Consider the following 57,671-nt stretch of genomic DNA (forward strand, 5'->3'; position numbering starts at 1 on the left):
GGCAAGAGTGGAGGCTTCGAATGTTGCCGAGAAGATCGAGCCGATCAATGATTGCAGACAGGCCTTTACGGTCTGTCCCATGCCGGCGTCATCGCCAACCCGGTGGATGACTTTGCTGACGGCTTCCATCACCTGTTTGCTGCGTTCCATCGCGTCATCGGAGCCTGCCGCCATCATGGTCAAGGTGCCGGTTTGTGCGCCGGGGAAGCCGCCGCTGACCGGAGAATCGATGATATCGATGCCGGTGCCATCCAGGCCTGCGCCAATGTCGCGTGCTTCTGAAGCTTTGATCGTTGCGGTCAAGAGTACGACGCCGCCTTGTTTCATGGTCGACGCCAGACCGTCACCGAGAATGACCGCTTTTGCCTGATCGCCGTTCATCACCATTACATAGACTGCATCCGAGCCCTCCCCGACCTCAGCGACCGAGGCCGCAGGCAGACCTCCCATTTCCTGGAAAGCGGTCATCCGGACCTGACTAAGGTCGAAGCCGGTGACCTCGAAGCCGCTTTTAATGAGGTTCTTGGCGAGGCCGGAGCCCATGTCGCCTAATCCGATAACGCCAACCCGCGTCATAGTTCCTCCAGACCTTACAGAGTGTGTTGTTTGCTTCGCGCGTGTTTTCTCTGCGCTTGGCGCGTTGATAAAGAGCGGTCGAAAGCAATGCCTCTAACCTTGTCTCCCGTCACGGTATCTTCCCAAACCAGGCATGTGATGGACATCGCTTTCTTGACGATGATGCCTATTCAAATCATAATTTGCGGCAAGAAAAACATCATTTCTTGATGTTGATGCATCAAAGAAGCGAATTTCAATGGACACACAGACCAAGAACAAAGCTCGAATTATAGACATCGCGCTTCAGGCCGGTGTGAGCACCGCAACAGTCGACCGTGTACTGAATAGCCGTCCGGGGGTTCGGCAGAAAACCGTTGATCGCGTTATGGATGCTGTACGATTGCTGGAAAAGGCACTGGTACGCCCGGCCATCATTCCATCCATTGCCGCGGATCTGGTGATTGACGTGGTCATTGCGGGGAGCGCTGGATTCGCCAATGAGATTCTGGCTAAGGACCTGCGGCGTATCGCTAAGCAGAAAGGTGTCGAGTTGCGGGCCACCTATCCCCAGCGCATGAAGCCTCTAGCACAGGTCGATGCGCTGGAGAGCTGCCTGGAATTTGGCAGTTCAGGCGTGATCGTGCAGCCGCTGGAGCATCCAGCTGTGCGGGAGGCCGTTGCCAGGTTCACAGGCCAGGGGGTTCCTGTAGTCAATGTACTGACGGATCTGCCAGGTGCGGATGCCCTTGGTTACGCAGGGCTCGACAATCGCGCTGCCGGCCGCACAGCTGGATTGCTGATGGGGCGTCTCTGCCGCAAAGCCGGCAAAATTGCCGTCTTCTGGGGTGGCCAGCTCTATCGTTGCCATGAAGAGCGGGAAATCGGTTTTCGGACGATTCTGCGAGATGAGTATCCCGACCTCTCGGTTCTTGAAGTGTTTCTGGGCCAGGACGACCCGGAAAAGAACTATCGAATGGCCAAACGTCTGCTGACAACGCATAGAGACCTCTGTGGGATCTATTCCATTGGCAGCGGCAATCGTGGGATCGAAAAGGCGATGTTGGAGAGTGGGCGCAAGGACGAGATTACCTTCGTCGCTCAGAACCTCACCCCATTGACCAAGCAGTGCCTCTTGAGCGGTGTGATGGATGCGGTGGTGCATCAGGATATGGCGCGAGTAGCAGACATTGCGATTTCCGCGATCATCGATCACTCGGTCGGACGGCCGGTGTCAATCGAGCGCGTGCCGGTCGAAATCATCATGCGGGAAAACGTGCGCTGATCTCGGCGGTGACAAAAACCTTGGAGACCGGATGATGAGAACCTCTATTGCGACTGTGTCGATCAGTGGGGATCTGCGTGAAAAGCTGCAGGCGATCGCAGGGGCTGGATTCGACGGCATTGAGATCTTTGAGAACGACTTTCTAGCCTTCGACGGTTCGCCCCAAACCGTGGGGCGAATGGTGCGCGATGCCGGTCTTGAGATTACATTGTTTCAGCCCTTCCGGGATTTCGAAGGTATGCCCGAGCCACAGCGTGCACGGGCCTTTGATCGGGCGGAACGCAAGTTCGACGTGATGCAGGAACTGGGCACCGACCTGATGTTGATCTGCTCGAACACCGCACCCCTGTCGCTTGGTGGCGTCGATCGTGCGGCCGCGGATCTATGCGAGCTCGGTGAACGCGCTGCGAAACGTGGCCTACGGGTCGGCTATGAGGCGTTGGCCTGGGGTCGCCATGTGAACGACCACCGCGATGCCTGGGAAATCGTGCGTCGGGCCGATCATCCGAACATCGGAATAATTCTCGATTCCTTTCACACGCTTTCGCGCAAGATCGATGTGAACTCGATTCGTTCGATCCCCAGTGACAAGATCTTTATTGTCCAACTGGCAGATGCGCCAATGATCGACATGGATCTTTTTTACTGGAGCCGTCATTTCCGCAATATGCCGGGTGAAGGGGATCTGCCGGTCACCGAATTTATGCGAGCCGTGGCAGCGACCGGCTACGACGGCGTCCTGTCTCTCGAGATTTTTAACGATCAATTCCGGGGTGGATCCCCCAAGACCGTTGCTGTCGATGGTTGCCGCTCCCTGAAATATCTCATGGACCAGGTCTCGCGGGCGGAACCGGATATCGCCATGTCTGTGCCTGGGATGCCGCCTCGGATCGAAGCAGAGGGCGTCGAATTTATTGAATTCACGGCGGACGAGGCCGAGGCAGAAGATCTCACGGCCCAGCTTGAAACTCTTGGATTCAAAAAATCCGGTGTTCACAAATCAAAGGACGTGACGCTCTTCAGGCAAGGCGGGATAAATATCGTTGTCAACAGAGAGAAAGAAGGCTTTGCGCATTCTTCCTATCTTATGCACGGCACGTCCGTTTGCGCGATCGGTCTGAAGGTCGAGGATGCGGCAGCAACCGTCGAACGGGCCAAGGTACTGGGGGCGGATACCTTCGGTCAGCCGGTGGGGCCGGGCGAATTGACGATTCCTGCAATTCGCGGTGTCGGTGGAGGCGTCATCTACTTTATCGATCAGAAGAGCGGACTGTCGAAAGTCTGGGAAATCGAATTCGACTCCGTTGATGACGATCAACGGGTGGATACTGGTGAAATCGGACTTATATCGATCGACCATATTGCCCAGACTATGAACTACGAAGAGATGCTGACCTGGTTGTTGTTCTATACATCGATCTTTCGGACCAAGAAAACGCCGATGGTCGACATCGTCGATCCGTCAGGATTGATACGTAGTCAGGTGATCGAAAATGATGCGGGAAGTCTTCGCATCACCTTGAATGGAGCCGAGAACCGGCGGACCCTGGCCGGACGTTTTATTGCCGAATCTTTCGGGTCAAGCGTGCAGCATGTAGCCTTTTCGAGCGATGACATAATGGCCACAGCCATAGCGCTGAAACGTAATGGGCTTGTGCCGCTTCCCATTTCACCGAACTATTACGAAGATCTCTTGTCGCGGTTCGATCTATCGCCGGAATTGGCCGGGCAGTTGGAAACCAACAATATCCTCTACGATCGCGACGATGAGGGCGAGTATCTTCAACTTTACTGCCCGAGCTACGGTGAAGGTTTTTTCTTTGAGATTGTTGAACGCCGGAGTTACAGCGGCTATGGCGCAACCAACGCGCCGTTCAGGATCGCTGCTCAGAAACGCAGCCTGGAGCCGTCGGTTCGTCAGATTGTCTCGGCTTGATCTGCCTGAAACATATCAACACTCGGGCAGATTGACAGACAGGCCGCCGGTGCTGGTTTCTTTGTATCTGGTCGACATATCGATACCGGTTTGACGCATGGCCTCGATACAATTATCGAGCGGCATAAAGTGCGTTCCGTCGCCCCGCAGGGCAAGGGCTGCGGCTGTCACCGCCTTGACCGCACCGAGGCCGTTACGTTCGATGCAGGGAACCTGAACCAAGCCTTTGACCGGGTCACAAGTCATTCCCAGATGGTGTTCCATGGCGATTTCCGCGGCGTTTTCGATCTGCTCGTTGGTGCCGCCCCGGACCGCGCAGAGTCCGGCCGCAGCCATTGCGGCCGCAGAGCCGACTTCACCTTGGCATCCGACCTCCGCTCCAGAGATGGAAGCGTTCTTTTTGATGATTCCGCCGATCCCCGAAGCGGTCAGCAGGAAGATCCGGATATCTTCGGAATCAGCGCCTGGATAGAAGTCCAGATAATAGCGCAACACAGCCGGGATGACACCTGCAGCGCCATTGGTTGGTGCAGTAACCACTTGGCCTCCGGCGGCATTTTCTTCGTTCACCGCCATGGCATAGACAGCCAGCCATTCGTTGGCTGACTCGAAAGGTGCTGAATTCGATTTGCGTTCGCAATCCAGCTGGCTCTTCAGGTTGGCAGCCCGGCGTTTGACTTTCAAACCGCCCGGCAGTTCGCCTTCTGACGCGAGTCCACGCTCGATGCAGCTGTTCATGATACTCCAGATCTGATCGAGCCGGCTGTCCAGTTCGGGCTCGTCCATGGTCTGCAGTTCGTTTGCGCGCTTCATTTCAGCGAGGGAGAGTTTGCTGCTCGCGCCCATTTCGAGCATCTGCTTTGCGGTGGCAAAGGGGTAGGGGGCGCCGCTGGGGGCCTCGTCGTCGGCGCCGCTTTGGTTCATGGCTTCGAGTTCTGCTTCTTCTACAACGAAACCGCCGCCGATCGAATAGTAGATCCGTTCCAAAAGCGTTTCGCCTTCTTCGTCCAAGGCGACAAACTTGAGGCCATTGGCGTGACCCTCGAGTGGAGGTCCGTAGTTGTAGATAAGATCGGTCTCAGGGTCGAAGACAAAGACGGGCAATCCGACGGGCGCAATACACTTGTCACGCCAAAGGTCCGCCTCGCACTTTTCGGCCAGATCGGCATCCAGAGTGTCCGGTGTGAAGCCCAACAGCCCGAGGAACACCGCGCGGTCAGTGGCGTGACCTTTCCCGGTGAAGGCGAGGGAACCATAAAGGCTGGCGCGCACGCGCGTGACGTTTTTCTCAGAACGGTCTCTCAACTCGCTTAGAAACTGGCTGGCTGCCACCATCGGTCCCATTGTGTGTGAACTCGATGGCCCGATGCCGATTTTAAAAACGTCGAAAACGCTAATGAACATGACGCGATCCCGTGCCTGCAAATTCCGAACAGCGGAATTTCCTATAGGAGAATGTTTCTTATAGTGGAAATCAGAAATCGTCTACCGCATTTGCGACATGATTCAGCGCAGAAGACCGGAAGTTATCTTTCCAGCGAGACCCAAAGGACGACGGCATCTTCTTTACTGGTCGAAATGCAGAGGTGTCCCATGCCGCTGTCGTAGTAAACAGAATCGCCTGCTGCCATGGCCAACGGCCGATAATGTTCGCTGTGCAGCTCCAGTTCACCGCTGACGACGTAGAGAAATTCCTCGCCGCGGTGACGTATCCAGTCGTCGAATTCCGATGCCGCCCGCGCCTTTATCCTGCTGACATAAGGCAGCATGCCTTTGTTGACCAATTCGGTGCAGAGGAGTTCGTGGCTGTATGTCGCAGTGGACCTAAGTTCGCCGTTGCCGGCACGAGTCACATCTCTTCGACCTGACATAGAATTATGATTTGATTGAAGAAAAAGCTGAGGCAGATCAATTTCAAGCGCGCCGGTCAACCGATGAACGATGTCGAAGCCCGGCGTCGTCTGATTGTTTTCGATCTTAGAGAGGGTCGATCGCCCAACCCCCGCCCGGCGGCCGGTTTCCTCCAGCGTCCAGCCCTTCTTCCGACGGGCCTCCTTCACCATTACGCCAAGCGCGGTTGTCTGAGGGTTTTTCAAATCATCTCCAGAGACTTCGGTGTGCCGGGCATCAGCTCTGCGAGCGTTTCGATTGCCGCCATGATGCTTTCAGGTCCATCGGCGCTTCATGTTGCTTCAAAGATTTGCGGATACGCATAATTCCCCAATAATGGATATATGCTACGAAAGTAGAAGAAAATTGCAATAGTGATGCAGTGAATTTGCACGAAGACCGGGTTCAACATATTGGGAACCCTTCGGCAAAAAAGGGGTATTTCGATCCGGCTCCAGCCGTCCGGACCAGCGTCATCCGTCCAGATAGGCGTAAGCGCAGGTCGCGCCGGCGCAGATCTTTTCTTTCCCTGCTTGCCGGAAGTCGACCCTCAGGGTCGCCATGCGTCTGCCGTTCGAAAGGATCGTAACCTCTGCCTCTACAGACCCCTTCATCAGGGGGCGCATGAAGTGAGTCGTCATGTCAACGGTGGTGACCTGCCGGAAGCGGCCATTGTGGGCGGAAAGGCTCAAAACCCCAACCGTGTCGGCAACTGCCGCAATGGCTTGGCCGCAGATGATGCCGCCTTCGCGGGAGAGGTCGGCGTTTTCCGGCAGTTCGAAGCGACCGCCTTGGTGTGTGACTTCCACGGCCACAATCTTCAGTTCCTGGATCCAAGGTGCAAAGACATCTTCCAGCAATGCCTGCATTTCCAAAACGCCGAAGGTTCCTTCATCCATGGCGGTCATGGCCGCTCCCTCACATTGAGTTGGGTAGAACGAGGACCAGCCAGGGCACGAAAACCAATAAGGCGAGACGCAAAATGTCAACGATCCAGAACGGAGTCACCCCGGCAAAGATAGTTGCGGTCGAAACGTCCTGGACGACACCCTTGAGGACAAAGACGTTGAGGCCGACTGGTGGGGTGATGAGGCTGATCTCAGTCACCACGACGACGACGATACCGAACCAGACCGGGTCGAAGCCGAGACTGGTCACCAGAGGAAAGAACACCGGCACCGTCAGCAGCAACATCGAGAGGCTCTCGAACACACATCCCAGCACGATGTATATTCCCAGGATCATCAACATGACAAGCATGGGACTGACGCCCCAGCCGGTCACCATGGCGATCAACCCTTCGGGCAGGCCGACGCGGTTCACGAAGTTGGAAAAGATCCAGGCCCCGATCAGGACGGCAAAGAGACTTGCCGCAGTGTGTGCGGTCTCAAAGAGAACTTCACGAACCGCCGCGAAGGTGAGGGCTCTTCTGGAAAGCGCAATCAAAAAGGCGCCGGTTGCGCCCATGCCCGCGGCTTCGGTCGGCGAGAAAGTGAGGTTCAGCGGCGCAAAGTCAAAAAGACCGTAAAGTCCGCCGATCACCAGTACAAAGAGTGCCAAGACGGCCCAGACATCTTTCAGAGCGGCCAGTCGAGCACGCCAGTCGGAGCGTTCGCCAGCCGGTCCGGAAGCCGGATTCCGGAACACGGTGTAGCGTACAGCCGCGAGATAGAACAGGATGCCGATAATCCCTGGAACGACGCCCGCTATGAACAGCTTGCCGATGCTGGTCTCTGTCAGGAGGCCGTAAATGACCAAAATGACGCTCGGCGGAATCAGGATGCCAAGGGTGCCGCCGGCCGCGATCGACGCGGTGGAGAGGCCGTCCGAGTAACCGAATTTGCGCATCTGCGGCATCGCGACTTTCGACATGGTCGCGGCGGTCGCCAGTGAGGAGCCGCAGATGGCGGAGAAGCCGCCGCAGGCGACGATCGTCGCCATGGCAAGGCCACCCCGCAAATGACCGAGAAAGACGTATGAAACCTGGTAGAGCTCGCGTGATAGTCCGCCCTTGTTGACGAAAAGCCCCATCAGAATGAAGAGGGGCACCACGGAGAGACCATAGTCCTGGGCTGTGTCGATAATCAGACGGCCACCCATGGAGACGGCTGCGCGCGGCGAGGTTTCCAAGGCGTAGCCGACGATGCCCACCAAACCCATCGCAAAGGCGATCGGCATGCGCAGGAAAACGAGGAGCAAAACGGCGGCAAAGCCAATAGATGCGGTCAGCATGAAGGAGTCCTCATGGATTCTGGCTTGCCGCTCAGATCTTGCACCTGAAGCGCTTGGGTGGAGAAGTTCATGCTTTTTCGGCTGTTGCCAGATAATCCGGCGCAAAGATGCGCAAGATCGCGCGTAACACCAGAATTAAAGCGGTGACGCAGGCACTTAAGGCAATGAAGTAAGCGATATAGAACTGCGGTATGTGAAGATACTCGGTTGTGTCGCCGTATTCCTTGGCCCGCCCGGCGAGCTCATAGACCCGGATGGCTGGCCAAATGACAACCACCCCGGCCAGTCCATCAACGAAGACGTCGCGGATCTGGGCAGCCCTGCCCTTAAAAAAGGGATCGAGCAAATCGACGACCACATGTTCGTTGCGCCAGGTAATGACCGGGAGGGACGCAAAGACGACGATCGCCATGAAGAGGCGCGTCAGCTCTGTCGCCGCCGATATCGGGCTGTTGATGGTGCTGCGCAGAATCACATCAGCGAAGGTCATGACCATCAGCGCGAACAGCGCTGTGGCAGCAAGATAAGAAGGCGCATGGGTCAACACATGGCGAACCCAGGCGCCTTCTTTTGATCGAGGTGTTTCATTCATAGCGAAACGAACCTGGATAACCCTGTAATTCTGGGACCCTAGTTCGCCGCCATGTCCTTGGCAATGAACTCGATCGCCGCCTTGGCATCGATACCTTTGGCCGTGACCGCGGAAATCGTTGCTTCGATAATTGGCTTGGCGATCTCGCCGTATGCCTTTTGATCGGCATCGCTGGCCGAGTTAAGCGAATTGTCGGCGGTAGAATTGGTTGCGTCCACGCCAATGGTATCGATCTGATCCCAGACCTGTCCCGCCATACGTGAGGCCGGCTCGCCGAAGACCGTCATGAGAGCGTCCTGGTCAGCTTTCGAGAGCGAATCGAACTTCTCCTGGTTCATGATCGACGCAAAGGAGCCGCGATAGAAACCCCCCGGCATGGTGTAGCTGTGCTGGGCCACTTCGGTCAGCTTGAAGCCTTTTTTACCTTCCATCGGCATCATCACGCCGTCAGCGGCGTTGGAGGCAAGGGTTTCGTATACTTTGGGTGCGGGCACTCGAATGCCTGTCGCGCCGAGCGCGTCGCCGACCGCGCCGGATACACCGCCGCCGAGCCGGAGCTTCATGCCCTTGATCTGATCGAGCTTGGTGACCTTGGTCGCACTGTGCAGTTGACCCGGGCCGTGGGTATGCAGCGCAATCAGTTTTACGCCCTTATGCTCGTCTGCCGATTTGAGGAATTTCTCGTAGGCACGCCAGTAGGTGACGGAAGCAGCTTCTGCGGAACCTTCGTACCCCGGCAGTTCAATCAGCTGTGTGGCGACGAAGCGTCCTGGATTGTAGCCATGGAAGATCCAAGAGATGTCAGCGGCACCGTCCTGAACCAGATCGAACTGTGCCGGCGGGGAACCGAGCTTGTATTTGATCTGGGCCGTGACCCTTCCATCCGTTGCCTCTTCGATCATCTTAATGAGCTTCGGCCACATCATGGCGTTCATGCCATGGGTCGGCGGCGCCCAGCTGGAAATGACCAGTGTCGTTTCTGCGGCGAAGGTGGTGAGTGCTGTTGATGCCGAGAGGGCTGCGCCGAGAGCTATGGCCGCAACCGGTTTAAAGAAATTCATGATTTATCTCCCTATCGTTTGCCGTTTGCGCCCATTTTTCTAGGGCGTTTTTATATCGAAGCCAGTTATCTACCCAACGCAAACATGAAACATACTGTTGGGTGCCTCTAGAGTCTGGTTAGAGGGTAGAGTCACGCTAATTAAAACCGACCAGTCGGTCAATCATTATTCATATGTCTTTTGCGGACTCTATGTCGCGTCGTGTTTCCGGCTCTTTCTCCGCGCCATCCCGTCCTTCGAGCTGCTGTCAAAATGGTTTCATATGAAACTATTGTCAAGCGACCAGTTGATGGAGCAGGCCGAAGTGGCTTGGATCGCAGATGTTGCTGCGGTCCAAAGTTCCAATGCGCCTTAGGTAAGGTGGACATTGCCTGACGCTTCCTATGGGTTGGTTTGTGTCGAATCGCCGTTCAGCTCTTTTCCTCGTTCCTGATTAAATTCACGATTGCCGATATTATTTCGGATCCTATTGCAGTCTCTGGCACGGTGGCGGCTTTTTGTCAGTCTGTCCGGAGACCGGACAATCAACTGGCCTCTTCCTCCTCACGATCCATGCCCAGGCTTTCTCTTCACGCTTGGTGCAGTCAGAGCCGGCCTCGTTGCCTCTTCCTCGAGAGAGTGGTTCCCGGTCTCGCGTTGCTCCCGAATCAGTTTGTGCAGGATTGTTTTCAGGCTCTTTTCTTCGTCGCGGGACAAGATTGCGGTCGCCTGCTGCTCATGGGTTTTGGCCGCGGCGATAAGCGGCTCGACCAACTCACGTCCGCGGTCGGTAATATAGATCTGAATCTTGCGCCGGTCCGCCGTATCGAGATGTTTTTCCACAAGTCCGTCGGCTTGAAGCTGATCGATGATCTTGGTCAGGTGAGATTGCTCCAGCAGAACGAACTGAGCCAGCTCGGTGAGCATCAAACCCGGACGGTCAATCAGACATGCAAGGACGCGCCAGTTCTGGACTTTGACCCCCTGTGCCTTGACTTGGAGGTGAAATTTGCTGGAAAGCGCGTGACTGGTCGCGGCCAGGAGGTACAGCAGATAGCCGTCGACAAAAGGGGAGGCGTCATCCTCGGTCAGTTTGATCTGGCGCAGGCTAGTCATGGGGGAATGTGATCACATCTCGCTTCAGGAATCAATCGTTTCAAGCTTAAAAAATCGCATTTTCATATAAATCACGTTGACAAAAAATGCTTTAAGAATGAATATATGAAAAAGAATATAATTATCGACTCGCTTGATCGCGGTATGCTTTTCCGCGTGGGTCGAAGGGAAGGTGAGCGTTGGCTGAGCGGTCTTTTGTTCAGGAGGTGCAGGCGCTGCGGCTGGGGGCAGGAGAAACCTTTCGCGGAGAGGGAATTCTTGCTGTCACCAAGGCCTTGCTTGAGTCAGGCGTCGGCTATGTCGGCGGCTATCAGGGGGCGCCCATCTCTCACTTGATGGATGTGCTAGCGGATGCCAAGGATATCCTGGACGAATTGGGTGTGCATTTCGAGGCCAGCGCCAGTGAGGCCGCCGCCGCCGCCATGCTTTCCGCTTCAATGCATTATCCGATCCGCGGTGCTGCGACCTGGAAGTCGACGGTCGGCACCAACGTGGCCTCAGACGCACTCGCCAACCTCTCTTCCGGTGGCGTTACGGGCGGTGCGCTGATCATCGTGGGCGAAGACTACGGCGAAGGCTCTTCCATCATGCAGGAGCGGTCTCATGCCTTTGCCATGAAATCGCAGATCTGGCTGCTGGATCCGCGCCCAAACGCGGAATCGATCGTCAAAGCGGTTCGTGACGGGTTCGAGCTGTCGGAGGCGAGCAACACGCCTGTTATGCTGGAACTCCGGATCCGTGCCTGCCACGTTCATGGTTCTTTTGAGACACGCGACAACGTCCGCCCGGACTTCACGCTGGAGCAAGCGCGTAATCATCCGAGGCGTGAGACTGACCGGATCGTGCTCCCGCCGGCATCGTTCGCCCATGAACAAGAGAAGGTTACCAAGAGGTGGCCGGCGGCGGTCGAGTTTATTAAGTCACGCAAGTTGAACGAGTTCTTCGACGGGGATATCACGGATATCGGGATCGTTCTTCAGGGCGGCCACTACAACGGCGTCATCGCGGCATTGCGGCAACTGGGGCTGGCAGATGTTTACGGCAAGACGCGAGTACCCCTCTATGTGATGAATGTGACCTACCCTCTGATCGATGATGAGGTCGTCTCTTTTTGCGCCGACAAACGTGCCGTTTTAATGGTCGAGGAAGGACAGCCGGATCATCTGGAGCAGGCGGTAAGCACCATCCTGCGCCGGGCAGGTGTCACGACACCGCTACATGGCAAGGATTTCCTGCCCAAGGCTGGGGAATATACCAATAAAGCGCTCATCGAGGGCATTCGCGGTTTCCTGGATCTACAAGCAGAAAAACCTGCCGCATTGGCCGGATCGAAGACGGCTGCACCACTGCCCGACGACGTTGCCAATGCTCTGAACAAAGCAGTGCCGCCCCGTCCCGCCGGCTTTTGCACGGGCTGTCCGGAGCGCCCGATCTTTTCGGCCCTGACCCTGGCCCAGCAGGACGTCGGTGAGCGCCATATCGCCTGTGATATCGGCTGCCATCTCTTTTCCATCCTGCCACCCTTTAACGTGGGTGCCAGCACCATGGGGTATGGCTTGGGTGCGGCCTCGGCCTCCGGCCTGAACATCGGCAAGGGTAAACGCTCGATTTCGATCATGGGTGATGGCGGTTTCTGGCATAACGGACTGGCCAGCGGGATCGGCAATGCGGTCTTCAATCAAAGCGACGATGTGGTTCTGATCGTCGACAACTTTTACGCAGCGGCAACCGGCGGGCAGGACATTCTTTCGTCGCGCGCGAGCAATCGAGACCGTTCGACCCGGCACCCGATTGAGGATGCGGTCAAGGGCGTTGGTGTCACCTGGGTCCGGAGGATCGATCATACCTACGATGTCGGAGCCATGCGTCGAGTCATCGAGGAAGCGCTGACTACTGATGCCAGTGGTCCAAAGGTCGTGATTGCCTCCAGCGAGTGCATGCTCAACCGCCAGCGCCGGGAGCGCCCGATCCGGCGCAAAGCGCTGGGCGAGGGGCAGCGCGTGGTTGCGCAGAAATTCGGCGTGGATGAAGACATTTGTACCGGAGATCATGCCTGCACCCGCATCTCCGGTTGCCCGTCCCTGACCCTGAAGGAAACCGACGATCCCTTGCGCGACGATCCGGTCGCTTTCGTCGACAACTCCTGTGTTGCCTGTGGTCACTGTGGTGAGGTCGCCGATGCCGCCGTGCTGTGCCCGTCCTTTTACCGGGCCGACGCGGTACATAATCCGACATTCTGGGATCGCACTCTCGCTAGGCTGCGTAAGGGTGTGACGGCGAAACTTCAGCAGCGCCGCGATGCGCAGCGTCTGCAGGAACCGGTGGGGGAGCAGCCTTGATGGCGGATGAACTCTCCCGGGACCGGCCTATCTGCGTTGCCGTACTTGCCATCGGCGGTCAGGGCGGAGGTGTCGTCACCGACTGGCTGGTTGCCTTGGCGGAATCGCGGGGCTGGGTCGCGCAGTCAACCAGTGTGCCGGGTGTGGCGCAGCGGACCGGCGCGACCGTCTATTATGTCGAAATGATCGAAGCGGGCGGGCAGACTCCGATTCTCGCCCTGATGCCGACGCCCGGCGATGTGGATCTGGTGGTTGCGGCGGAGTGGATGGAGGCCGGGCGTGCAATCCAGCGTGGGTTGGTGTCACCGGATCGGACGACCTTGATTGCCTCGACCCATCGCTCTTTAGCCGTATCCGAGAAATCGGTGCCCGGCGATGGCGTGAATGATCCCCAAGCTGTTGAGATGGCTGCGGCGCTCACGGCGAAGCGCTTTTTGCGCGCCGATTTGTCTGCCATCGCCCAGGCAAACGGCAGCGTGATCTCAGCGAGTCTGTTCGGTTCAATCGCAGGCTCCGGCGCTTTACCCTTCCCGCGAAGTGCTTTCGAAGAGGCGGTCCGTGCCGGCGGATTAGGGGTCGAGGCAAGCCTGCGCGCGTTCGATGCGGCTTACGATTGTCTCGATGAATCCGCGCCGGAGCAGGCTGATGCGAATGAAGCGCCTCTGCCGGTCCTGTCGGGTGGAACGCCGGCCGAACGCCAGAAATATCACGCGCTCTGTGAGCGTGCCGGTGCCTACTTTCCGGACTCCATGAAAGCGATCCTCAGGGCCGGGCTTAATCGCGTGGTGGATTATCAGGATGCCGCCTACGGTGAGGACTATCTCGACCGGCTGGAGGAGATTATAGATCTGGATAAACGGGTCGGTGGCAATGACAAAGAACACGCGCTGACGGCCTTTGTGGCGAAGTATCTTGCCTCGGCTATGAGTTATCAGGACGTCATCCGGGTGGCCGACCTGAAATCTCGGAGCAGCCGCTTTGCGCGGGTTCGCGGTGATATCGCGGCGGACGAAGAGCAGGTTGTCGCCATCACCGAATTTATGCATCCCCGTGTTCAGGAGATTTGCGGTCTGCTGCCGGCTTCTCTGGGCCGTGGTGCCGAGGAAAATCGCTTCGTTCGGTGGCTGCTGTCGCTTTTTACCGGAAGCAAGCGGGTGCGGAGCGATAGTCTCCGAGGTTTCTTATCTCTCTACGTTCTGTCGGCTCTGCGCCGTTGGCGGCGCAAACTGTTGCGCCACGAAATCGAGATGGCGCACATCAGTCGCTGGCTCGCAAATGTCACGCGTACGGCAAACGATGACTACGACCTCGCGGTCGAGATTGTGAGGTGCCGCCGTATGATCAAAGGCTACAGCGACACTCACGAACGCTCGATGAGCAAGTACGATCAGGTATTGCAGGGTATCGATCTGGTGCGGGGCCGAGCCGATGCGGCGGATTGGGCGCAGCGTTTGCACGAAGCCGCATTGCAGGACCCTGACGGTGTTGCCCTCGCTGGTGCACTGAAAACCATCGAGAGCTTTTCCGGTCCCAAGTCGGAGGTCGCCTGAATGTCGGAATTGGAACTCACGGTCATCGGGGTGGCCGAAGAAGCGCCTTTGGTCCGGGCCTTTCATTTGGAGGCGGTCTCGGGCGGCCAGCTACCCGGCTATAGCCCCGGGTCTCACATCAGGGTGCAGCTGCCCAATGGCGACGATCGGCCTTATTCGCTGGTCAATCTCGACCCCTCGATTGAGACCGAAAAAGGTGTGAAGCACTATCGACTTGGCGTGCGTCTGGAAGAAAACTCCCTAGGCGGATCGTCGTTTATGCACGGCCTCTCGCCCGGCGACCGGATTTTGACAACGCCACCGAAGAACGAGTTTGCCCTGGCTGGCGATGCCGGTCCGGCTGTCCTGGTCGCCGGCGGCATCGGAATTACGCCGATTGCCTCAATGGCCGCCGAACTGCTGCGCAACAATTGCGACTTTCTTTTGCACTACTCCGGTCGGGCGCAGGGGAGTCTTGCCTTCATCGGGCCTCTCAGGGACTTGCTCGGAGAAAGGCTCATCGAGCACTACGACGATCTGACGGGCGGACCCCTCGACATCGACGCCGTCTTATCGGCGTCCGATGCCAGCCAGCATCTCTACGTCTGCGGGCCCAAAGGCATGATCGAGGCAATGCAGATTGCGGCGCGGGCCCGTGACTGGCCGGAGGCGCGCATTCATTTCGAGCTCTTCACGCCGCCGGTACCCCAAACGGGTGACAGGCCCTTCGAAATAGAAGTCGCGTCGACGGGTGAAAGCTACACCATTCCGGTGGGCGAAAGTATCATTCAGGTGCTGGAGGCCGCCGGGCACGACCTGATCTACGACTGCCAGCGCGGCGATTGCGGGATTTGCCAGACCGATGTGATTTCCGGTGAGCCGGATCATCGCGATCTGGTTTTAACGGATAGCGAAAAAGCCGAAGGCAAGGTGATGCAGATCTGCGTATCGCGGGCGCGTTCCGTGAAACTCGTTCTGGACCTTTAGCGGGTCAGAGGAGGTAACAATGATGAACGATGGAATGGTTATCGAGACGATCCGCGGTCTTATCCGTGACGGTGAGGTACACCGGGATCTCTATTGCAGCCAGGAGGTCTTTTCGCTGGAGATGGAGCATTTGTTCCGCAATGCCTGGGTTTACATCGGCCACGAGAGCCAGGTGCCGAACAAGGGCGACTATTTTGCGACGGAGCTCGGTACTCAGCCTGTCTTGATGGTTCGCCACAGCGACAATTCTATCCGCGCCCTGTTCAACCGCTGCCCTCATAAGGGCACACAGGTGGTGATCGATCGGAAGGGAAACACTGGAAAGTTTTTTCGTTGCCCCTACCACGCCTGGTCTTTTAAGACGGACGGCAGCCTTCTGGCCGTGCCTTTGAAGAAGGGGTATGAGAATACCGGCATGCCCGAATCCTGTGCTTCGAAGGGCATGACACCTTTGGCCCATGTCGAAAACTATCGCGGGTTCATCTTCGCCAAGATCAACGATGCCGGTCCCGACTTCGACGGCTTTTTCGGCGAATCCCTCTCCAGTCTCGACAACATGATCGACCGCTCGCCGGAGGGACGGTTGGAAGTGGTCGGCAGTCCGCTGCGATATCTGCATCACTGCAATTGGAAGATGCTGGTCGAAAATCAGACCGACACCTGTCATCCGATGGTCGCGCATGAATCCTCGGCGGGGACCGTAAAGCAGATCTGGGAACAGGAAGGCGGCGACGGCCCCAAGCCTATGGCGGTCGAGTGTATCCTGCCCTTCATGTCGTCCTACGAATTCTTTGAAAACATGGGGATCCGGACCTGGGACAACGGTCACGGCCACACTGGTGTCCATCACTCGATCCATTCCGATTACTCTGCGATCGAGGGTTACTTCGAGCGGATGGTGACAGCCTATGGTGAAGACCGGGCAAAGCAGATTCTCGACGAAAACCGGCACAACACGGTCTACTTCCCAAACATGATGATCAAGGGGCCGATCCAGTCTCTGCGGCTTTTTAAGCCGATTGCCGCCAACAAGACGCTGGTGGAGTCCTGGATTTTCCGGCTGGTGGGTGCTCCGGACAAACTGCTCGAGCGCACGGCCATGTACAATCGGCTTATCAACGCACCGACCTCCATTGTCGGACACGACGATCTTGAGATGTACGAGCGTGCGCAGTCGGGCCTGATGAGCGACGGCAACCAGTGGGTCAATATGCAAAGACTCTACGATCCGGCCGAAGACGACTCGCCGAACGCGACGTACAATGGCACCACCGAGGCACAGATGCGTAACCAGTTCCGGGCCTGGGAGAAATTCATGACACTCGGCATTGAAGAGGCCGCGTCATGACGCCGGCGGCTCAGGATCTTATTGATTTCGTCGTTGCCGAAGCACGGCTGATCGACGAGCGCCGTTTTCCCGAATGGCTGGAACTCTTCAGCGAGGACGGTATCTACTGGATGCCGTTGGAGCCGGATCAGGAGGAGGAGCACCTGACCACCTCCCTGATGTATGAGGACATGCTGTTGTTGCGTACCCGGGTCCAGCGGCTGGAAGGGCAGCGGACCTTTTCCCAGAAACCAAAAAGCCGCTGCCAGCATTTACTTCAAGTCCCCAGTGTCGATGAAATTAATCATGATGAAAATCTCTACCGGACCTACACGCCTTTCCACTATGTCGAAACCCGCTTCGATGAGCAGACTCTGCTGGCAGGCTGGGCACGCCACCGTCTTTGCGTCATAGAGGGCAATCTCAAGATCAAGTGCAAGCGGGTCGACCTGGTCAACTGCGACGCGCCTCACCGCAACATTCAGCTATTTGTGTAGTGAACTCTATGTCGTTTGAACCAAAAGACCCGGCCAGTTTCGAGAACGTCTTTGCGTTTTTTGCGGCGACGGCGGCGGCAGTTTCCGAACGGCCCTGCTTCAATGTCTTGCCTGAAACGGCCGAGATCTACGGTATCGCCTCGGGCGAACTGAGTTATGGCGGCCTGGCCCTGGAGGCAGACGCCAAATTCGTGGCCTACCGGGAGGCTGGGTATGGCCAGGGGCACCGGGTTGGCCTGTTGTTGGAAAACCGCCCGGCTTTTCTCGTGCATTGGCTGGCACTGAACCGGCTGGGCGCTTCCATCGTGCCGATTAATCCGGACCTTCGTGCCGCCGAGCTAGCATATCTGGTCAGCCATTCGGAAATGGATCTGGCAGTTGTCCTCAAGGCTCGGCAGGAAGACCTCAAACGGGCAGGAGCAGACGGCGGCTTGGCCGTCATCGGACCCGACGCTAACGTGCCCATTGTGGCAGAGCATGCAAAACAACAAACCGGTGGCTTCGATGACGAAGCAGCCTTGCTTTACACCTCCGGAACCACGGGTCTGCCAAAAGGCTGTGTGCTGAACAACAGTTACTTCCTCAACTGCGGTCATTGGTATCGCTTTGTCGGTGGTCACTGTGCGCTAAATCTCGATGGTGAGCGGATGATTACGCCCTTGCCGTTGTTCCATATGAATGCGTTGGCCTGCTCGACCATGGCGATGATTGCCGTGGGTGGTTGCCTGACAGTGCTGGATCGCTTTCATCCCACAAGCTGGTGGGAGTCAGTGCGGTCTTCCAAGGCCACAGTGATGCACTATCTTGGCGTGATGCCGGCTATGCTGATGTCCGCGGCAGATTCCGGTGAGGATCGCAACCATTTCCTGCGCTTCGGCTTCGGGGCCGGCGTTGAGGAACGGCTGCATGCCCCCTTTGAGGCACGTTTCGGTGTACCGCTGATCGAGGCCTGGGCCATGACCGAGACCGGCAACGGCGCGGTTGTAGCCGCGTCGCAAGACCCCCGCCATATCGGTACCCGCTGTTTTGGCAGGCCGCAGAACGAAATTGCGGTTCGAATTGAGGGAGACGACGGCAAGGAGGCCGAATTTGATGTGCCTGGCGAACTGCTTGTGCGGCGCAAAGGTGAGAACCCCCGCTATGGCTTTTTCGACCGGTATCTGAAGGATCCTGAAGCGACCGCTGAAGCTTGGCGGGACAACTGGTTCCACACCGGTGACATCGTAAAGCGCAACGAAGACGGCAGCCTGGCTTTCGTTGACCGCAAGAAGAACGTTATCCGGCGCTCCGGTGAAAACATCGCGGCCATAGAAGTCGAAGGCGTGCTACTGCGTCATCCCGAGGTTGCGGCGGTTGCCGTTGCCGCAACACCCGATCCTGTCCGAGGAGATGAGGTCTTTGTCTGTATCGTGCCGGCGGAGGGTTTTCAAAACGCGCGCGCGCAGGACCTGGCAGAGAATATTACGCGCTGGTCGTTGGAGCAGCTCGCTTACTATAAGGCGCCCGGTTATATTGCCTTCGTCGAGAACCTGCCGTTGACCTCGACCAATAAGGTTCAACGCGGTGAACTGAAAACGCTGGTCGAGGACTTGCGTGCGCGGGAAAATACTCTCGATCTTCGGCATTTGAAAAAACGGGCAGTGGCCTGATGACGCGTCGGGGCAAGGCAGCTCGGCAGGGCTATGACGGCGTTGTGGCGGCGGTGCCTATCACCATTCCGTACCAGCGCTATTCACCTGAACCAGCGCACTGGTGGATCGCGCGGGCGCTCGGTGATCTGGTGCGCACCGCAGGCATCACACCGCAGGATGTCGATGGCTTCTGCGTCTCCTCTTTTACCCTGTTTCCCGATACGGCCGTGGGACTCACTCAGCATCTGGGGCTCACGCCACGCTGGCTCGATCATATTCCCATGGGTGGAGCTTCGGGCGTGGTCAGCTTGCGCCGGGCTGCGCGCGCGGTTCAGGCCGGCGATGCGGAGATGGTCGCCTGTGTTTCTGGTGATGCAAATCACGTGGATTCGTTCCGGCGGATGCTTTCGAGCTTCAGCCGTTTTGCACAGGACGCTTCTTACCCCTACGGTTCGGGCGGCCCCAACGCCAGCTTTGGTCTCATGACCGACCACTATATGAAGACCTATGGCGTGACGCGGGAGGATTTTGGCAGGATCTGCGTGGCGCAGCGGGAAAACGCGCTTAGCTTTCCCCACGCGCTGATGAAAAAGCCATTGAGTCTCGAACAGTACATAGCGGCCCGGCCGATTTCCGATCCCATTGCCCTGTTCGATTGCGTAATGCCTTGTGCTGGAGCCGAGGCATTTCTGGTCATGAGCGAAACGGCAGCCAGGGATCTCGATCTGCCTGCCGTGCGCATTCTTTCGACTATCGAACGACATAATGCTTTTCCGGACGACCCGATCCAGATGCGCGGTGGTTGGGAGATGGACCGCGAGGAATTCTGGGCCTTGGCGGAGGTGACGCCTGGCGACGTCGACCTGCTGGAAACTTATGACGACTATCCGGTCATTTCGATGATGCAGTTCGAGGATCTCGGGTTTTGCAAAAAAGGTGAGAGCGCCGACTTCGTGCGGAGCCACGATCTGACCAACGGCGGCAGCTTTCCCCATAATACTTCCGGCGGCCAGCTGTCGGTCGGACAGGCCGGAGCAGCGGGCGGTTATCTGGGAATGGTCGAGGCTTTGCGGCAAGTGACCGGGACCGCGTTGGGTAATCAGGTTGAAGACGCTAACCTCGCCATTGTTTCGGGCTTTGGCATGATTAACTACGATCGAGGCCTTTGTTCCGGCGCGGCGATTCTCGCGGGGCCGGGCGCATGACCGAAGCGATCCAACGTCCGCGGCGGAAGGATCCACAGAAACGCACTGTTCTGCCGACCTTGCCGCCGACCTCGCGTAGCCGGAAAGCCTTGGGCTTTACCGCGGCGGCGGCGGCGGGGCGATTTGTTCTGCAGAAATGCGATGACTGCGGTGCGGTGACCTATCCGCCGCGGGAGGCCTGTCCCAAATGTCTTTCTATGGCGTTAAATTGGCGAGACATGCCGGATGGCGGGCGCCTGATCGCGGAAACCACGATCCAGACCAGCACCAACGTTTATTTCCGGGAACGCACGCCCTGGCGCACCGGCACGATCGAGCTGGACGCCGGAATCACTGTGTTGGCCCACATTCATGGCGATGTGGCGCAGAGCGGACGGGTGCGCATGATCGCGCGCACTGATAAATCGGGCCAGGGAGTTCTCATGGCTCTGCCGGAACAGGAGACGGCAAATATGGCGGATGACAAGCAATTGCGGGAATTGACCTGCGATCCGAAACATCGCCGGGTGTTGGTCACCGACGGCCGCACAGCACTTGGGCAGGCGATGGCAAACGCGGTTTCTGCAGCAGGGGCATCGACCGTCTTTGTCGGAATTGCAGAAACCTGGCGACCCTATGCGGGTGCCGATGAGCTGGCAGCCATTCCCAATGTAGAGGTCATGGCGCTTGATGTGACGGATTCGATTTCCGTCAAGGAGCTGGCGAGCGAGATTGGCGGCAAGGTCGATATCCTGATCAATACTGCAGAGCATATCCGCGCGGGCGGCGCGATGGACCGGGACGGGATCGTGACCGCGCGGGATGAAATGGAAGTGAATTACTTCGGGCCGCTGCGGCTGATCCAGGCCTTCGGTCCCGGGATGAGATTCAGGGGCGCCGACGGAGTGAACTCTGCCTGCGCCTGGGTCAATCTGTTGTCCGTCTATGCGCTGTCCAACTGGCCGGCCTATGGTTCGACTTCTGCCAGCCAGGCCGCGGCCTATTCGCTCAGCCAGTGTCTTCGCGGTGAGTTCAGAGGCTCGGGTGTGAAAGTTCTGAATGCGCTCTTTGGGCCGCTGGAGGAAGACTGGCGTCAGCATTTACCGCCACCCAAAGTGACACCGGAAGGTTTGGCGAAAGCCGTGGTTGGCGCCTTGCAGCAGGGCCTGGAAGAGCTCGCGGTTGGCGCTGTCGCCGAAGATTTTCTGGTCCGCTGGAAAGAAGACCCCCGCGTTCTGGAGCGCGAACTGACCCAGCCGGAAGGAGCCTGAGATCATGAGCACAAACGGCACCACAGCTCTGTCGGCACTTGCAGAAGCTCTGTCGAAGGGCTCGGTCCGCACGGTCGATCTGACTCACACGCTCGATCCGGATTTTCCAGTCATCATTTTGCCGCCGGAGTTCGGACAGTGCGCGCGCTTCCGGGTCGAAGAAGTCTCCCGCTATGACGATCGCGGGCCCGCCTGGTACTGGCGCAACTTCAGTTGCAGCGAACACACCGGCACGCATTTCGATGCGCCGGTGCATTGGGTCTCGGGTAAGGATCTGCCCAACGCCAGTGTCGATTCCATTCCGGTTGAGGGCTTCGTGCGCCCGGTCTGTGTGGTCGACTGCTCGAAGCAGTCGGCGGAGGACGAAGATTTTCTGATGACGAAGGACTTCCTGCTGGCCTGGGAAGAGGAGCACGGACGCATTCCCGAAGGCTGCTGGGTGCTGATGCGCACCGACTGGTCGAAGCGCAACCCCGCCGCATATCTCAATATGCGCGAAGATGGAGCCCATTCTCCCGGACCGGACGGCGGTGCGATCACCTTTCTGATCGAGGAGCGTAACGTGGTTGGTTTCGGCACTGAATGCGTGGGGACCGATGCCGGGCAGGGCGCACATCTCTCGCCGCCCTATCCGGCGCACTTTCTGTTGCATGGTGCCGGACGCTACGGGTTACAGTGTCTCGCGAACCTGGATCTGCTGCCACCGACCGGCGCTATGCTGATCTGTCCGCCGCTGAAGATCAAACATGGCTCCGGCAGTCCTTTGCGCGTGCTGGCGCTCGTCGAAGAGACAAGCTCGTGAATGGTGTAGATCATCTGGCCGTTGTGACCGGCGGCTCAGCGGGGATCGGCGAACGGCTTTGCCGGGATCTTCTGGAACTGGGCTATGAAGTGGTTTCCGTCGCCCGTCGCGCGCCGGACTGGTCCAATGACCGGCTTCGGGTTGTGAAGGCGGATCTGACCGACCCGCTTGAAACTCAGCAGGCAGCCGAGGAGATCGCAACGTCGGGCGGGGTCACGCACTTCATCCACAACGCCGGGATTATTTTACCCAATTTGTTGGAAGATGCCGAACCCGGCGATCTGCTGAAACTGACCCAACTGCATGCAGGTGCAGCGCTCACCTTCGTAAAGGCCTTTCTGCCCGCGATGAAAACGCATGGCTTCGGGCGAATCATCTTTAACTCCTCGCGGGCGGCCATGGGGGCGCCGACGCGCACGGCCTATTCTTATTCCAAGGCTGGTCTGCACGGTATGGCACGCACCTGGGCACTGGAACTGGGGCCCCATGGCATCACCGTGAACGTTGTCGCGCCGGGGCCGGTGCTGACGGAAAATTTCTGGGGCATCATCGAAAAAGACAGCGAACGGCAGCAGAAATTGGCTGACGGTCTTCCGGTGCGCCGGATTGGAACCGTGGAGGATGTCGCGCGCGCAATTTTGTTCTTCGCCGATCCGTTGAACGGCTATGTCACTGGTCAGACCCTTTATGTTTGCGGTGGCGCCAGCATTGGCGGAGTTACGCTTTAAGCTACATTGATGATTTCAGCCTGTAGCCACTGGCAGAACTGTATTACCTTCTCCAGCCCCTCTTTCTTTTCAGGCAGCGTCAGAAAATATTTCGGCGTGCGCGGTTTTAGCTGATCGGGAATATCGAAGGGGATCATCAGAGATCCTTCGTCGATGAAGCGCTGCGCGTTATAACGATTGCCGAGCGCGACACCCATCCCGAGGCGGGCGGCTTCAAAGGCATGTAGCGAGTAACTGACCGATAGGAAACGCTGCGCATCGAGTGATGGCGACTCACGTAGAATGGCGCGCCAGGAAATCAGCCGGCGTTCGGTCTCTATCAGGGTGACGCGCTTTAGATCCCCGAGGTTATTCATCGGGTAGCGGGTTGCCAGGTCAGGTGCGGCAAGAGGTACGACCTCGTCGGACAGGATCTGGACCGCATTCGACTTGCTTTCCGGAGCGAGGCGATACTCGATCGCGCAGTCGATGCTTTCCTCTTCGGGTGTGAAGGTCATACGTTCGAGCAGGCGCAGGTCCAAGCTGTCGTGGACCGCTGAAAACTTCCCGATCCGGGGCAGCAGCCACATGGCCAGGAAGCTGGGCGGTGCCGAGACGGTCAGGGTTTCAACGCGCGAGTAGTTGGCGGCTTCGAAGGTTGCTTCTTCCAGGTGATCCAGGGCTGGACTGATCCGATTGAGGAAGTCGCGGCCGGTGTCGGTGAGGATCAGGCGCTTGCCCTGGCGATGGAACAGCGGGGTGCGCAGATGACTTTCCAGATTGGCGAGCTGGTGGCTGACCGCCGATTGAGTGACCGACAATTCGTTTGCGGCAGTCCGAACGCCGCCCAGACGGGCCACAGCCTCGAAGGCGCTCAGGGCTTTGAAGGATGGAAGATTTCGCATTGTTCGAAAATACTATTCAAAAATCTGAAAATAAATCATTTTTTTCATATAATGTGTTTCGGTACCTTGAGCTCAAAGATACGAGGGCAAGGCAATGACTCTGGGAAATTTGGACGAACGGCGGGAGGCGATCACGGAGATCCGCAGTGCAGTTGCCGCGCTCTGCGCCGGCTATGGCGAGGACTATTGGCGCCGGCTGGATGCCGACAAGGGTTATCCCACTGAATTCGTCACAGAGATGACCGAAGCCGGGTTCCTGACAGCGTTGATCCCGGAGGGTTACGGCGGTTCGGGGCTGGGCCTTTTTGAAGCCTGCGCTATTCTGGAAGAGATCAGCCGCCGGGGTGCCCATGCGGGGGCCTGTCATGCACAGATGTATGTCATGGGTTCGGTTTTGCGCCATGGGTCTGACGAACAGAAGCAGGCCTATTTACCCAAGATCGCCAGGGGTGAGCTACGCCTTCAAAGCTTCGGCGTCACGGAGCCTACCACCGGCACGGATACGACCAGCCTGAAGACCATGGCGCGGCGGGATGGCGACGTTTACAGAATCAACGGCCAGAAGGTCTGGATCAGCCGGGTCGAACACTCCGACCTTATGGTGTTGCTGGCCCGAACGACACCGCGTGAAGACTGCAAGAAAAAGACCGAAGGCCTCTCGGCCTTCATCGTCGATCTGCGCCATGCCAAAGGCAACGGACTGACCATCCAACCCATTGACGCCATGATCAACCACCACGCCTGTGAACTGTTTTTTGACGACCTGCAAGTGCCTGCGGAAAACCTTCTCGGCGAGGAAGGCAAGGGCTTCCGGGTCATCCTGGACGGCATGAACGCAGAGCGGATTTTGATCGCCTCGGAATGTATCGGCGACGCCCGGTATTTTCTGGACAAAGCGACAGCGTATGCCCGCGAACGCGAAGTCTTCGGTCGGCCGATCGGCGCCAACCAGGGGATCCAGTTTCCGCTGGCGAAGTGCTATGCCGAAATGGAAGCGGCGGCCCTGATGGTTGAGCGGGCAGCTCTGCTGTTCGATGCTAAGGTATCCTGCGGTGCCGAGGCCAATATGGCCAAGATGCTGGCCGCGGAAGCCTCATGGAAGGCAGGTGATGCCGCCATGCAGACGCACGGCGGTTTCGCCTTCAGCAGGGAATACAACATCGAACGCAAGTTCCGAGAGACGCGCCTTTATCAGATCGCTCCGATCTCGACCAATCTTATCCTCAGCTACATCGCCGAGCATGTGCTCGAGCTGCCTAGAAGCTTTTAGGGACTCTGTAAAAATGAAACCGTTGGAAGGATGCCTCATTGTCGCGGTCGAACAGGCCGTTGCTGCTCCTCTCTGTACTGCGCGTCTGGCCGAAGCCGGCGCCAGGGTGATCAAAATAGAACGCCCAGATGGGGATTTCGCGCGTGGTTACGATACCGCTGCAAAAGGCGAGAGCTCCTATTTCGTCTGGGTAAATCAAGGCAAGGAGTCGGTCGTCCTTGATTTCAAGAAACCTGAAGATGCGGTCTTATTGGAAGCGATGATCGCGAAGGCTGATGTCTTCGTGCAGAATCTAGCTCCCGGGGCGCTTAAGCGCGCCGGGTTCGGCAGCGAGCGCCTACGCAAAGACTATCCCGGCCTGATTACCTGCGACATATCGGGTTACGGCGAGAGCGAAGCCATGGCGGGCATGAAGGCTTATGACCTTCTGGTTCAGGCAGAAAGCGGTCTGGTCGGGATCTCCGGTGGCCCAGGCGAAATGGGTCGGATCGGTGTCTCGGTCTGCGATGTCGGCGCGGGAATGACGGCGCATGCCGCTGTTCTGGAAGCGCTCTATGGAAAAGCGCGCAGCGGCGAAGGTGCGGCCTTGAAAATTTCGCTGTTCGATGTGGCGGCGGAATGGATGACCGTGCCGCTGATTCATAACGACTTTGGTGCAGGCGCACCGACACGTCAGGGGTTGCGGCATCCTTCAATTGCACCTTATGGGGCTTATCGGACAGTGGATGGTATTGAGACGCTGGTCTCGATCCAGAACGAGCGGGAATGGCACAGGCTCTGTGCGCAGGTCTTCGAGCGTCCGGAGATGGCGACGGATCCACGGTATGAGAACAATAACCTTAGGGTGATCAATCGAGATGCCATGGATTCCGATATCCTGGCGGTGGTTGGCGAACTTAGTGTCGACACTTTCCGGTCACGACTCTTAGAGGCGGGGATCGCCTTTGCCGGCGTGAATTCGGTCGAACAGCTTTCGGTCCATCGCGCGCTTCGGCGCCGCTCGGTCGCGACCTGCGAGGGCACACTGCTTGATCTGCCTGCACCGCCCGTCCAGTGGATGGAGAGACCTGTCGAGAACGCGCCGGGAACGCCGCAGATCGGGGCACAGTCGGACGCACTGCGTTCGGAATTCCTGGCGCAAGCCGGGGAGATGACCGCACATGTCTGAACCGACGCTTGATCAAGACATCTTGGCAAGCTGGATCGGTAAGCAGGAAGAGCAGGCTGATGTCATTGAGTCGCGGACCGCGCGTCTGATGCAAGCGACCCTTGACCGAGATCAGACTCTACAAAGTGGTGATGCCCTGCCGCCCCTGTGGCACTGGCTCTATTTTCCGATTGTGTTGCCGCAAAAGGACCTAGGCCGTGATGGCCATCCCAAGCTGGGTGGATTCCTGCCGCCTGTCGCGCTGCCTCGGCGCATGTGGGCCGGCGGGCGCTTCGGATTCGAGCGGGCTCTGCGCATTGGCGAAGCGGTGCAGAAGCGTTCGGCCATCAAGGACGTTCGAATCAAGGAAGGCCGCAGCGGCTCGCTGTGCTTCGTCACCGTGAGGCATGAGTTCACTGCAGGGGATGCATTCTGTTTCTGGGAAGAACACGACATCGTCTACCGGGAAGATCCCGCGCCGGGCGCTCCCATGCCGGTGCCACCAGATGCGCCCGGCGACTTCGACTGGCAGCGCCGGGTCGAACCGAGTGCGATCATGCTTTTTCGCTACTCAGCCCTGACCTTCAATGGTCACCGAATTCACTACGACAGGGAATACAGCAAAGCGGTTGAAGGTTACCCAGGTCTGGTGTTTCACGGTCCGTTAACGGCAACCCTGCTGTTTGATTTACTGTTGGAACAGAACCCGGGCCGTTGGGTCTCGGCCTACGAATTCCAGGCAGTAAGTCCTCTATTTGATACCGAAGCCTTCACGATCGCCGGCCAGCATCAGGGAAGTTTCACCGAACTCTGGGCGGCGAATCCCGAGGACCGTCTGGCGATGACCGCCAAAGCCGAACTCGTTTGATAGGGCTTCGGGACAGGCAGTTGGCGAATCGATGTAAAGTCTGGCGGACAATAGACACTGGATAAGCCGCCAGTAGCGTAGCGTGAAGAGTCTGATGAACAGGGCCTGCTTCATCCGAGACGAAAGCAGGCCCCACATCCAACGCATTGTTCAATGATCTATGATCTTAGCGTTGGCGGTTCGGGCGGCTCCGATTTTCGTCCCAGGTTACGAAGCCAAGAACAAGCATGAAGGTAATCATGCCGCCCACCACCAGTGCCAAATAGGCCATTTCTCCTTCGGTCATTCCGATCTCCCCAACAACTTTGCGCGACAGGCTGATTGTGGGGCGCGACTCTGTCTTTGATCTGGATCAATCTTCCCCCAGGAATCCACTTTTGGACCAGTGCAGCCCACTGGAGGTTGCTGCGATAGAACAAGAGGATTCTGGTGCGGCCCAACCTTCATCCAGCCCCGACTGGGCAGGAACGAATTTAGCGGTTAAGCTGTCCGGCAAAAGCAGGGGGAAAGCAGCAGGGTGCTTTCAAAAATCATCATTTGTATGATGACCAGTTTAAATTACGATGCGTGCCGGACGACGTTGGAGACACCGTCGAATTGCCGGAGCGATTTTCTGTGCTCTGGCAAATCTAGAGGGTAACGCCAGCTGGTTAATCAGGGGAGGGATGGAGCCAGGTGCTCACAATTGAGAATCTCAATAAGAGTTTCGGGGGGCTGCAGGCGGTAAGAAACTGCAGTTTTAATATCGAAGAGGGGACGATTACGGGGTTGATCGGGCCGAATGGCGCCGGGAAGACCACCACATTTTCTATGATCGCCGGCGAACTGGTGCCGACGTCGGGCCGCATTGTCTTCGAGGACAATGATATTGCCGGCTTGCCGACACACGAAATGTTCCATCGCGGTATCGTGCGGACCTTTCAGATTCCACACGAATTCGCAAAGATGACAGTGCTGGAAAACCTGATGGTGGTTCCACCGGAGCAGCCGGGTGAACGGCTCTTCGCAAACTGGGTTTCACGAGGGCAGGTCAAACGCCGCGAACATGAGGTCAGAGACCGCGCCGAGGACGCGCTGGACTTTCTGTCGATTGCGCACCTGGGCGATGAACCGGCGGGTAATCTCTCCGGCGGCCAGAAGAAACTGCTGGAATTGGGCCGGACCATGATGACCGATGCCAAGCTCGTTCTGCTCGACGAGCCCGGCGCGGGCGTAAATCCGACGCTGTTGCTGAAGATTCGAGAGATGATCAGCCGGCTGCGGGAGGAACGCGACTACACCTTCTGCGTCATCGAGCACGACATGGACCTGATCGCGAGCCTTTGTGATCCTGTCATCGTACTCGCCGAGGGTACGGTGCTGACTCAGGGAACCATGGCCGAGGTCCGGAGCAATCCGGACGTGCTCGACGCCTATCTGGGTGGGGGTGAGGAGGAATAATGTCGAACAGCGAACTCCAAACCGTCCTCGAGCTGGATCAAATCATCGGTGGTTACGGCGACACGCAGATTCTGCACGGCGTCTCCATGAGGGTCGACCCTGGTGAAATCGTGGTCATTATCGGTCCCAACGGGGCTGGAAAATCGACAGCTATGAAGGCGGTTTTCGGCCTTTTGAACCTTAGCGGCGGCAAGGTGAGACTGAATGGCGAAGACATCACCAACATGCCACCCGATCAGGTCGTGCATCATGGTGTCTGTTACGTGCCGCAGACTTCCAACATCTTTCCTAGCCTGACGGTCGAGGAAAACCTGGAGATGGGCGCCTTTGTGCGAACGGACGACTTCCGGCCCCGTTTGCAGGAACTTTACGATATCTTTCCGCCTCTGGCAGAGAAACGTAGACAGGCGGCGGGCACACTTTCGGGCGGACAGCGGCAGATGGTCGCCATGGCCAAGGCCATGATGCTGGAACCGCAGATTCTGCTGTTAGACGAACCAACCGCCGGTCTGTCGCCGAAATACCGCGGCGAAATCTTCGCCATTGTAAAGACCGTCAATGCGACCGGTACGCCGATCCTAATGGTCGAACAGAATGCCAAGCAGGCCCTCAAAATCGCCAATCGCGGTTATGTCCTGGTCGATGGCAAGAATAAGTTCGAAGGTAGCGGTCACGATCTTCTGGAAGACGCGGAAGTGGCCGAGATGTTTCTAGGGGGCGGCGCACCACCATGATGGAATTCATCAACTTCTATCTGATTCCAGGCCTGGTGCTGGGCAGTATCTATGCGCTTGGCGCCATTGGGATCACCTTGACCTTCAGCATTCTGCGCTTCGCGAACTTCGCCCACGGCGAAACCATGCTGCTGGGCGTTTACATCACCTACAGTCTGGTGCAGTTCTCCGGGGTTCATCCGCTTATTGCTCTGCCCTTTGGCGCGCTCTTGACTGTTATCGTGGTCTTAGGGATCGACCGCGCATTCTATAAGCCGTTCCGCAACAGCCCGACCATTATGGTGGTGATCGCATCCTTCGGCATGATGCTGATGGTGCGGTCCATGGTGCAGTTCATCTGGGGAGTGCAGTTGAAGGGCATGACCCAAGGCATCCAAAGACCGATGATTTTCTTTGACAGTCTGCGGATTTCACCAAAGCACATAACGATCATCGGGGCTGCGATCGTGCTCATGCTGGCGGTACATTATCTGCTGAGCAGGACCAAGATCGGCAAGGCGATGCGGGCGATGTCGGATTCGCCGGAACTGGCCAAGCTGACCGGCATCGACACCGAGAAGGTCGTCCGGATGACCTGGATCGTTGGTGGCGCCCTCGCCACGGCGGCGGGCGTGTTCCTGGCGATCGATACGCACATCGACACCAATATGGGTTTTAAGATGCTGTTGCCGATGTTTGCCGCAGCGATCCTGGGAGGGATCGGACGCCCCTTTGGTGCCGTCGCCGGTGGATTGGTCATCGGTATTGTCGAGGAGATCTCGTCCTATCCCTGGATTGGCGTCGAACCCCTGCTGAACCCTGGCTACAAGGCGGGCGTCGCTTTTGCCATCATGATCGGCATGTTGCTCTGGCGGCCCAGTGGTCTCTTCAAAGGGAAAGTATTCTAAGATGGATCAATTCTACGGAATCTTCCTTTACATCATCTCCCTTCTGACCATGGGCGGTATTTACGCGATCCTGGCGCTGGGCTTGAACATCCAGTGGGGTTTTACCGGCCTCTTCAACGCCGGTATCGCCGGGTTCTTTGCGATCGGTGCCTATGTCAGCGCGATTCTGACCACCGCGCCGTCACTGCGGCATTTGGGCGGATATGAACTTCCCTACGTGGTCAGCTTCGCAGCTGCCATGGTGGTCAGCGGGATCATCGCCTGGGCTGTGGGCAAGGTTTGCCTCAAGCTGCGTGCCGACTACCTGGCCATAGCAACGATCGGCATTGCCGAAATCTTCCGCCTGATCCTGAAGAACGAGACCTGGGCGACCAACGGCCCGCGCGGCGTTTCCATGATACCGAAGCCTTTTGAAACCTTGCCGGAACCTTGGAACCATCTCTGTTTCTTAGGACTCATCCTTGCCGTAATTGTTGTTATCTACCTGTTGCTGGAAACGGCGCGAAATTCACCCTGGGGACGGGTGATGACAGCTATCCGGGAGAATGAGAAGTCCGCCATGGCCGCAGGTAAGGACATTGAAAAATTCCGCATGGAGGCTTTCGTCGCCGGTTGCATGTTGATGGCCCTGGCCGGTGCTTTTATTGCGCACTATCTCAAATTCATCGGACCTAATGCGACCGATCCCCTGACTTCGACGTTCCTGGTCTGGGTTATGTTGGTTGTTGGGGGCAGTGCCAATAACCGAGGAGCCATCCTGGGAGCTTTTCTGATGTGGACTATCTGGTCGGCCTCTGAAATTCTGACCAGCCGGCTGCCGGATGAGCTTGCGATTCGTACGGCTTACATTCGGATTTTCCTCATTGGATTGGCACTGCAGATCTTCCTGCAGAGGTTTCCAAAGGGGATCTTTCCCGAGGTGCGGCCGAAGCCAGAGCGACGGCAGAGCGTCTCGGATGGCGTGACCGATAACGCTACGAGTCGATAAATTTTGGAGATCGGTTAGAATGAACCGAGCAGCTGCGGCCGGACAAAGATTGACAGGGAAATTTATCAGGTCATCATACAAATAATTGGTGCACTGGCCGTAAAAAAGAAAACCATAAATACAGAGGAGTGATGTCGTTATGAGTTACATGGGAAAATTTCTGCTGGCTGTCTCGGCCGTTGCATTGGCAGCGTCCACGGCAAATGCGGCAGAGGTTAAAGTCGGTTCGGTCGCCGGTGTGACGGGCCCGATTGCTGAGCTGGTCGATCCGATTATCGCGGCTCGCAATCTCGCTGCTCAGCACGTCAACGACCAGGGCGGGCTGCTGTCTGGCGATACGCTGAAGATGGTTTTGTCCGACTCCGCCTGTGATCCCAAAGCCGGGGTGGATGCTGGTGGCAAGGTCGTCAATGTTGAGCAGGTTGTTGCCGTTGTCGGTGCCAGCTGTTCCGGTGCCACGAATGGCATGGTTCAGTCGGTGACGATTCCGGCTGGTGTCGTCGCGTTGTCCGATTCCGCAACCGCGCCATCGATCAGCGAACTGAAAGACAATGATCTGGTTTTCCGCGTTGCGCCGTCCGATGCCTATCAAGGTGCGGCACTGGCAAAGTTGGCGTACGATTCGGGCGTGCGAAAGCTCGCGATGACCTATTCGAACGACGATTACAATGCCGGTATCGCTGGTGTGTTCGAAAAAGAGTTTGCGGCGATGGGCGGTACAATTACTGCCAATCAGGCGCATGAACCGAACAAGGCGTCCTATCGCTCGGAACTCTCGACCCTTTCGAACGGTGGTCCTGAAGGCATTGCGATCTTCGCTTACTATGGCAGCAGCGGTATTGCGATCATCCGCAACAGCCTGGAGAACGGCCTGTTTGACCGCTTCTTCGCGGCTGACGGCATGTTCGATACCTCGGTGATCGAACAGATCGGTGCCGACAATCTACGCGACCGGATTTCCATCACCCAATCGGCATCGGATTATGCCGATTCCTCCTATCAGGCCTTTGAGAAGATCTTCTCGGCGACGGGTAAAGATCCAAAAGCACCCTATGCGGCGCACGGATATGATGCCTCCTTCCTGATCGCTCTTGCTATCGAGAAGGCCGGTTCTGCCGATCGGAGTAAGATCGCTGCCGCACTTCGGGATGTTGCAAGCGCACCTGGTGAAGTTGTTCGTCCGGGTGAGTGGAAGAAAGCCAAGGAATTGATCGCAGCTGGTAAGGACATCAATTACGAAGGCGCTTCAGGCAATGTCGACTTCGATGGCAACGGCGATGTCGGCGGCATCTATAGTGTCAATGTTGTTGGTGATGACGGTAAATGGGCGCTCAGCCTGATCAAGTAAGACGTTGACGCATCCGGCCTACGTGCTGGATGAATGCAAATCACTGGCGGTTCGCACCCGCTTTTCGGCAACTCGTCGCCAGGAAGACGAACCGCCAGTGAGTTTTTTCCCGAATGGTGCCAAGAGGAAGTGGCTTCGCGTTTACGCAGAGTCCTGCCGGCTGATATCCGTTCTGTTTGCCGCGGGGAGTCATGGGAAAGACCGACCAGTTTCCTCGGGAAAGCAATTGATCATGAGACCGTACCGCGGTTGATCCAGGGCCAATGCGCCTTGTAGAGACTTGCGTCAAATTTTCCGAGAGTGCGATCGTTTTTGATTGAAGTGAGCAAGAACGCGAATCGCCCTCAAAACGTGTGAAGTAGAGTCTTATGAGCCGATGAGCAGCGAAGCAGTCAGGTTAGGCGTTGATATCGGCGGGACCTTCACCGATGTGGTTTTGGAACGTGGGGACGACTCCTTCTCCTCCAAGGTTCTGACAACCTACACCGCACCTGAAGATGCGATCCTTGAAGGCATTCAGCAGGTGCTGGCCAAGGCCTCCCTGTCACCGGGCGATGTTTCCGTCATCATTCATGGAACGACCCTGGCAACCAACGCGTTGATCGAACGCCGCGGTGCGAAAACGGCATTGATCACAACACAGGGTTTCCGCGATGTTATCGAAATGCGCAGCGAAAGCCGGTTCGAGCAGTACGATCTGAACCTGGTCCTACCCGATCCTCTTATCTCCCGCGGCCACCGCTTCACGCTCGTGGAGCGGATCGGCGCAAACGGTCAGACTTTGAAACCGATAGACCGCGCAGAGGTCGAACAGCTTGCCGCGCAGATTGCGGCCGGCGGCTATGAGAGCGTTGCGGTGGGGCTGATCCATTCCTATGTCGATTCCCGGCATGAAGAATTGGTTCGGGAGGTTTTGTTGGCGCACCTACCGGACCTTTCTGTCTCGATCTCTTCTGAAGTTTCGCCGCAGATGCGCGAATTCGAACGTTTCAATACCGTCTGCGCCAACGCCTATGTCAAGCCGCTGATGAAGGCGTATCTCGACAGGCTGGTTCAGCGTCTGAGTGAAATCGGAACGCACTGCCCGGTCTTCATGATGCATTCCGGCGGTGGTATCATATCGCTCGACAGTGCGTCTGAATTTCCGGTCCGCCTTGTCGAATCTGGGCCGGCGGGTGGTGCGATCTTCGCGGCTGATGTCGCCGCGCGCTATGGAATCAAATCGGCTTTATCCTTCGACATGGGCGGCACCACAGCCAAGATCTGCCTGATCAAAGATCATACACCGAAAACCTCCAACTCTTTCGAAGTGGCGCGGACCTATCGCTTCAAAAAAGGCAGCGGTATGCCGATTTCGATCCCGGTGATCGAGATGGTGGAAATTGGTGCCGGCGGCGGTTCTCTGGCGCATATCGACAGCCTGCAGCAGATTCGGGTGGGGCCGGAAAGCGCGGGTTCCGAACCGGGACCGGCGTGCTACCAGCAGGGGGGCGCGCGGCCCGCCGTGACTGACGCAGACCTTATCCTCGGCCGCCTTGATCCGGATGATTTTGCCGGCGGGTCGATCAAACTCTCGACCAAGTGCTCGGCGTTGGCCGTCGAGCAGCAAATAGGGAGGCCGCTGGGTCTTGATCAAACGACGGCCGCTTTCGGAATCTCAGAAGTGGTCAATGAGAATATGGCCAATGCTGCAAGGGTTCATGCGGTGGAAAACGGTGAGGACCTGTCAGGCTTCACAATGATTGCGTTTGGCGGCGCTGCACCGCTTCATGCAGGCCGCCTCTGCGAAAAGCTGGGTATTCAGCGGCTAATGGTCCCGCCTGGCGCTGGTGTTGGCTCCGCGATCGGATTTTTGCGGGCGGCTTTCAGTTTTGAGGCGACGCGCAGCACCTATCTGCGGCTGTCGGCCTATGATGCGGGTGTTGCGAAAACGGTACTCGGTGAGCTGGCGCAGGAAGCCGAAGTTTTTGTGCGATCTTGCGACAAAGATTCGTTGCTGCTTTACGAGCGCAAGGCCTTCATGCGGTTTGTCGGGCAGGGTTGGGAGATTCCCGTTACCGTTACGGAGGCAGACGCTGCTGAACCTGATGGCAAAGGGATCAAGGATCGCTTTGAGACTGCTTACAAAGCGCTTTTCGGACGCACCGTCGAAGGGCTCGACATCGAGGTCACAAGCTGGTCGGTGCGGGTCAGTACGCCGGTTCCCGCAGTGGAGCGGTCTGAGGTTGTTTCTGCGCGAGGCAAGGCCGAGTCTTCTATTCGGCGACCTATCTATGACCCGGTTGGCGGGCAGTTCGAAGAGGCGGCGGTCATCGAACGGACGGCGCTCACGCCGGGCAAGGCGACTGCAGGTCCAGCCGTCATCGTGGAAAGCGAAACCTCGATCATCGTGCCTGTCGGGTTCGAAGCCGTAATGCAGTCCGATGGATGCCTGTTGCTCTCGCGTGGCGCGTCTGCTGACCCGGCTGGTGCGCTAAAGGAGGCTGTGTCGTGACGCAACCTGGAAACCTTTCAGTCTCTAATCAGGTCATGTGGAACCGCCTGATTTCTGTTGTTGAGGAACAGGCGCAGGCACTAATCCGGACCGCCTTTTCCACCTCCGTACGCGAGGCGGGTGATCTCTCTGCCGGGGTTTTCGACGTGCGCGGTGCCATGATGGCTCAGGCGGTGACTGGAACGCCGGGGCACGTTAATGCCATGGCCGAAGCGGTGGGGCATTTCATTCGGGAGATTGGCGAAGTTCAGATCTTTGAAGGGGATGTCTACATCACCAACGATCCCTGGAAGGGAACTGGACACCTGCACGACATCACCATGGTCAGCCCTTCTTTCTATAATGGAAAACTGGTCGGCTATTTCGCCAGTACTGCCCATGTTGTCGATGTGGGAGGACGCGGGTTCGGGGCCGACGGGCGCGAGGTTTACGAAGAAGGCCTCCTGATCCCGATCATGAAGTTCGCCGTGCGCGGCGAAGTCAATCGGGATCTGATCAAGATCGTGCGCAACAATGTGCGCGAGGCGGATCAGGTAGTGGGCGATCTCTACTCGCTCGCGACCTGCAATGAAACCGGCCATAAGCGTCTGGTCGACATGATGGACGAGTTCGGCTTGAGCGATCTCGAGGCGCTGGCGACTTTCATTTTCGACCACAGCCGCCGTGCAACCATTGAACTGATCGCTGCCTTGCCAAAGGGTGTTTGCGAAAACGAAATGATGGTCGATGGTTACGACGAGTCGATCAGGTTAGCTGTCAAACTGGAGATCGGGAGTGAGGGGGTCCTTGCCGATTTCGACGGGACATCACCGGCAATCGCGCGCGGGATCAACGTGCCGTTGGTCTATACAAAAGCTTACGCAGGTTACGGCCTCAAATGTGCAATTGCTCCGGAGATTCCAAACAACGCGGCTTCGCTTGCGCCTTTCACGGTCAAGGCGCCGGTGAATTGCATTCTCAATGCCGTGCATCCGGCTCCCGTATCAGTGCGTCACGTCACCGGGCACTTCATCCCCGATCTGGTGATGGGGGCTTTGCATAAGCTCCTACCAGGCCGAATTCCCGCAGAGGGCGCGAGCGCACTCTGGAACATCCACATCAGCGCGCGCCCGAATTCAGACCCCGATGGTCCTAAGGGCTATCGGAAAGCGGAGATCCTGATGTTTAACAGCGGCGGCGGCGGCGCACGTCCCGGCCTGGATGGCTTGAGTGCCACGGCCTTTCCAAGCGGTGTTCACACCATGCCGATCGAAGCGACAGAGCATGTCGGGCCGATCGTGATCTGGCGCAAGGAGCTGCGGCCCGGTTCGGGTGGAGCTGGCAAGTACCGGGGCGGCATGGGGCAGGTGATTGAAATCAGTGCGACACCCGGCCACGAATTCGATTTCAGTGCCATGTTCGACCGGGTTGCCAATCCGGCGCGCGGACGCGAGGGAGGCGAGGACGGCGCTGCCGGCAGCGTCAAATTGGACGACGGAACTGTCTTAAAGACGAAAGGCCGTCAGTTCGTGCCCGCAGGGCGCACTTTGGTTCTCGAACTCCCTGGTGGCGGCGGCTATGGCGCGCCGGGGCAACGCGACTCCGGCTTCGTAGAACGCGATCTAGAGAATGGCTACCTGTCGCCTAAGGCTGAAGCATAAGAAAACGGGGCCGATGGGTCCGAAATTGAGGAAGCAAATGGTATGATGTTAGAGGGAAAAACAGCCGTCATCACCGGTGCCGCGCGTGGGATTGGGTTGGCCTGCGCGGAACGTTTCGTCAAAGAGGGCGCCAAGGTCGTGCTCGCCGATGTGATGGACGATGCGGGTGAAGCGGCGGCGCAAGGTTTGAGTGAATCGGGGGGCGTTGCCCGCTACCGCCCCTGTGACGTCACTGACAAAATGCAGGTCGATGATCTGATTGCTTTTGCGCAGGAGACCTTTGGCCGGCTCGACTGTGTAATCGCCAATGCGGGCATCGTACACAACTCCGACATTCTCGATCTTGAGGAAGCCGATTTTGACCGGGTGATTGCGGTCAACCTAAAGGGTGTTTTTCTGACAGGTCAGGCTGCCGCCCGCGTTATGCGCGATCAGGCACCGGATGCTGAGGGATGCCGCGGGACAATCATTAACATGTCGTCGCTCAACGCCGTCGTCGCGATCCCGGCAATTGCGCCTTATGTCATTGCCAAGGGCGGCGTGAATCAGTGGACCAAGTGTCTGGGCATTCGCATGGCACCGGAAGGCGTGCGAGTCAATGCCATCGGCCCCGGTTCGATCAACACCGAGATGTTCCAAACCGTTGCCGACGATCCGCAAAAGATGCACGCTGTGCTGTCACGCACGCCGATGGAGCGTCCCGGCGAGCCTGATGAAATCGCCAAGGTGGCGGTCTTCCTCGCCTCGCATTATTCAAGCTACATGACCGGTCAGACGGTCTATCCTGATGGTGGGCGTATGGGCCTGAATTACGTGGTCCCGGTCAAGGACCCGGGAACGTAATCCAGCCAATCAAGGCGCGAGGCGGCGAAGATCCCAATGCTCAAGAAACGCGAAAGCCTGTCGGTACAGCTTACCAGGGAACTCATTGCCAAGATTGAGGATGGTGAGTACAGGCCGGGCGAAAAGATTCCGACCGAGCAGGCCTTGTCCGACAGCTATCAGGTTAGCCGCACAGTCGTCCGTGAAGCCGTTGCGGCGTTGCGGTCCGATGGCCAGGTGATTTCGCGTCAGGGTGCGGGTGTCTACGTCGCAGATGTCAAACGCCCGAAGTCTTTCGAAATCAACCTCTCTGAGGCTGAGAAGCTGCAGGAAGTGTTATCGGTTTTGGAACTGCGCCGCGGCGTAGAGGTGGAAGCGGTCGGTCTGGCTGCGAGCCGTCGTACGGATGAGGACCTGGTGCGATTGGAGGCTTGTTATGCCAAAGTCGGCGAAGAGATTGTAAAAGATGATGGCGATTACGTAGATGCCGATTTTCACTTCCATCGTGCAATCGCCAAGGCGACACAGAATCCCTATTACATCGAATTTCTTTCTTTTTTAGGGCCTTTTATTATTCCGCATCTCTGGATACGGCACCGCTTTGCATCGGCGGCACAGCGGGAAAAGTATGCCAAAAAGATTCAGGCCGAACATTGGAAGATCCTAACGACAATCCAGGATCAGGACCCTGCCGCGGCACGGAGTGCCATGCGCAGGCATGTCTCCAACAGCATCAAAGAATACTCTGATTCTCTCAGCGAACTGGGAACTGCCGTAAACCGGGATTAAAGCGCGGCAACCGCCGAATCCGCCACGACCACATCCACCGACCAGGAAGTAAGCGCCGCACTTAACTCCTCAGGTGGCGCGCTGTCGGTGACCAGCATATCAACGAGGGTGGGCGCATCCACCGAGATCGGAGCCCGGTGATCGAACTTCGAGCTGTCTGCGGCGACGATGCTGGTCTTGGCGCGCCGCATGATCTCACGTGAGAACTCTGCTTCCTGCAGATCGAACAGCATAAAGCCGCTAGTTGCATTGATGGCTGCTGCCGATAGGACCGCATACTCTACCTGGAAGCGCCTGACGAATTCGATGGCTTCCACGCCGAACGCGCCGCCATCGTGGGCGCGCAACTCGCCACCCGCCATGAAGACCCTGTTTCCGTTGCGGGCCGCGAGAGTATGGGCCACCGAGACGGAGTTGGTGACCACGAAAAGCTCCCGCCGGTGCTGGAGTGCCTGGGCGATGTAGGAGGTGGTTGAGCCGATATCCAGAAAGAGGGAATCGCCGTCCTCGATGATTTCCGCGACCTTGATTGCGATGCGTTGTTTGGCATCCGGGTTTTCGTCGACCCGTTGCTGGAAGCTTGCCTCGCTGCGTGCGTCCGGCAGATGGGCGCCACCGTGAACGCGGCGCACCAGGCCTTCGCGTGCCAGGCTCTTAAGGTTCCTGCGAATGGTTTCTTCCGAGACCTTCAGGCGGTCGGCCAGATGCTGAATTCTACTGGACCCGCCCGAACGGCGGAGTTCCTCGAGGATCTCGTTCTCGCGCTGCGTCGCCCTTCGTGATTCGGGGCGTGTCTCGGTCTGGGCGAGATCCAAACTATCCTCCGAAGACGTGGTAAAATGACTGAATTTCCATCAAAAATCGCAGTTAAGCCACAAAAGTCAACATGAATTGCGGATATTTGTGGATTTTGATGAAAAATGATGGATGATGAGTAGGAAGTTGTATCCGTGCCTGATCGGACCTGCCTTTGACGGCGATCGATGAAAAGGGGCGGTGCCGCAAAAATGCGGCCACAAACGCGTCATAAAAACGGGGAGTTCCAAGGATGAAACGAGGATTGTCACTGATTGCAGCCCTTTCGGCTGCCACCTATCTGAGTGCGGCTGTGCCCGCGGCCACGGCGGCGGAGAATCAGGATCCGATCAAGCTGACCCTGCATGACTGGACCGGTCAGTTGCTGACCACCAAAATCATGGGCGAAGTGCTGAAAAAGGGCGGCTACAACGTCGAATACGTCCAGGCGGACTACATTGCCCAGTTTGCTGGCCTGAAGACCGGAGATCTGCATGTCGCCATGGAGATCTGGGAAACCACCGGCCGCGAGGCGATGGATGAGGCCGTCGCCACCGGGTCCGTTGAAAACCTTGGTGAAACCGGAATGCAGGCCATCGAGGAGTGGTGGTATCCCTCGTACATGAAAGAGGTTTGCCCTGGTTTGCCGGACTGGAAGGCCCTGAACGACTGCGCCGAAGAGTTCGCCTCGCCGGAAACCGCACCGAAGGGCCGGTATCTGGGTGGTCCCGTGACCTGGGGTGGATTTGACGACGAGCGGGTCGAGGCCCTGGAGATGGATTTCGAGGTGGTGCACGCAGGCACCGACGCGGCGTTGTTTGCCGAACTGGAATCCGCCTATCAGCGCAAGGCGCCGGTTTTGCTGTGGGTCTACGCACCGCATTGGGCGCCGGTTAAATATGACGGCGAATGGGTTGAGTTTCCTGCCTTTTCCGCGGAGTGCTACAGCGATCCTTCGGTTGGTGAGAACCCGGACCTGGCTTACGATTGCGGGAAGCCGCGCGGGCCGATCTGGAAAGTTTCCTGGTCCGGCGTAAAGGACAAGTGGCCCGGTGCGCATAAAGCCATCAAGGCTTTCCATATTGAGAACGACGAAATGGGCGCCATGGTCACCAAGGTCGATCTGGACGGTAAGGATCTGGATGGCGTCGTCGCCGAGTGGGTCGCCGCCAATGAAAAGCGGTGGAGTGGCTGGATTTCCAAATAGTTAGCTCTGCTGAGAGTGAATGGAAGGCGGGACCTCCTGCCTTCCGTTCAACGCAATCAAGAGGCTGATTCAATCAAGTTGAGCGCGGTTCGCGTTCTTGACCGTCTTCGTTGAGAACGACCGCACTCCGGGGTGCGCTTTGGGTATAATTCGATCCGCTGAACAAGCCTTTCGGTGGGTCACGAGGTCTCTATGGATAAGCCGGTAAAGCTCGCCTGTCGGTCGGTCTGGAAACTCTACGGACCCGATGCCGAGAACTTTCTGACATACAAAAGTCACAGCGATCAGGCAAAAAACCCGACCAGCGAAGAAATCCGCGATGCCGGTCTGATCGGCGCGGTGCGGGCGGCGGATGTCGAAATCCACGAGGGCGAGATCTTCGTCATCATGGGGCTGTCCGGTTCGGGCAAATCGACTCTCGTGAGGTGCCTTTCGCGCCTGATCGAACCGACCGCCGGCGAGGTGCTGTTCGAGGGCCGCGACCTGTTGAGCATGGCCGAGCGCGAGCTGATCGAGGTGCGCCGCCGCAAGATGGGCATGGTGTTCCAGCAGTTCGCGTTGCTGCCCCATCTGACCGTTCTGCAGAACGTGGCCTTTCCGCTGGAGGTTCAGGGCACGGCTCAGGGCGAGCGCGAAACGCGGGCGCGGGAGGTGATCGAGCTGGTCGGCCTGAAAGGGCGGGAGAGCTATTTCCCGCGCGAACTGTCAGGCGGCCAGCAGCAACGGGTCGGCATCGCGCGTTCGCTGGCGGTGGAGCCCGACCTCTGGTTTCTGGACGAGCCCTTCTCGGCGCTCGATCCGCTGATCCGGCGCGAGATGCAGGACGAGTTCCTGCGGCTGCAGTCGATGTTGCACAAGACCATCGTTTTCATCACCCACGACTTCGACGAAGCGATCCGGCTGGCCGACCGCATCGCCATTATGCAGGACGGCGAGATCATCCAGACCGCGACGCCAGAGGAGCTGGTGCTGCACCCGGCCACGGAGTATGTCGCCGAATTCACCCGCCATATTCCACGCGCCAAAATCCTGACCGCGCGCAGCGTCATGCTGCCCATCGCGAACAGCGGCAGCGTGGCGCCGGAAAACTGCGCGGGCGAGGTCAGGGCCGGCGACCGTATCGAGGATATCGCCGATCCCATCGAAGCCGCGGCGGCCCCGTTCCGCGTGGTGGAAGACGGCGAGGTCATCGGCACCATCGACCGGCGGGCGGTGGTCGACGTGCTGGTCGGGCGGGGAGCGGACTGATGAGCCGCCCGGGTGAGAGAAATCTATGGAAGGGACCGGCGCTCTGGTGGGCGCTCTTCGCGGTCACCTGGGTCCTTTCGAGTTACAGCCGCGATCTCTCCAAGGCGCTGGAGGCGCGTTGGATCGTCAAGTACCCGGCGGGCTGGCGTCTGCCCCTGAAGCGCGATATCAGCGACGCCATGAAGTGGCTGGTCGAGGACGCCAGCTTCGGCCTCTTCAGCTTCAAGGACTTCACCCGCGGCATCGCCTGGGTGATCGAGGTGCCCTATGACTTCGTGCGCGCCGCGGTGATAGACGGTTTCGTCGTCGGTGTGGGCAGCGAGGCCAGCCAGATCGCGCCCTCGCTGAGCTGGATCGCGGTGATCGCCGTAGTCGTCGCCATCGGCCATACCGCAAAGAGCTGGAGCCTCGCGGCGCTGGTCGGCGGCTGCTTTCTCTATCTCGCGATCTTCGGTCAGTGGGACAGCGCCATGGTCACCCTGGCCTCGGTTCTGATCTCCGTGCCTATCGGCGTGGCAGGCGGGCTGCTGCTCGGGATCGGCGCCTACCGCTGGCCGGCCTTCGACAAGATCCTGCGGCCGATCCTGGACCTCATGCAGACGGTGCCGGTCTTCGCCTATCTAGTGCCGATCCTATTCCTCTTCGGCTTCGGGCCGGTAGCGGCGCTCGTGGCGACCATCATCTACGCCATGCCACCGATGGTGCGGGTGACCACTCTGGCGCTGCGGGGCGTGCCCACCGAGATCCGCGAGTTCGGTACCATGGTCGGCTGCACCCGGCGGCAGATGATGTGGAAGGTCCTGGTGCCTTCCGCCGCGCCGGGCCTGATGGTCGGGGTCAACCAGGTGATCATGCTGTCGCTCAACATGGTGATCATCGCCTCCATGATCGGCGCGGGCGGGCTGGGCTTCGAGGTGTTGTCCTCACTGCGGAGACTGGATATCGGCGCCGGGCTGGAGGCGGGCATCGCCATTGTGGTCATGGCCATCGCGCTGGACCGCCTGAGCCAGGCCTTCGCGGCCCGTCCGGCGAAAGTCCACAGTGAGGATGCCGGCGGCGAGAGCCTCGTCAAACGCCACCCCTGGACCAGCTCCGTTCTTGCCGTCGCGGTCGTCACCGGGCTGGCCGGTCTGGTCCTGCCCGCTTTTCAGAGCTACCCGGCCAGCCTGACCCTGACCACCGGTCCTTTCTGGGCGGATCTGGTGGAGTTCATCAACGTGAATTTCTTCGATCAGTTCGAGGCCGTGAAAACTTTCATGCTCACCTGGCTGCTGCTGCCGGTGAAGCGCTTCCTGCTGGGCATTCCCTGGCCCTGGGGCATCGCCATAGTGACCCTGGCGGGCTGGAAGTTCGGCGGTTGGCGGCTGGCCCTGCTGGCTGGCGGGCTCGCGCTTTTCATAGCGGCCAACGGCCTCTGGGCCAAGGCCATGATCACGCTGTACCTCTGCGGGGTGTCGGTCCTGCTGGCCTCGATCATCGGGATTCCCCTGGGCGTCCTGGCCGCGGAGAACGCCCGGGCCAACAAGGTTATTTCCGCGGTCATCGACACCCTGCAGACTCTGCCGAGCTTCGTCTATCTCATCCCCGTCGTGATGTTGTTCCGGGTCGGTGATTTCTCGGCCATGATCGCGGTGGTGCTCTATGCGCTGGCGCCCGCGGTGCGCTACGCCGCCCACGGTATCCGCAGTATCGAACCGCAACTGATCGAGGCGGGCATCGTCGCGGGCTGCACGCGCTGGCAGCTCCTGCGCAAGATCAAGCTGCCCCTGGCCCTGCCGGAGATCCTGCTGGGTCTCAACCAGACCATCATGCTGGCGCTTTCCATGCTGGTGATCACGGCCCTCGTCGGGACCCGGGACCTGGGACAGGAGGTCTACATCGCGTTGACCAAGGCTGACAGCGGGCGCGGCATCATCGCCGGGCTGTCGGTCGCGGCCATCGCCATCATTGTCGACCGCATTCTGGCGGCCAGCGCGCGCAACGCCCGTGCGCGGCTCGGTTTGGAAGCTTGAGGCCTGGGAAGGCTAGGAGAGGAGACAGGACGCCCATGGACGCAAACAACACTGCTCTGGTTCGCGCGCGCGATCTGCCGATTTGGAAAGGGCAGGTCACACCGGAGCCTCTCGCGGGCGGCATCACCAACGTCAACTTCGTCGTCGAGGACGCGGGCAAACGCTACGTGGTGCGCATCGGCGACGACATCATCGTGCACCAGGTCATGCGCTTCAACGAGCTGTCGGCCAGCCGCGCCGCCCATGCCGCCGGCTTGTCCCCGGCGGTGGTTCATCACGAGCCGGGCGTGCTGGTGATCGACTATATCGATTCGACGCCCCTGGACGAGGCGGCGGTGCGCGACCCGGCGATGCTGGAGCGGATCGTGCCGCTGATCCGGCGCTGTCACCGTCAAATTCCAGAACACCTGCGCGGTCCGGCGCTGATGTTCTGGGTCTTCCATGTGCTGCGCGACTATGCGGCGGCTTTGAGGGAAGGCGGCTCGGCGCATGTCGTGAAGCTTTCCGATTTGATGGTGCGCGCGGACCGGCTCGAGGCGGCGGTGGGACGGATCGACGTGGTCTTCGGGCACAACGACCTGCTGCCGTCGAACCTGCTAGATGCGAAACTACCGGATGGCGGGGAGCGGCTGTGGCTGATCGACTGGGACTACGCGGGCTTCAATTCTCCCCTGTTCGATCTGGGCGGTCTGGCCTCCAACAACGGCTTGTCCGAGGCGCAGGAGCGCTGGCTGCTGGAGACCTACTTCGAGACGCCGCTGCAGGACGAGCTCTGGCAGCGCTATCAGGCCATGAAGTGCGCGTCCCTCCTTCGCGAAACCATGTGGTCCATGGTCTCCGAAATCCATTCTGAACTCGACTTCGATTACGCCGCCTATACCGCCGAAAATCTTTCGCGGTTCGAGGCGGCGTTCGAAGACTTTGTAAATATCTGAGGTATGAGGCAGTAGCATGAGTTCTTTTGACTCGCGTTCCTTTCCAGGCAGCGCCAAGGCAGTCATCATCGGCGGCGGCATCGTCGGCTGTTCGACCGCCTATCACCTGGCCAAGCTGGGCTGGAGTGAGGTGGTCCTGCTGGAGCGCAAGAAGCTGACCTCGGGCACCACCTTCCACGCCGCCGGGCTGGTGGGGCAGCTGCGGTCCTCCGCCAACATCACCCAGTTGCTGGGGGAATCCGTCGCGCTCTACAAGCGGCTGGAGGAGGAGACCGGGCTGGCGACCGGCTGGAAGATGAACGGCGGCCTGCGCCTGGCCTGTAACGAGGAACGCTGGACTGAGGTCAAGCGCCAGGCCACCACTGCCCATTCCTTCGGTCTGGATATGCAGCTGCTGACGCCGAGGGAGGCGCAGGAGCTCTGGCCCTTGATGACCACCGAGGATCTGGTCGGCGCGGCCTTCCTGCCGACCGACGGACAGGCCAACCCCTCCGACATCACCCAGGCTTTGGCGAAGGGCGCGCGCATGGCCGGCACCAGCATCTTCGAGGACACCAAGGTGCTCTCCGTCGATGTTGAGGACGGCAGGATCAAGGGTGTAGAAACCGATAAGGGGCGCATCGACTGCGAGGTGGTAATCTGCTGCGCCGGGCAGTGGACGCGGTCTTTCGCGGCCACGGTCGGGGTCAACGTGCCGCTGGTCTCGGTCGAGCATCAGTACATGATCACCGAAGCCATCGAGGGCGTGCCGTCCGATCTGCCGACCCTGCGCGACCCGGACCGCCTGACCTACTACAAGGAGGAGGTCGGCGGGTTGGTGATGGGCGGTTATGAGCCCAACGGCATTCCCTGGGCGCAGGACGGTATTCCCGAGGACTTTCACTACAGCCTGCTGACCTCCGACTACGATCACTTCGAGCAACTGATGGAGCTGGCGCTCGGGCGGGTGCCGGCGCTGGAGACGGCGGGCATCAAGGAACTGGTCAACGGCCCCGAGAGCTTCACCCCGGACGGAAATTTCATTCTGGGCGAAGCGCCGGAGCTGCGGAATTTCTACGTCGGCGCGGGTTTTAATGCCTTCGGCATCGCGGCGGGCGGCGGCGCGGGCATGGCGCTGGCGGAGTGGGTGAACAAGGGCGAGCCGCCCTTCGATCTCTGGGCCGCCGACATCCGCCGCTTCGGGCAGCCGCACTTCGACACCGACTGGGTGCGGTCGCGCACGCTGGAGGCCTATGGCAAGCACTACACCATGGCCTGGCCGCACGAGGAACACGCCAGCGGCCGGCCCTGCCGCAAGTCGCCGCTTTATGACCGTCTGGCCGCCAAGGGCGCCTGCTTCGGCGAAAAGCTGGGCTGGGAGCGCCCCAACTGGTACGCGGACCCCGTAGCCGGGGAGGCGCCAAAAGATATCTATAGCTTTGGTCGTCAGAACTGGTTCGGCGCGGTGGCGCGGGAGCATAAGGCGGCGCGGGAGGGGGCGGTGCTGTTCGACCAGACTTCCTTCGCCAAGTTCATGCTGAAAGGCCCGGACGCCGAAGCCGCGCTGAGCTGGATCGCCGCCAACGACGTGGCTAAGCCGGTGGGGGCGCTGGTTTATACACAGATGCTCAATGACAAGGGCGGGATCGAGTGCGACCTGACCGTCGCCCGCGTCGCTGAGGACGAATATTACATCGTCACCGGCACCGGCTTCGCGACTCACGACTTCGACTGGATCCGGCGGAACATTCCCGAAGGACTCAACGCGGAACTCTTCGACGTGACCGCCCACAACTCGGTGCTGTCCCTGATGGGGCCGAAGGCGCGGGACATTCTGAGCCGCGTGACGGACGACGACATCTCAAACGCGGGTTTCCCCTTCGGCCGCATGAAGACGATCCAGATTTCGGGTGCACCTGTGCGGGCGCTGCGCGTCACCTACGTGGGTGAGTTGGGTTGGGAACTCCACCTGCCGACAGGTCAGGCTGCTGCGATTTACGATGCGCTGATTGAAGCGGGCGCGGATGACGGCCTGCGCGACGCCGGCTACCGCGCGATCGAAAGCCTGCGCCTGGAAAAAGGCTACCGCGCCTGGGGTTCCGACATCGGCCCGGACCACACGCCGGACGAGGCGGGTCTGGGCTGGGCGGTGAAGCTGAAGAAGAACATCGACTTCAAGGGCCGCGCGGCGGTGGAGGCGCAGCGCAGCGGCGGCGTGAAGAAGATGCTGGCGTGTTTTACTGTCGAGGACCCGGATGTGGTGCTGCTGGGGCGGGAGACGATTTACCGGGATGGCCAGCGCGTCGGCTGGCTGACCTCAGCGGGCTACGGGCATACGTTGGGGGTTTCGATTGGGTACGGTTATGTGCGGAATCCGGAGGGCGTGGACCGGAAATTTGTGCTCTCGGGGGAGTACGAGCTGGAGGTCGCGACGGAGCGAGTCAAGTGCGCGGTGGGGATGAAGCCGCTGTATGATCCGGGGATGGTTAGGGTTAAGGGGTAGGTTTGTTCGATGCGAAAGCGTTTAGTTGTTTGATGAACTCGGCGAGGCTGGGTTTCCAGGATCGTGATATGCGCGCGAAGTAGAGGGAAACCTTGTAAGACTCTGCCAAGTCGCAGCCGTAACTCTCTTCTATCGGAAGCCTTCGCAGGTCGTCCAACCCGTCAAAATTCAACGCGAGGCGATTTGAGCCGTCGGGTCTTGCGATAATCCAAACTGCGCAAATACGGTAGTCATCGCCCGGCAGCTCCTCGACAACGCGCCAATGGCCTCGCTCCAACGCGTTGCGCAGATCCTTCAGATGCTGTTCGGACATGCTTCAGGCCGGTTTCTTGTGGTTGCGGATTGAGTTGAAGTGCGTAAGCTTGCCCTACTCAAAGCGTATTTCGAGTGACGGCCATAAACTAGGGTAGTATCATTCGAATGGTAAAGGCTTCAGATCTGCCGGAAGCTCATTGGCTGCATGCCGCACACAAAAGGTCGATCCGCCATCGCCAGGAAATTGAAGATAGCAAACAGTGTGGTTGTTTTTATTGCAAGCGGATCTTTCAGCCTGAAGAAATCGAAGAGTGGACCGATAAATCTGGGCTTGTTTCAGAACAAACTGCGCTTTGTCCTCACTGCAGTATCGATAGTGTGATCGGCGATGCATCTGGCTTCGATATCACCGAAACTTTCCTTAAGGAAATGAACAAGGCTTGGTTTTAAGGGGTGGACCATACATTGTCTTATGCGGCGTCCTCCAGCTCTCCATACCCAGATTTGGAACTGATCCCATATACAATTGCGATATAGCCTTTGCTATACCCGGTAGCTCGGTTCTGTCTTTTTCGAACTCCGCAAAAAACTTGATGGCCAAGACGGCGCTGCTGCTTGGACCGGTATAGAGCGCAGGCGGCCACATGTTGGGTTGGCGAGCTAGCTTTTCACCAATTCGTTTCTCTTCCTTCAGCAAAATTCTGATCCCCAAGCCAAAGAGCTGACTGGCAATGTTGAAGAGATGATAAACCTCGATATCGTGCTCAGAAATATTGTGTGGGGTGTAACGTCCCCTTGCCTTCGCCAAATTGCGAACGGCGTCAAGATCTGCTGGCGGTGCGCTGATATCGATAGCTTCGGCCTGCGTTTCAGCGAGCAATGCCATGGTCGACTCGGCAATCATCTTCAGGCTGTCCCGCTGTGATTTTAGCTGAGCGAGATAAACCGGCAGCAGCTCTTCTTCCGCGAGCGTCATCGCCTGCAGGGTCATGTCTTCCCAGCCTTTGCGGCCCATGTGATTGTCGGAGACGTTTTTGCTCAGCTTGTTTTGGGCTCTCAGCTGGAATTTCAGCGTGTGATTATCGTTAAAACGTGAACCCATGTGCAAAGGGTACTGAAGAAGTCTCGGTCTGATCAGTGAGAACGTCAGGCAGAAGCAATGGGTGTAGGTATAATTTGCCTTGAAAGGTCCTCGACTCGATCGTCTCACGTAATTGTAGGAGACATAGAGACCCATTCGCAAAGGCCTGATGAATTCGCCCGCGCCGCCTCGAATGAGCTTGTTGTTGGTGTATTCCGGATGGATCTGCTGCGCGAGTTTCAGAATGGAGCTACGGGATGCTTCAGTCATAAGCCCAGAGATTGCCTGTTTGATCTAAAGAAGCTTCCGGGCGAGCAGTGCATTCCAGAAAATCTGTCGGCAGCTTTGAGCTTATCGCTTAGTTCGTATAGGCGCGTCAGATCTCATATTCATCATTCCACCGGCATTGTAGACCAGGCATCAAGCGACGGAGCCGCTCGAAGTTTGCTTTCGGTGCGAAGCGGGCGCAGTGCAATTCGAGCAGTTGCGGGCATTCTGCCAGATAGCTCAGGTCTTTATCTGTCAATTGAACAGACGTCATGAAGAGGGACTCCAGGGCTTTTAGTCCGCGCAGAGGCGCCAGGGAATCGATCTTTTGCTTTGTCCACATCGAGCCCTCAATACCGATGCGCTGGAGGTGATGGGCATTCGAGAGGAAGTCGAGGGATTGAAGGTGCTTTGCATTCACGACATACAAACCTGTCAAACCGGAGAGCTCCGCTAAAAGATGGAAATCCGTTGCGCGTCTGAGACCGTCAATCTGGAGAACGCGCAGTCCATGAAGCTTTTTGAGCGATGCCAGATTCTCAGCGGTAACCGTCTCGATAGAGAGGTACTCCAGGTTCCCCAATTCGCAGATTTCTTCGAAGAAAGCCTGGTTCACCATGTTGGCCTTCAGTTTTCGCAAGGAGGAGAAGCGAGCAATCCCGCGATGGGAATTTTCCTCTCGATAAAAAAGCGCCCGTTCAGCATTGGGGGCGATATCTTCAAGCTCCGTAACGAACCTATGCAGCTCGGGCCAATTCTCAACATCTCGTGGCATTTAAACAAAACTCCGCCGTGTGCGATCGGTGCAAGGTTCGACTTTACGCAAGTTTGCCGCCACTTCACTACGCTCTGTTGCGGCAACTTGCACAAATTCAACCCCGGTAGCTATGCAAAGATGATAGATATGATAAAGCGCCGAATAACGTATCAGGACTGGCTGAAGCAGCATGGAAGACGACAACGAAACTTGGATTATTGATGCCGGTGATGTGGTCATTGAAAGGCGCGCCGAAGTTGGAATGGCCGCTCTTCAGCCGCTCGAGCAGCTCATCTATTGCTTGTGGGTCGCCGACTACGGCATGAGGAATGCTGGCGATCTGGAGGCGGCGGCGGATCTTTATGCCCCTTTCCAGGAAGAAGTCGAAGGATTGTCAAAAGATCTCGGCCTGCCTTTGGCGCACGCCGCATTCGAGCTCTCGCGCAGTGAGCTTGAACGGCAATATTTCGAGCTGTTTGAAGGTATTTGCAACGAGATCCGTACCGCCCAATCAGCAAAGATGTTTGGCGAGTGAAGTTCTCAAATGAAAGCGCCTCAAATCAGGTTTGATTTTGTCCACCTGCGTTGATGCACTGTGCAAAAATTGAAGCCTGACTTAATTTTCAGAATTTCTGCGATACTCGAAAATCGCCGCTGCATCACAGCTCTGGGGAACACCATACAATTCATCAAACAGCTCACTGTTCTTGTCATCACGGTCGTATTTCTTTCATCCTGTTCCGAAAATGGTCCGCCTGTTGTAGGGGCCAGCGGTGTTCCGAGTCAGGAAGAAATCCAAGCGGCAAGCCTGGCAAAACCTGCGGTCGCTCTTGGGGGCAACATGACTTATGCGATACAGAATTCCGAAGGGAAACATCTGGGCTTTTTTGCTTATGGCAGGAGACGCCAAGACCGGCGACTGCATCTTTCGTTCTCTGCCGGCAGAATCGGAACTGTTCGATACGGAAGAGACAAAACGCCTCTATGAAATGCAGCTTTTGGGTGAGTTTTCCTACGCAGTCGTTGGCGACAGCGTGACGTTCAAGCATCCCCAATATCTGCGCGATGTCTCAATGACAGATGGCGTTCTCAAAGCGGGTGATATTGAGTTCCGGATGGAACGGGCGAAGACGTCCTAGTGCGGAGCTTCCGATAATCCCTGGGCGGTTCCGCGTATTGACCGTGGAGGGCGCTCGTACTACTCTTGATTGCTGAAAACAAGTGGATTCCCGCAATCTTGCTTTCTCTTTCTATGTGCCTGCAACAGTTTGGATATCAATTCGCCAGGCACAGGTTTGAGCGGGACACTGCGCAATAAGTTCCTTTCAGAAACAGAAACTATGGAGGCGACAATGGCGAGCATAGCTGAATTTCTGGAACTACTTTCTGAAGATACTGAGAAAGCATTTAGAACGTATTTTTTCAACATAGATGGCAGTCTCGACGGAGACGAAATGGTTCTGCAAGAATGCCGTCGCCAAAAAGTATGCTTTGAGTTCCAAGAGCCAAACAAAATTGTAATGCGCGCCCCAGGCGGCAAAGAAGCCAAGTACGGAAACGAGATTTGGTACTTGCCATGGATGCGAAGCGGTACCTCCAAAGCGCATTTGGATGGGAGCGGTCCGCCGTTTTTTTCAACGTCTCAGCTGGATGGTTGCAGGTTCACGATCAGATATCACAACGATAGCCGGACAAGAGTTACCGTCCTTCATGTGGCTGGTGACGTTCCTGGCGGATCGAAGCAGCGAGATGGAATGGAAACCAAGGCGGGTTTGAAGGCCAGCCCACATCCAAGGCGGACACGCCGGTACTCCGTATCAAGGGGCGCGAAAAGTGCTACTGAGAAAGTTGGCGAAGACTTTAAGCTAAGATATGACGGCAACAAGGCTTCGGTTTTTGGTTTCAGGGACTGCGGCGGAGTATGGCACTTCTACGCGCAGCAAATGATGAAGTACCCGGATGAAGCCGACCGGCCTCCCCTCGGACGCGCGGGAAAAGGAATAAGGGAGTTAAGCGCGGGCTAGAGTGCGATCGCTCTTAACGGGAACAGCTGACAATTTGAGTCACTCTCCAAATGTATAGGAAGTAGAGACTGATCGTTTTAACTGGGTTGAGGATCAGGCCTGCGTCGAGGGTCAGGTTCTAAACTATGCATTCCTTGGTGCCCGCCCGATTTTCGCGGATTTCGTTTGATTACGTTGCAAAGCGAACAGGAACAGGCTGCGGCGGACTTTCTCAGAAGCAGCCCGCAAGAGTAAAATCAAGCAGGATCGCATTCCCCCGCATTATCCAAAGATAGGCAGCGCTCAAAACGAGCAGTGTTGCTGCCGCGCAGGCAATGCCCGCTAAAAAGCACCGTTTTGACTCCGTCATTGCGCTGCAGGCAAAGTGATCAGGCGCGGAACCGGCCGCTCGGTGATCGGCCAGTGAAGCAAAGCCGACGCCACGCCCAGGCCGACGCTCAGCCACCAGATAAAATCGTACGAGCCGACCCAATCGTAGATGTATCCGGCGAGCCAGGCACCTAGAAAGCCACCGAATTGATGACCCAAAAACACCATGCCGAAAAGCATCGACATATAGGTGGTTCCGAAGATGTGGGCGACCAGTCCGCTCGTGAGCGGCACGGTGCCGAGCCAGAGGAGGCCGATGGCCGCGCTGAAGACGATGACGCTGGTCTCGGAAATCGGGACGACTAAGAACGCCAGGAAGATGAACGCCCGGGCCAGATAAAGCAGACTTAAAAGTTTCTTTTTCGAGTATCGCTCGCCCAGGACACCGCAGCCATAGCTGCCGAGGATGTTGAAGACACCGACTGTTGTAAGTCCGGCTACGGCCAGCCAGGGCTCGAATCCGAAGTCCGCGAGATATGCGGGCAGGTGGACGGCGACAAAGGCGAGATGAAAGCCGCAAACGAAGAAGCCGGCGTTCAAGAGCCAGAAGCTGCGGTCGCCCCAGGCTTCATCGAAAGCCTGCCGCAGGGTCTGGTCGGCCGATGCCTGGGTGTCGGGCGGCGCGCCAGCTAGTCCCAGAGACAGAGGAACGATCAAAAGGGCCGTTCCGGCAAGAACGACGATAGCCGCGTACCAACCGATGCCGTCGATCATCAGATGTGTATAGGGTAATGCGGCAAACTGGCCGATCGATCCGCACATGGAGGCGATGCCGAGGGCCGTACTGCGCCTCTCCGGCGGCGCGGCGCGGCCGACTGTGCCCAGAACAACGGAAAAACCGGCGCCGCTCAGGCCTATGCCGATCAATGCGCCGCCAAGAAGCAGCTGGTCGCCCTGGCCGCTCAAAGTCATGGCGAGGAGGCCGGCTGAATAACAGATCCCGCCCAGCGCCGCGACTCGTCCTGCGCCGTAACGGTCGGCAATAGCCCCTGCAAAAGGGGATGCCGCGCCCCAGACAAGGTTCATAAGTCCCATTCCCAGGGCGAAGCTTCCCCGCCCGATTCCGAGATCGGCCGATACCGGCGACAGGAACAGCCCCAGGCTATGTCGGAAGCCGAGAGAGAGCGCCATGATTGCGCCGCCGCAGAGCACGATGATCCACAAACGTCGTGACAATTGAAAACTCCGACTATTGCTTGAAGAAGATGTGTCCGGGGAAGACTGTAAAAAAGATCTTTTAATCAATAAAGATAATTATTATGATTTTTTAATCTAATTTATTGATGGATAAATCATGAAAAGTGATTTGGATATCGATCTTCTCAGATCCTTTGTCGCTGTTGCCGAAACAAGACATTTTACCCGTGCTGCCGAAAGCCTGAATTGCGCGCAGTCCGCCGTCAGCATGCAGGTCAAACGACTGGAGCGGATCGTCGGTGCAACGCTCTTTGAGCGGTCAAAGCGCATGGTGAAACTGACGGCCGATGGTGAAGCCTTCCGCCGCTATGCAAACCGGATGCTGCGTCTGAACGACCAGACTCTGGCGGCATTTGGCAAGAACACACTGCAAGGCCGCGTTCGACTCAGTGCCACTGATACCTCCATGTGTTTTTTGCCCAGGATTCTCTCCCGATTTGCGCAAAGTTGCCCGCTGGTGGAGCTTGAGATCCGCTGTGATCGAAGCTGGGAGTCCCTGGACGCCCTGCAAGCGGGCGAAGTCGACCTCTCTCTCGTTACGCAGGCTGGAGGCCGGACGGGGGGAACACTGGTCAAGCGGGAAGCGTTGGTCTGGGCCGCAGCGCGGGGCGGTTCTGCCGACGAAGTGGACCCACTGCCGCTCGCCATTTTCGGGCCGGGCTGCAATTACAGGGAGGCCGCGTTGAAAGCACTTGACGCCTGCGGTCTTCGCTGGCGCCATGCCTACAACAGTGAAAGCCGGGATGGTCTGAATGTCGCTGTCGCCGCGGGACTGGCCGTCACGATTGTACCCGTCAGCTCGCTGGGGAACGACCTGAGGGTCCTTGGTGCAGATCAGGGGTTTCCACAGCTGCCCGACATCGAGATTTTGCTTTTTGAAGCCACAAGCGAACCGGCGATGCCCGTTGCGACGCTTGCCAAGGTCATCGCCGACACGCTCGGCGATGACCTCCCGACCGGCGTCTGAGAAACTGCCGTGCTACAAATTCTACATGACGATCGACCCTAGAGCGCGAGTGTTTTGCGCAGATTACGCACCCGCGCGCGGACCGAGGCGGCGGGATCTTCCGCACCTCTTGCCAAGCGTTCCGATGCAGTCGGTTTGAGTCCGGGGTCCCGTTGCGCCAGGCGGCAGATCGCATCCAGTGCCCAGGCGCGCAGGAAGGGGCGTTTGGCGTTGCACCAGGGCTGGATAATCTTTGCGAGCTTTTGGACTTCCAAGTCTTCGTCGCCGATGAACTGTATGCTCTGCGCGATGTGAAGCCGCGCTTCCCAAGCGGTTTGTGCGGCGGCGGATTCGACAAATCTTTCGAGCTGCGCGGATGTCAGCTCCGCGCCTAATTCCAAGAGTTTTCGGACCACCCAGGTGGCGGCAGTTTGAAGCCGGGTGTCTTCGCTGTCTGCCAGTACGAGCAGACGGTCGAATTCGGTGAAGTTCTTCCCCGCCGACCGGCAGGCGGCTTCCAACGAACCGGTGGTCTTGACGTCGAATTCCAGGACACGCTCAATGACCACTTCGCTGAGAGCGTCGGGCATGGATCAGTTTGGCAAAGCGATGCCGTCGGTGCCCGAGCCGCAGGCGATGGTGGCGATCAGTGCGTCGTCGGGCAGATCCACCTTGCTTCCGGCCAGCTTGCCGGCCTGCACAGCGGCGAGAGAGGCTGCGCCAGCGAGCTCGGCGCCCAGACCCATCTCGAACCAGAGCCATTGGGCTGCGGTCCGCATTTCCTCGTCATTGACCAGGACGATGTCGTCGACATGCTCGCGGATGATCTCGAAATTGCGCTGTGCCGAGCGGCGGGGGGCGAGGGTGCCGGCTTTGGTCGTGATCTCGGGCAGGGTCACCAGCTCATCGGCGCGCAGGCTTTCGCTCAGGGTCGGGGCACCCTCGGCCTCGACGCCGATGATCTTGATCTCCGGCTTAAGGGCTTTGGCCGCGGTCGCAATGCCTGAGATAAGGCCGCCACCGCCGATGGCAACCACAATCGCATCCAGTCCGGGCGACTGTTTCAGCATTTCCACGGCCATGGTGCCTTGTCCCGCGATGACGGCGGGGTCAGCGAAGGCGTGGATGTAGGTCAGGCCGTCGCGCTCCGCCCGGGCCAGGGCCGCTTCGTTGGCATCGTCATAGACCGCGCCCTCAATCACCACCTCCGCACCCCACGCCTTCAGCTTTTCGGCTTTGGCCGCCGGGGTAGAGGCCGGCAGGTAAATGACTGCTTGCGCGCCCAGGGACCAGCCGGCGTAGGCCACGCCCAGGCCATGGTTGCCGCCGGATGCGGTGATGATACCGCGCTTCAGATCGTCTTCGCTCAGTTGCAGGGCCGCGTTCATGGCGCCGCGCGGCTTGAAGGAGCCAGTGACCTGCAGGCACTCCAACTTGACCATCAGTGGATTCTGCGAGGGCGCGTTCTGAATGAAGCGGGTTCTGAGCAGTGGCGTACGCCGCACCCTGTCCTTGATGCGCGAAAAGGCGCCTTGGATATCGTCGAGGGTGACGGGCATCGTGGTCATACCGGGGTGTCCCTTGGAAACGAATCTGGATTTGGAACCATGGGCGAATTTCGCCGCACAGTAAACGCCTGAACTTAAACAGCCGATAACAAGTCGGCCTGTTGTCATGTGCCGAACTAAACTTTCTGATGAAGTGCGAAACCAAAGGCGGTCATGAAATTTCGATGATTCGCGTACTGAACAGTAAGTTTAGTGATACTCATTCAATAAACTCACCATAAAACCACGCAATATTGCAACTAATCAGCCATTTACGCTGCACTGCAAAATCGAAACATGTTTGACAAAAGTTTAGTGAAGAGTTTAGTGTTTCTTCAGCCGACGTGAAGAATGCGGCAGACGGGGCTGTCGGTGTGCGACGCAAGAGACATCGCAAGTTCAGTAAAATTGCCCCCTGATAGTATCAACGAGAGGCCGGGCCGGATTTCCTCTTACGCAGAGAAAAACGGCCGGACTCAAAGGGAGGAAAAGATGCGGATATTTGGAGCCTGTTTGGCCGCCGCTGCGCTGAGCGTGACGGCTGTGACGGCAATGAGTACCCAGGAGGTCCAGGCGCAGGATAAAGAATTGACCCTCTGTTGGGCTGCTTGGGATCCGGCGAATGCCCTGGCACAGCTTGGGAAAGACTTTACTGCCGAGTCTGGGATCGAAATGAACTACGAGTTCGTGCCCTGGACCAACTTTGCGGACCGCTTCATCAACGAACTGAACTCGGGCGGAAAGCTCTGCGACCTGCTGATCGGCGACAGCCAGTGGATCGGCGGTTCGGCAACATACGGCCACTATATCAAGCTGAACGACTTCTTCGAAAAAGAAGGCATCTCCATGGATGACTTCGCACCGGCGACCGTTCACGCCTACTCGACCTGGCCAAAGGGCACGCCGAACTATTGGGCGCTGCCGGCCATGGGCGATGCGTTGGGTTGGGTTTACCGCAAGGACTGGTTCGCCCGTCCGGAACTGCGTGAAGAATTCAAGGCGAAGTACGGTCATGAACTCGAGGTGCCGAAGAACTGGACCGAGGTGAAGCACATCGGCGAGTTCTTCCAAGGCCGCGATATCGATGGCAAGAAGGTCTACGGCCTGGGGATTTATACCGAGCGTGGTTCGGAAGGCATCACCATGGGCGTGACCGCGGCGATGTATTCCTGGGGCTTCCAGTACGAAAACCCGGACAAGCCCTACGACATGCCCGGCTATGTAAACTCACCGGAAGCCGCCGAGGCACTGGAGTTCTACAAGTCGCTCTATGACTGCTGTACCCCGCCGGGCCATTCGGATGCCTACATGGTTGCCAACCTGGATGCCTATAAATCCGGCCAGGTCGCCATGCAGATGAACTGGTTTGCCTTCTTCCCGGGTATCGCCAAGGACGAAGATGTGGGCGGTGACAAGTCAGGCTTCTTCGTCAATCCCGCGCAGAACGTGGCAGCTTCGACGCTCGGCGGGCAGGGTATCTCAGTGGTGGCCTACTCCGACAAGAAGGATATGGCGCTGGATTACATCAAGTGGTTCGCCAAGTCCGACGTACAGAAGAAGTGGTGGTCCCTGGGCGGCTATTCCTGCCACGTGGATGTGCTGAACGATCCGAATTTCCCCAACACCGCACCTTTCGCCGCAGACTTCCTGAAGGCGATGGACGGCGTGAAGGATTTCTGGCAGGAGCCGACCTACGCCGAGTTGCTGCAGTCCATGCAGAAACGGGTGCATGACTACGTGGTTGCCGACAAGGGGACTGCGAAGGAAGCACTCGACAAGCTGGTCGTCGATTGGACCGAAGTCTTCGAAGACGACGGTAAGCTCTAGCTCTACCGTTCCAGCTAAATGCTATGATAGGCCGGCCGGGCAAAGACCCCGGCCGGCCCAGGGAACCCCTATATCTTCTGGAAGCGTCTCATGACGGATCAACCCAGTGGTCGTTCGGCAGACAGCCTCACGGATCGAGTGGCAAGAGCCACACCCGGCGCTGTCGTGCAGCGGGTGCGCGGGCTTTCCGATACCGCAATTGCCTGGCTCTTCATCTCGCCGACGATCCTGCTTCTGCTGGCGATCAATATCTTTCCGCTGATCTGGACGGTCTATCTTTCCTTCACCAACTACCGGGCCAACCGGCCGGGGCGGGCGATCGACTGGGTCGGGACGCGCAACTACGAGAGGCTGCTGGGCAACGAGGATATCTGGGGCTACCTCCAGGCGACAGCGCACTTCGTAGTCTGGACGATGGTGATACAGGTGTTCATCGGCTTGAGTCTGGCGTTGCTGATCAACCGCAATTT

Annotated in this window: 52 protein-coding genes (2 of these 52 only partly in view); 36 read left to right on the forward strand and 16 right to left on the reverse strand. The window is 58.0% G+C overall.

The genetic code is table 11. The annotated features are described in order from the left end of the window. On the reverse strand, positions 1-576 hold the 5' portion of the coding sequence (locus QMZ18_RS05130) for an NAD(P)-dependent oxidoreductase (RefSeq protein ID WP_282605149.1). Its footprint begins 312 nt before the window's first position; only the first 576 of its 888 coding nucleotides appear in the window; its start codon is at positions 574-576; its stop codon lies off the left edge, out of view. A 238-nt stretch (positions 577-814) separates the two neighbouring features. Between QMZ18_RS05130 and QMZ18_RS05135 the strand changes: the two genes are divergently transcribed. Together QMZ18_RS05135 and QMZ18_RS05140 are read left to right on the forward strand one after the other, a co-directional pair. Next, a complete protein-coding gene (locus QMZ18_RS05135) occupies positions 815-1,840 on the forward strand; it encodes a LacI family DNA-binding transcriptional regulator (protein WP_282605150.1) in 1,026 nt (341 codons plus the stop codon). A 31-nt stretch (positions 1,841-1,871) separates the two neighbouring features. Further along, on the forward strand, positions 1,872-3,776 hold the full coding sequence (locus tag QMZ18_RS05140) for a TIM barrel protein (RefSeq protein ID WP_322097132.1): 1,905 nt from the start codon (positions 1,872-1,874) through the stop codon (positions 3,774-3,776). Between the two features lie 15 nt (positions 3,777-3,791). Here QMZ18_RS05140 and QMZ18_RS05145 read toward each other — a convergent pair whose 3' ends face one another. From QMZ18_RS05145 to QMZ18_RS05175, 7 genes are all read right to left on the reverse strand, one after another. Further along, positions 3,792-5,180: an L-serine ammonia-lyase gene (locus QMZ18_RS05145; RefSeq protein WP_282605151.1), complete on the reverse strand. Its 1,389-nt coding sequence runs from the start codon at positions 5,178-5,180 to the stop codon at positions 3,792-3,794. A 122-nt stretch (positions 5,181-5,302) separates the two neighbouring features. Next, positions 5,303-5,872, reverse strand: a complete 570-nt coding sequence (locus QMZ18_RS05150) for a helix-turn-helix domain-containing protein (protein ID WP_282605152.1) — start codon at positions 5,870-5,872, stop codon at positions 5,303-5,305. A gap of 267 nt (positions 5,873-6,139) precedes the next feature. Beyond that, positions 6,140-6,574 carry a PaaI family thioesterase gene (locus QMZ18_RS05155; RefSeq protein WP_282605153.1) on the reverse strand — a complete coding sequence of 145 codons (435 nt, stop codon included), beginning with the start codon at positions 6,572-6,574 and terminating at the stop codon, positions 6,140-6,142. 10 nt (positions 6,575-6,584) lie between these two features. Further along, complete coding sequence (locus QMZ18_RS05160) at positions 6,585-7,898, reverse strand: TRAP transporter large permease (protein WP_282605154.1); 1,314 nt, start codon at positions 7,896-7,898, stop codon at positions 6,585-6,587. A gap of 67 nt (positions 7,899-7,965) precedes the next feature. Continuing rightward, complete coding sequence (locus QMZ18_RS05165) at positions 7,966-8,490, reverse strand: TRAP transporter small permease (RefSeq protein ID WP_282605155.1); 525 nt, start codon at positions 8,488-8,490, stop codon at positions 7,966-7,968. Positions 8,491-8,528: 38 nt separating this feature from the next. Continuing rightward, entirely contained in the window at positions 8,529-9,551 is a 1,023-nt protein-coding gene (locus QMZ18_RS05170) for a TRAP transporter substrate-binding protein (RefSeq protein WP_282605156.1), read from the reverse strand. 543 nt (positions 9,552-10,094) lie between these two features. After that, positions 10,095-10,646 (reverse strand): MarR family winged helix-turn-helix transcriptional regulator, encoded by a 552-nt coding sequence (locus QMZ18_RS05175; RefSeq protein WP_282605157.1) that lies wholly within the window; start codon positions 10,644-10,646, stop codon positions 10,095-10,097. A 179-nt stretch (positions 10,647-10,825) separates the two neighbouring features. On the opposite strand from QMZ18_RS05175, the gene QMZ18_RS05180 reads away from it, so the two are divergent. The 10 genes from QMZ18_RS05180 to QMZ18_RS05225 are packed head-to-tail and all read left to right on the forward strand — an operon-like array spanning position 10,826 to position 22,941. Further along, positions 10,826-12,985: an indolepyruvate ferredoxin oxidoreductase subunit alpha gene (locus QMZ18_RS05180; protein ID WP_282605158.1), complete on the forward strand. Its 2,160-nt coding sequence runs from the start codon at positions 10,826-10,828 to the stop codon at positions 12,983-12,985. Beyond that, positions 12,985-14,535, forward strand: a complete 1,551-nt coding sequence (locus QMZ18_RS05185; RefSeq protein ID WP_282605159.1) for an indolepyruvate oxidoreductase subunit beta family protein — start codon at positions 12,985-12,987, stop codon at positions 14,533-14,535. The genes QMZ18_RS05180 and QMZ18_RS05185 overlap by 1 nt, the downstream gene beginning before the upstream one ends. Then, a complete protein-coding gene (locus QMZ18_RS05190) occupies positions 14,536-15,501 on the forward strand; it encodes a PDR/VanB family oxidoreductase (RefSeq protein WP_282605160.1) in 966 nt (321 codons plus the stop codon). It abuts the gene before it with no gap. Positions 15,502-15,520: 19 nt separating this feature from the next. Next, entirely contained in the window at positions 15,521-16,849 is a 1,329-nt protein-coding gene (locus tag QMZ18_RS05195; RefSeq protein WP_282605161.1) for an aromatic ring-hydroxylating dioxygenase subunit alpha, read from the forward strand. Then, positions 16,846-17,325 (forward strand): aromatic-ring-hydroxylating dioxygenase subunit beta, encoded by a 480-nt coding sequence (locus QMZ18_RS05200; protein ID WP_282605162.1) that lies wholly within the window; start codon positions 16,846-16,848, stop codon positions 17,323-17,325. Before QMZ18_RS05195 ends, QMZ18_RS05200 begins: the two co-directional genes overlap by 4 nt. Positions 17,326-17,333: 8 nt before the next feature. After that, a complete protein-coding gene (locus QMZ18_RS05205) occupies positions 17,334-18,974 on the forward strand; it encodes an AMP-binding protein (protein WP_282605163.1) in 1,641 nt (546 codons plus the stop codon). Beyond that, positions 18,974-20,161: a thiolase family protein gene (locus QMZ18_RS05210; RefSeq protein ID WP_282605164.1), complete on the forward strand. Its 1,188-nt coding sequence runs from the start codon at positions 18,974-18,976 to the stop codon at positions 20,159-20,161. The genes QMZ18_RS05205 and QMZ18_RS05210 overlap by 1 nt, the downstream gene beginning before the upstream one ends. After that, complete coding sequence (locus QMZ18_RS05215; protein ID WP_282605165.1) at positions 20,158-21,411, forward strand: SDR family NAD(P)-dependent oxidoreductase; 1,254 nt, start codon at positions 20,158-20,160, stop codon at positions 21,409-21,411. Before QMZ18_RS05210 ends, QMZ18_RS05215 begins: the two co-directional genes overlap by 4 nt. 4 nt (positions 21,412-21,415) lie before the next feature. Then, positions 21,416-22,213 (forward strand): cyclase family protein, encoded by a 798-nt coding sequence (locus tag QMZ18_RS05220; protein WP_282605166.1) that lies wholly within the window; start codon positions 21,416-21,418, stop codon positions 22,211-22,213. Continuing rightward, positions 22,210-22,941 (forward strand): SDR family NAD(P)-dependent oxidoreductase, encoded by a 732-nt coding sequence (locus QMZ18_RS05225; RefSeq protein ID WP_282605167.1) that lies wholly within the window; start codon positions 22,210-22,212, stop codon positions 22,939-22,941. Before QMZ18_RS05220 ends, QMZ18_RS05225 begins: the two co-directional genes overlap by 4 nt. Here QMZ18_RS05225 and QMZ18_RS05230 read toward each other — a convergent pair. Beyond that, a complete protein-coding gene (locus tag QMZ18_RS05230; protein WP_282605168.1) occupies positions 22,938-23,825 on the reverse strand; it encodes a LysR substrate-binding domain-containing protein in 888 nt (295 codons plus the stop codon). The genes QMZ18_RS05225 and QMZ18_RS05230 overlap by 4 nt on opposite strands. Positions 23,826-23,919: 94 nt before the next feature. Between QMZ18_RS05230 and QMZ18_RS05235 the strand changes: the two genes are divergently transcribed. The 12 genes from QMZ18_RS05235 (at position 23,920) to QMZ18_RS05290 (ending at position 38,252) form a co-directional block, all read left to right on the forward strand. Then, positions 23,920-25,095: an acyl-CoA dehydrogenase family protein gene (locus tag QMZ18_RS05235; RefSeq protein ID WP_282605169.1), complete on the forward strand. Its 1,176-nt coding sequence runs from the start codon at positions 23,920-23,922 to the stop codon at positions 25,093-25,095. Positions 25,096-25,108: 13 nt separating this feature from the next. After that, on the forward strand, positions 25,109-26,263 hold the full coding sequence (locus tag QMZ18_RS05240; protein ID WP_282605170.1) for a CaiB/BaiF CoA-transferase family protein: 1,155 nt from the start codon (positions 25,109-25,111) through the stop codon (positions 26,261-26,263). After that, a complete protein-coding gene (locus QMZ18_RS05245) occupies positions 26,256-27,110 on the forward strand; it encodes a MaoC family dehydratase N-terminal domain-containing protein (RefSeq protein ID WP_282605171.1) in 855 nt (284 codons plus the stop codon). The genes QMZ18_RS05240 and QMZ18_RS05245 overlap by 8 nt, the downstream gene beginning before the upstream one ends. 675 nt (positions 27,111-27,785) lie before the next feature. Then, positions 27,786-28,550 (forward strand): ABC transporter ATP-binding protein, encoded by a 765-nt coding sequence (locus tag QMZ18_RS05250; protein WP_282605172.1) that lies wholly within the window; start codon positions 27,786-27,788, stop codon positions 28,548-28,550. After that, the gene (locus QMZ18_RS05255) at positions 28,550-29,284 is read left to right on the forward strand and encodes an ABC transporter ATP-binding protein (protein WP_282605173.1); all 735 of its coding nucleotides are present in this window, start codon (positions 28,550-28,552) and stop codon (positions 29,282-29,284) included. Before QMZ18_RS05250 ends, QMZ18_RS05255 begins: the two co-directional genes overlap by 1 nt. Beyond that, entirely contained in the window at positions 29,281-30,171 is an 891-nt protein-coding gene (locus QMZ18_RS05260) for a branched-chain amino acid ABC transporter permease (protein ID WP_282605174.1), read from the forward strand. Before QMZ18_RS05255 ends, QMZ18_RS05260 begins: the two co-directional genes overlap by 4 nt. A gap of 1 nt (position 30,172) precedes the next feature. Continuing rightward, positions 30,173-31,159 (forward strand): branched-chain amino acid ABC transporter permease, encoded by a 987-nt coding sequence (locus QMZ18_RS05265; protein WP_282605175.1) that lies wholly within the window; start codon positions 30,173-30,175, stop codon positions 31,157-31,159. A gap of 139 nt (positions 31,160-31,298) precedes the next feature. After that, positions 31,299-32,507, forward strand: coding sequence for an ABC transporter substrate-binding protein (locus tag QMZ18_RS05270; RefSeq protein WP_282605176.1), 1,209 nt, complete (start codon positions 31,299-31,301; stop codon positions 32,505-32,507). A 376-nt stretch (positions 32,508-32,883) separates the two neighbouring features. After that, positions 32,884-35,001 carry a hydantoinase/oxoprolinase family protein gene (locus tag QMZ18_RS05275; protein WP_282605177.1) on the forward strand — a complete coding sequence of 706 codons (2,118 nt, stop codon included), beginning with the start codon at positions 32,884-32,886 and terminating at the stop codon, positions 34,999-35,001. Further along, on the forward strand, positions 34,998-36,641 hold the full coding sequence (locus tag QMZ18_RS05280; RefSeq protein ID WP_322097133.1) for a hydantoinase B/oxoprolinase family protein: 1,644 nt from the start codon (positions 34,998-35,000) through the stop codon (positions 36,639-36,641). The genes QMZ18_RS05275 and QMZ18_RS05280 overlap by 4 nt, the downstream gene beginning before the upstream one ends. A 42-nt stretch (positions 36,642-36,683) precedes the next feature. Continuing rightward, a complete protein-coding gene (locus tag QMZ18_RS05285) occupies positions 36,684-37,484 on the forward strand; it encodes an SDR family NAD(P)-dependent oxidoreductase (protein ID WP_282605178.1) in 801 nt (266 codons plus the stop codon). 36 nt (positions 37,485-37,520) lie between these two features. Beyond that, positions 37,521-38,252: a FadR/GntR family transcriptional regulator gene (locus QMZ18_RS05290; RefSeq protein ID WP_282605179.1), complete on the forward strand. Its 732-nt coding sequence runs from the start codon at positions 37,521-37,523 to the stop codon at positions 38,250-38,252. Here the strand turns inward: QMZ18_RS05290 and QMZ18_RS05295 are convergent. Beyond that, positions 38,249-39,067 (reverse strand): DeoR/GlpR family DNA-binding transcription regulator, encoded by an 819-nt coding sequence (locus QMZ18_RS05295; RefSeq protein ID WP_282605180.1) that lies wholly within the window; start codon positions 39,065-39,067, stop codon positions 38,249-38,251. The two genes, QMZ18_RS05290 and QMZ18_RS05295, sit on opposite strands and share 4 nt — an antisense overlap. Before the next feature lie 233 nt (positions 39,068-39,300). Here QMZ18_RS05295 and QMZ18_RS05300 point away from each other — a divergent pair, with 233 nt between their 5' ends. The 5 genes from QMZ18_RS05300 to QMZ18_RS05320 all read left to right on the forward strand — a co-directional run bounded on the left by QMZ18_RS05300 (position 39,301) and on the right by QMZ18_RS05320 (position 46,931). Next, positions 39,301-40,254, forward strand: a complete 954-nt coding sequence (locus QMZ18_RS05300) for an ABC transporter substrate-binding protein (RefSeq protein ID WP_282605181.1) — start codon at positions 39,301-39,303, stop codon at positions 40,252-40,254. Positions 40,255-40,446: 192 nt separating this feature from the next. Continuing rightward, positions 40,447-41,502, forward strand: a complete 1,056-nt coding sequence (locus tag QMZ18_RS05305) for a glycine betaine/L-proline ABC transporter ATP-binding protein (protein WP_282605182.1) — start codon at positions 40,447-40,449, stop codon at positions 41,500-41,502. Further along, positions 41,502-43,514 (forward strand): proline/glycine betaine ABC transporter permease, encoded by a 2,013-nt coding sequence (locus QMZ18_RS05310; protein WP_282605183.1) that lies wholly within the window; start codon positions 41,502-41,504, stop codon positions 43,512-43,514. Before QMZ18_RS05305 ends, QMZ18_RS05310 begins: the two co-directional genes overlap by 1 nt. Positions 43,515-43,549: 35 nt before the next feature. After that, positions 43,550-44,449 (forward strand): choline kinase family protein, encoded by a 900-nt coding sequence (locus tag QMZ18_RS05315; protein ID WP_282605184.1) that lies wholly within the window; start codon positions 43,550-43,552, stop codon positions 44,447-44,449. Between the two features lie 16 nt (positions 44,450-44,465). Then, positions 44,466-46,931 carry an FAD-dependent oxidoreductase gene (locus QMZ18_RS05320; protein WP_282605185.1) on the forward strand — a complete coding sequence of 822 codons (2,466 nt, stop codon included), beginning with the start codon at positions 44,466-44,468 and terminating at the stop codon, positions 46,929-46,931. Here QMZ18_RS05320 and QMZ18_RS05325 read toward each other — a convergent pair. After that, on the reverse strand, positions 46,921-47,244 hold the full coding sequence (locus tag QMZ18_RS05325) for a hypothetical protein (RefSeq protein WP_282605186.1): 324 nt from the start codon (positions 47,242-47,244) through the stop codon (positions 46,921-46,923). The genes QMZ18_RS05320 and QMZ18_RS05325 overlap by 11 nt on opposite strands. Positions 47,245-47,351: 107 nt before the next feature. Between QMZ18_RS05325 and QMZ18_RS05330 the strand changes: the two genes are divergently transcribed. Further along, the gene (locus tag QMZ18_RS05330; protein WP_282605187.1) at positions 47,352-47,636 is read left to right on the forward strand and encodes a cytoplasmic protein; all 285 of its coding nucleotides are present in this window, start codon (positions 47,352-47,354) and stop codon (positions 47,634-47,636) included. Here the strand turns inward: QMZ18_RS05330 and QMZ18_RS05335 are convergent. Together QMZ18_RS05335 and QMZ18_RS05340 are read right to left on the reverse strand one after the other, a co-directional pair. Beyond that, positions 47,608-48,537: a hypothetical protein gene (locus QMZ18_RS05335; RefSeq protein ID WP_282605188.1), complete on the reverse strand. Its 930-nt coding sequence runs from the start codon at positions 48,535-48,537 to the stop codon at positions 47,608-47,610. The two genes, QMZ18_RS05330 and QMZ18_RS05335, sit on opposite strands and share 29 nt — an antisense overlap. Positions 48,538-48,643: 106 nt before the next feature. Beyond that, positions 48,644-49,309 carry a hypothetical protein gene (locus QMZ18_RS05340; protein WP_282605189.1) on the reverse strand — a complete coding sequence of 222 codons (666 nt, stop codon included), beginning with the start codon at positions 49,307-49,309 and terminating at the stop codon, positions 48,644-48,646. Between the two features lie 172 nt (positions 49,310-49,481). Between QMZ18_RS05340 and QMZ18_RS05345 the strand changes: the two genes are divergently transcribed. The 3 genes from QMZ18_RS05345 to QMZ18_RS05355 all read left to right on the forward strand — a co-directional run bounded on the left by QMZ18_RS05345 (position 49,482) and on the right by QMZ18_RS05355 (position 51,315). After that, positions 49,482-49,826 (forward strand): hypothetical protein, encoded by a 345-nt coding sequence (locus QMZ18_RS05345; protein WP_282605190.1) that lies wholly within the window; start codon positions 49,482-49,484, stop codon positions 49,824-49,826. Positions 49,827-50,139: 313 nt separating this feature from the next. Next, positions 50,140-50,430: a hypothetical protein gene (locus QMZ18_RS05350; protein WP_282605191.1), complete on the forward strand. Its 291-nt coding sequence runs from the start codon at positions 50,140-50,142 to the stop codon at positions 50,428-50,430. A gap of 213 nt (positions 50,431-50,643) precedes the next feature. Further along, the gene (locus QMZ18_RS05355; protein WP_282605192.1) at positions 50,644-51,315 is read left to right on the forward strand and encodes a hypothetical protein; all 672 of its coding nucleotides are present in this window, start codon (positions 50,644-50,646) and stop codon (positions 51,313-51,315) included. A 345-nt stretch (positions 51,316-51,660) separates the two neighbouring features. Here the strand turns inward: QMZ18_RS05355 and QMZ18_RS05360 are convergent, their stop codons facing one another. Continuing rightward, positions 51,661-52,860, reverse strand: a complete 1,200-nt coding sequence (locus QMZ18_RS05360; protein WP_282605193.1) for an MFS transporter — start codon at positions 52,858-52,860, stop codon at positions 51,661-51,663. A gap of 118 nt (positions 52,861-52,978) precedes the next feature. Between QMZ18_RS05360 and QMZ18_RS05365 the strand changes: the two genes are divergently transcribed. Next, a complete protein-coding gene (locus tag QMZ18_RS05365) occupies positions 52,979-53,848 on the forward strand; it encodes a LysR family transcriptional regulator (RefSeq protein WP_282605194.1) in 870 nt (289 codons plus the stop codon). A gap of 38 nt (positions 53,849-53,886) precedes the next feature. Here QMZ18_RS05365 and QMZ18_RS05370 read toward each other — a convergent pair whose 3' ends face one another. Both QMZ18_RS05370 and QMZ18_RS05375 read right to left on the reverse strand, forming a co-directional pair. Next, entirely contained in the window at positions 53,887-54,417 is a 531-nt protein-coding gene (locus tag QMZ18_RS05370) for a hypothetical protein (protein ID WP_282605195.1), read from the reverse strand. Positions 54,418-54,420: 3 nt separating this feature from the next. Then, complete coding sequence (locus QMZ18_RS05375; RefSeq protein ID WP_282605196.1) at positions 54,421-55,395, reverse strand: threonine/serine dehydratase; 975 nt, start codon at positions 55,393-55,395, stop codon at positions 54,421-54,423. Positions 55,396-55,866: 471 nt separating this feature from the next. Here QMZ18_RS05375 and QMZ18_RS05380 point away from each other — a divergent pair, with 471 nt between their 5' ends. Further along, complete coding sequence (locus QMZ18_RS05380; RefSeq protein WP_322097134.1) at positions 55,867-57,201, forward strand: extracellular solute-binding protein; 1,335 nt, start codon at positions 55,867-55,869, stop codon at positions 57,199-57,201. A 90-nt stretch (positions 57,202-57,291) separates the two neighbouring features. Continuing rightward, positions 57,292-57,671: the beginning of a carbohydrate ABC transporter permease gene (locus tag QMZ18_RS05385; RefSeq protein WP_282605197.1), read on the forward strand. It continues 583 nt past the right edge of the window; only the first 380 of its 963 coding nucleotides appear in the window; the start codon lies at positions 57,292-57,294; its stop codon lies beyond the right edge, outside the window.

The sequence above is a fragment of the Pelagibius sp. Alg239-R121 genome (genome assembly GCF_947331435.1).
Taxonomy (GTDB): domain Bacteria; phylum Pseudomonadota; class Alphaproteobacteria; order Kiloniellales; family Kiloniellaceae; genus Denitrobaculum.

Bases quoted from the DNA above. Each gene is read 5' to 3' on its own strand.
- QMZ18_RS05315 (WP_282605184.1), top strand. From the start codon at position 43,550: ATGGACGCAAACAACACTGCTCTGGTTCGCGCGCGCGATCTGCCGATT.
- QMZ18_RS05275 (WP_282605177.1), top strand. From the start codon at position 32,884: ATGAGCAGCGAAGCAGTCAGGTTAGGCGTTGATATCGGCGGGACCTTC.
- QMZ18_RS05325 (WP_282605186.1), bottom strand. From the start codon at position 47,244: ATGTCCGAACAGCATCTGAAGGATCTGCGCAACGCGTTGGAGCGAGGC.
- QMZ18_RS05230 (WP_282605168.1), bottom strand. From the start codon at position 23,825: ATGCGAAATCTTCCATCCTTCAAAGCCCTGAGCGCCTTCGAGGCTGTG.
- QMZ18_RS05190 (WP_282605160.1), top strand. From the start codon at position 14,536: ATGTCGGAATTGGAACTCACGGTCATCGGGGTGGCCGAAGAAGCGCCT.
- QMZ18_RS05255 (WP_282605173.1), top strand. From the start codon at position 28,550: ATGTCGAACAGCGAACTCCAAACCGTCCTCGAGCTGGATCAAATCATC.
- QMZ18_RS05300 (WP_282605181.1), top strand. From the start codon at position 39,301: ATGAAACGAGGATTGTCACTGATTGCAGCCCTTTCGGCTGCCACCTAT.
- QMZ18_RS05175 (WP_282605157.1), bottom strand. From the start codon at position 10,646: ATGACTAGCCTGCGCCAGATCAAACTGACCGAGGATGACGCCTCCCCT.
- QMZ18_RS05155 (WP_282605153.1), bottom strand. From the start codon at position 6,574: ATGACCGCCATGGATGAAGGAACCTTCGGCGTTTTGGAAATGCAGGCA.
- QMZ18_RS05270 (WP_282605176.1), top strand. From the start codon at position 31,299: ATGAGTTACATGGGAAAATTTCTGCTGGCTGTCTCGGCCGTTGCATTG.
- QMZ18_RS05200 (WP_282605162.1), top strand. From the start codon at position 16,846: ATGACGCCGGCGGCTCAGGATCTTATTGATTTCGTCGTTGCCGAAGCA.
- QMZ18_RS05245 (WP_282605171.1), top strand. From the start codon at position 26,256: ATGTCTGAACCGACGCTTGATCAAGACATCTTGGCAAGCTGGATCGGT.
- QMZ18_RS05290 (WP_282605179.1), top strand. From the start codon at position 37,521: ATGCTCAAGAAACGCGAAAGCCTGTCGGTACAGCTTACCAGGGAACTC.
- QMZ18_RS05350 (WP_282605191.1), top strand. From the start codon at position 50,140: ATGCGATACAGAATTCCGAAGGGAAACATCTGGGCTTTTTTGCTTATG.
- QMZ18_RS05335 (WP_282605188.1), bottom strand. From the start codon at position 48,537: ATGACTGAAGCATCCCGTAGCTCCATTCTGAAACTCGCGCAGCAGATC.
- QMZ18_RS05165 (WP_282605155.1), bottom strand. From the start codon at position 8,490: ATGAATGAAACACCTCGATCAAAAGAAGGCGCCTGGGTTCGCCATGTG.
- QMZ18_RS05135 (WP_282605150.1), top strand. From the start codon at position 815: ATGGACACACAGACCAAGAACAAAGCTCGAATTATAGACATCGCGCTT.
- QMZ18_RS05140 (WP_322097132.1), top strand. From the start codon at position 1,872: ATGATGAGAACCTCTATTGCGACTGTGTCGATCAGTGGGGATCTGCGT.
- QMZ18_RS05330 (WP_282605187.1), top strand. From the start codon at position 47,352: ATGGTAAAGGCTTCAGATCTGCCGGAAGCTCATTGGCTGCATGCCGCA.
- QMZ18_RS05210 (WP_282605164.1), top strand. From the start codon at position 18,974: ATGACGCGTCGGGGCAAGGCAGCTCGGCAGGGCTATGACGGCGTTGTG.
- QMZ18_RS05285 (WP_282605178.1), top strand. From the start codon at position 36,684: ATGATGTTAGAGGGAAAAACAGCCGTCATCACCGGTGCCGCGCGTGGG.
- QMZ18_RS05265 (WP_282605175.1), top strand. From the start codon at position 30,173: ATGGATCAATTCTACGGAATCTTCCTTTACATCATCTCCCTTCTGACC.
- QMZ18_RS05215 (WP_282605165.1), top strand. From the start codon at position 20,158: ATGACCGAAGCGATCCAACGTCCGCGGCGGAAGGATCCACAGAAACGC.
- QMZ18_RS05260 (WP_282605174.1), top strand. From the start codon at position 29,281: ATGATGGAATTCATCAACTTCTATCTGATTCCAGGCCTGGTGCTGGGC.
- QMZ18_RS05205 (WP_282605163.1), top strand. From the start codon at position 17,334: ATGTCGTTTGAACCAAAAGACCCGGCCAGTTTCGAGAACGTCTTTGCG.
- QMZ18_RS05375 (WP_282605196.1), bottom strand. From the start codon at position 55,395: ATGACCACGATGCCCGTCACCCTCGACGATATCCAAGGCGCCTTTTCG.
- QMZ18_RS05310 (WP_282605183.1), top strand. From the start codon at position 41,502: ATGAGCCGCCCGGGTGAGAGAAATCTATGGAAGGGACCGGCGCTCTGG.
- QMZ18_RS05145 (WP_282605151.1), bottom strand. From the start codon at position 5,180: ATGTTCATTAGCGTTTTCGACGTTTTTAAAATCGGCATCGGGCCATCG.
- QMZ18_RS05170 (WP_282605156.1), bottom strand. From the start codon at position 9,551: ATGAATTTCTTTAAACCGGTTGCGGCCATAGCTCTCGGCGCAGCCCTC.
- QMZ18_RS05305 (WP_282605182.1), top strand. From the start codon at position 40,447: ATGGATAAGCCGGTAAAGCTCGCCTGTCGGTCGGTCTGGAAACTCTAC.
- QMZ18_RS05185 (WP_282605159.1), top strand. From the start codon at position 12,985: ATGGCGGATGAACTCTCCCGGGACCGGCCTATCTGCGTTGCCGTACTT.
- QMZ18_RS05195 (WP_282605161.1), top strand. From the start codon at position 15,521: ATGATGAACGATGGAATGGTTATCGAGACGATCCGCGGTCTTATCCGT.
- QMZ18_RS05240 (WP_282605170.1), top strand. From the start codon at position 25,109: ATGAAACCGTTGGAAGGATGCCTCATTGTCGCGGTCGAACAGGCCGTT.
- QMZ18_RS05355 (WP_282605192.1), top strand. From the start codon at position 50,644: ATGGCGAGCATAGCTGAATTTCTGGAACTACTTTCTGAAGATACTGAG.
- QMZ18_RS05235 (WP_282605169.1), top strand. From the start codon at position 23,920: ATGACTCTGGGAAATTTGGACGAACGGCGGGAGGCGATCACGGAGATC.
- QMZ18_RS05340 (WP_282605189.1), bottom strand. From the start codon at position 49,309: ATGCCACGAGATGTTGAGAATTGGCCCGAGCTGCATAGGTTCGTTACG.
- QMZ18_RS05160 (WP_282605154.1), bottom strand. From the start codon at position 7,898: ATGCTGACCGCATCTATTGGCTTTGCCGCCGTTTTGCTCCTCGTTTTC.
- QMZ18_RS05320 (WP_282605185.1), top strand. From the start codon at position 44,466: ATGAGTTCTTTTGACTCGCGTTCCTTTCCAGGCAGCGCCAAGGCAGTC.
- QMZ18_RS05220 (WP_282605166.1), top strand. From the start codon at position 21,416: ATGAGCACAAACGGCACCACAGCTCTGTCGGCACTTGCAGAAGCTCTG.
- QMZ18_RS05345 (WP_282605190.1), top strand. From the start codon at position 49,482: ATGGAAGACGACAACGAAACTTGGATTATTGATGCCGGTGATGTGGTC.
- QMZ18_RS05365 (WP_282605194.1), top strand. From the start codon at position 52,979: ATGAAAAGTGATTTGGATATCGATCTTCTCAGATCCTTTGTCGCTGTT.
- QMZ18_RS05370 (WP_282605195.1), bottom strand. From the start codon at position 54,417: ATGCCCGACGCTCTCAGCGAAGTGGTCATTGAGCGTGTCCTGGAATTC.
- QMZ18_RS05380 (WP_322097134.1), top strand. From the start codon at position 55,867: ATGCGGATATTTGGAGCCTGTTTGGCCGCCGCTGCGCTGAGCGTGACG.